General features: G+C 74.7%; 57 protein-coding genes and 1 pseudogene (2 of these 58 running past the window's edge). 29 read left to right on the forward strand and 29 right to left on the reverse strand.

Annotated features, from left to right (window positions below; genetic code table 11):
* A protein-coding gene (metH, locus tag HC251_RS07940; RefSeq protein WP_219944764.1) for a methionine synthase crosses the window boundary here: on the reverse strand, nt 1–995 show its 5' end (the start). The gene continues 2542 nt to the left of window position 1, outside the view; 995 of the gene's 3537 nt are visible here — the first part of the coding sequence; its start codon is at nt 993–995; its stop codon lies beyond the left edge, outside the window.
* 9 nt (nt 996–1004) lie between these two features.
* Entirely contained in the window at nt 1005–1316 is a 312-nt protein-coding gene (locus HC251_RS07945) for a hypothetical protein (RefSeq protein ID WP_219944765.1), read from the reverse strand.
* Nucleotides 1317–1403: 87 nt separating this feature from the next.
* On the opposite strand from HC251_RS07945, the gene uppS reads away from it, so the two are divergent.
* The 4 genes from uppS to HC251_RS07965 all read left to right on the forward strand — a co-directional run bounded on the left by uppS (nt 1404) and on the right by HC251_RS07965 (nt 5491).
* Entirely contained in the window at nt 1404–2159 is a 756-nt protein-coding gene (gene uppS / locus HC251_RS07950; RefSeq protein WP_219944766.1) for a polyprenyl diphosphate synthase, read from the forward strand.
* 79 nt (nt 2160–2238) lie between these two features.
* The gene (locus HC251_RS07955) at nt 2239–3270 is read left to right on the forward strand and encodes a polyprenyl synthetase family protein (RefSeq protein WP_219944767.1); all 1032 of its coding nucleotides are present in this window, start codon (nt 2239–2241) and stop codon (nt 3268–3270) included.
* A gap of 121 nt (nt 3271–3391) precedes the next feature.
* Complete coding sequence (locus tag HC251_RS07960) at nt 3392–3928, forward strand: cob(I)yrinic acid a,c-diamide adenosyltransferase (protein WP_219944768.1); 537 nt, start codon at nt 3392–3394, stop codon at nt 3926–3928.
* An 84-nt stretch (nt 3929–4012) separates the two neighbouring features.
* Nucleotides 4013–5491 carry a leucyl aminopeptidase gene (locus tag HC251_RS07965; RefSeq protein WP_219944769.1) on the forward strand — a complete coding sequence of 493 codons (1479 nt, stop codon included), beginning with the start codon at nt 4013–4015 and terminating at the stop codon, nt 5489–5491.
* A gap of 202 nt (nt 5492–5693) precedes the next feature.
* On the opposite strand, the gene HC251_RS07970 is transcribed toward HC251_RS07965, so the two are convergent.
* On the reverse strand, nt 5694–6485 hold the full coding sequence (locus HC251_RS07970) for a hypothetical protein (RefSeq protein WP_219944770.1): 792 nt from the start codon (nt 6483–6485) through the stop codon (nt 5694–5696).
* Nucleotides 6486–6643: 158 nt separating this feature from the next.
* On the opposite strand from HC251_RS07970, the gene HC251_RS07975 reads away from it, so the two are divergent.
* From HC251_RS07975 to HC251_RS25955, 8 genes are all read left to right on the forward strand, one after another.
* Nucleotides 6644–7477: a Sir2 family NAD-dependent protein deacetylase gene (locus tag HC251_RS07975; RefSeq protein WP_255566634.1), complete on the forward strand. Its 834-nt coding sequence runs from the start codon at nt 6644–6646 to the stop codon at nt 7475–7477.
* 137 nt (nt 7478–7614) lie between these two features.
* Nucleotides 7615–8808 carry a molybdopterin-synthase adenylyltransferase MoeB gene (moeB, locus tag HC251_RS07980; protein WP_219944771.1) on the forward strand — a complete coding sequence of 398 codons (1194 nt, stop codon included), beginning with the start codon at nt 7615–7617 and terminating at the stop codon, nt 8806–8808.
* Between the two features lie 84 nt (nt 8809–8892).
* Complete coding sequence (locus HC251_RS07985) at nt 8893–9942, forward strand: lysylphosphatidylglycerol synthase transmembrane domain-containing protein (RefSeq protein ID WP_219944772.1); 1050 nt, start codon at nt 8893–8895, stop codon at nt 9940–9942.
* Between the two features lie 220 nt (nt 9943–10162).
* Complete coding sequence (locus HC251_RS07990) at nt 10163–11209, forward strand: hypothetical protein (RefSeq protein ID WP_219944773.1); 1047 nt, start codon at nt 10163–10165, stop codon at nt 11207–11209.
* A complete protein-coding gene (locus tag HC251_RS07995; RefSeq protein WP_219944774.1) occupies nt 11202–11843 on the forward strand; it encodes a DUF4129 domain-containing protein in 642 nt (213 codons plus the stop codon). The genes HC251_RS07990 and HC251_RS07995 overlap by 8 nt, the downstream gene beginning before the upstream one ends.
* Complete coding sequence (locus HC251_RS08000) at nt 11840–12862, forward strand: DUF4350 domain-containing protein (protein ID WP_219944775.1); 1023 nt, start codon at nt 11840–11842, stop codon at nt 12860–12862. The genes HC251_RS07995 and HC251_RS08000 overlap by 4 nt, the downstream gene beginning before the upstream one ends.
* Nucleotides 12859–13851: a MoxR family ATPase gene (locus HC251_RS08005; protein WP_219944776.1), complete on the forward strand. Its 993-nt coding sequence runs from the start codon at nt 12859–12861 to the stop codon at nt 13849–13851. Before HC251_RS08000 ends, HC251_RS08005 begins: the two co-directional genes overlap by 4 nt.
* A 40-nt stretch (nt 13852–13891) precedes the next feature.
* Nucleotides 13892–15142 (forward strand): DUF58 domain-containing protein, encoded by a 1251-nt coding sequence (locus HC251_RS25955; RefSeq protein ID WP_219944777.1) that lies wholly within the window; start codon nt 13892–13894, stop codon nt 15140–15142.
* Nucleotides 15143–15210: 68 nt separating this feature from the next.
* On the opposite strand, the gene HC251_RS08015 is transcribed toward HC251_RS25955, so the two are convergent.
* Nucleotides 15211–16218: a stage II sporulation protein M gene (locus tag HC251_RS08015; RefSeq protein ID WP_219944778.1), complete on the reverse strand. Its 1008-nt coding sequence runs from the start codon at nt 16216–16218 to the stop codon at nt 15211–15213.
* 56 nt (nt 16219–16274) lie between these two features.
* Here HC251_RS08015 and HC251_RS08020 point away from each other — a divergent pair, with 56 nt between their 5' ends.
* Nucleotides 16275–17036 carry an RDD family protein gene (locus HC251_RS08020; RefSeq protein WP_219944779.1) on the forward strand — a complete coding sequence of 254 codons (762 nt, stop codon included), beginning with the start codon at nt 16275–16277 and terminating at the stop codon, nt 17034–17036.
* 68 nt (nt 17037–17104) lie between these two features.
* Here HC251_RS08020 and HC251_RS08025 read toward each other — a convergent pair whose 3' ends face one another.
* From HC251_RS08025 to scpA, 5 genes are all read right to left on the reverse strand, one after another.
* Complete coding sequence (locus HC251_RS08025; protein ID WP_219944780.1) at nt 17105–17719, reverse strand: class I SAM-dependent methyltransferase; 615 nt, start codon at nt 17717–17719, stop codon at nt 17105–17107.
* Nucleotides 17716–18678: a glycosyltransferase family 2 protein gene (locus HC251_RS08030; protein WP_219944781.1), complete on the reverse strand. Its 963-nt coding sequence runs from the start codon at nt 18676–18678 to the stop codon at nt 17716–17718. Before HC251_RS08030 ends, HC251_RS08025 begins: the two co-directional genes overlap by 4 nt.
* Before the next feature lie 82 nt (nt 18679–18760).
* Nucleotides 18761–19750, reverse strand: a complete 990-nt coding sequence (meaB, locus tag HC251_RS08035) for a methylmalonyl Co-A mutase-associated GTPase MeaB (protein ID WP_219944782.1) — start codon at nt 19748–19750, stop codon at nt 18761–18763.
* The gene (locus HC251_RS08040) at nt 19698–21425 is read right to left on the reverse strand and encodes a glycosyltransferase family 39 protein (RefSeq protein ID WP_219944783.1); all 1728 of its coding nucleotides are present in this window, start codon (nt 21423–21425) and stop codon (nt 19698–19700) included. Before HC251_RS08040 ends, meaB begins: the two co-directional genes overlap by 53 nt.
* A gap of 8 nt (nt 21426–21433) precedes the next feature.
* On the reverse strand, nt 21434–23566 hold the full coding sequence (scpA, locus tag HC251_RS08045) for a methylmalonyl-CoA mutase (RefSeq protein WP_255566635.1): 2133 nt from the start codon (nt 23564–23566) through the stop codon (nt 21434–21436).
* A 55-nt stretch (nt 23567–23621) separates the two neighbouring features.
* Between scpA and HC251_RS08050 the strand changes: the two genes are divergently transcribed.
* Nucleotides 23622–24587 (forward strand): GNAT family N-acetyltransferase, encoded by a 966-nt coding sequence (locus HC251_RS08050; protein ID WP_219944785.1) that lies wholly within the window; start codon nt 23622–23624, stop codon nt 24585–24587.
* A gap of 6 nt (nt 24588–24593) precedes the next feature.
* Here the strand turns inward: HC251_RS08050 and HC251_RS08055 are convergent, their stop codons facing one another.
* The 4 genes from HC251_RS08055 to HC251_RS08070 form a co-directional block, all read right to left on the reverse strand.
* On the reverse strand, nt 24594–24866 hold the full coding sequence (locus tag HC251_RS08055; RefSeq protein ID WP_219944786.1) for a hypothetical protein: 273 nt from the start codon (nt 24864–24866) through the stop codon (nt 24594–24596).
* An 83-nt stretch (nt 24867–24949) separates the two neighbouring features.
* Nucleotides 24950–25222: a hypothetical protein gene (locus tag HC251_RS08060; RefSeq protein WP_219944787.1), complete on the reverse strand. Its 273-nt coding sequence runs from the start codon at nt 25220–25222 to the stop codon at nt 24950–24952.
* A 114-nt stretch (nt 25223–25336) separates the two neighbouring features.
* A complete protein-coding gene (locus HC251_RS08065; protein ID WP_219944788.1) occupies nt 25337–26557 on the reverse strand; it encodes an aminotransferase class V-fold PLP-dependent enzyme in 1221 nt (406 codons plus the stop codon).
* 112 nt (nt 26558–26669) lie between these two features.
* Complete coding sequence (locus HC251_RS08070) at nt 26670–27980, reverse strand: hypothetical protein (protein WP_219944789.1); 1311 nt, start codon at nt 27978–27980, stop codon at nt 26670–26672.
* Between the two features lie 149 nt (nt 27981–28129).
* On the opposite strand from HC251_RS08070, the gene HC251_RS08075 reads away from it, so the two are divergent.
* Nucleotides 28130–28804: a molybdopterin-dependent oxidoreductase gene (locus HC251_RS08075; protein WP_219944790.1), complete on the forward strand. Its 675-nt coding sequence runs from the start codon at nt 28130–28132 to the stop codon at nt 28802–28804.
* A 43-nt stretch (nt 28805–28847) separates the two neighbouring features.
* Here HC251_RS08075 and HC251_RS08080 read toward each other — a convergent pair whose 3' ends face one another.
* Nucleotides 28848–29609 carry an enoyl-CoA hydratase-related protein gene (locus HC251_RS08080; protein ID WP_219944791.1) on the reverse strand — a complete coding sequence of 254 codons (762 nt, stop codon included), beginning with the start codon at nt 29607–29609 and terminating at the stop codon, nt 28848–28850.
* 53 nt (nt 29610–29662) lie between these two features.
* Here HC251_RS08080 and HC251_RS08085 point away from each other — a divergent pair.
* The 7 genes and pseudogenes from HC251_RS08085 to HC251_RS08115 all read left to right on the forward strand — a co-directional run.
* Nucleotides 29663–31030, forward strand: a pseudogene (locus HC251_RS08085) (NAD(P)/FAD-dependent oxidoreductase); the annotation flags it as partial.
* Between the two features lie 8 nt (nt 31031–31038).
* The gene (locus HC251_RS08090; protein WP_219944793.1) at nt 31039–31578 is read left to right on the forward strand and encodes an RDD family protein; all 540 of its coding nucleotides are present in this window, start codon (nt 31039–31041) and stop codon (nt 31576–31578) included.
* A 39-nt stretch (nt 31579–31617) separates the two neighbouring features.
* Nucleotides 31618–32730 carry a peptide chain release factor 2 gene (gene prfB, locus HC251_RS08095; RefSeq protein WP_219944794.1) on the forward strand — a complete coding sequence of 371 codons (1113 nt, stop codon included), beginning with the start codon at nt 31618–31620 and terminating at the stop codon, nt 32728–32730.
* 120 nt (nt 32731–32850) lie between these two features.
* Complete coding sequence (gene ftsE, locus HC251_RS08100) at nt 32851–33528, forward strand: cell division ATP-binding protein FtsE (protein ID WP_219944795.1); 678 nt, start codon at nt 32851–32853, stop codon at nt 33526–33528.
* A 6-nt stretch (nt 33529–33534) separates the two neighbouring features.
* Nucleotides 33535–34431: an ABC transporter permease gene (locus HC251_RS08105; RefSeq protein ID WP_219944796.1), complete on the forward strand. Its 897-nt coding sequence runs from the start codon at nt 33535–33537 to the stop codon at nt 34429–34431.
* Between the two features lie 108 nt (nt 34432–34539).
* Nucleotides 34540–35091, forward strand: coding sequence for a DinB family protein (locus HC251_RS08110; RefSeq protein WP_219944797.1), 552 nt, complete (start codon nt 34540–34542; stop codon nt 35089–35091).
* Between the two features lie 10 nt (nt 35092–35101).
* Nucleotides 35102–35542: a nuclear transport factor 2 family protein gene (locus HC251_RS08115; protein WP_219944798.1), complete on the forward strand. Its 441-nt coding sequence runs from the start codon at nt 35102–35104 to the stop codon at nt 35540–35542.
* A gap of 31 nt (nt 35543–35573) precedes the next feature.
* On the opposite strand, the gene HC251_RS08120 is transcribed toward HC251_RS08115, so the two are convergent.
* Nucleotides 35574–36869: a cytochrome P450 gene (locus HC251_RS08120; protein ID WP_219944799.1), complete on the reverse strand. Its 1296-nt coding sequence runs from the start codon at nt 36867–36869 to the stop codon at nt 35574–35576.
* 84 nt (nt 36870–36953) lie between these two features.
* On the opposite strand from HC251_RS08120, the gene HC251_RS08125 reads away from it, so the two are divergent.
* From HC251_RS08125 to HC251_RS08135, 3 genes are all read left to right on the forward strand, one after another.
* Entirely contained in the window at nt 36954–38141 is a 1188-nt protein-coding gene (locus tag HC251_RS08125) for an acetyl-CoA acetyltransferase (RefSeq protein ID WP_219944800.1), read from the forward strand.
* Complete coding sequence (locus tag HC251_RS08130) at nt 38141–38569, forward strand: Zn-ribbon domain-containing OB-fold protein (RefSeq protein ID WP_219944801.1); 429 nt, start codon at nt 38141–38143, stop codon at nt 38567–38569. Before HC251_RS08125 ends, HC251_RS08130 begins: the two co-directional genes overlap by 1 nt.
* A gap of 172 nt (nt 38570–38741) precedes the next feature.
* Nucleotides 38742–39221, forward strand: coding sequence for a CarD family transcriptional regulator (locus HC251_RS08135; RefSeq protein WP_219944802.1), 480 nt, complete (start codon nt 38742–38744; stop codon nt 39219–39221).
* Between the two features lie 36 nt (nt 39222–39257).
* On the opposite strand, the gene HC251_RS08140 is transcribed toward HC251_RS08135, so the two are convergent.
* From HC251_RS08140 to HC251_RS08185, 10 genes are all read right to left on the reverse strand, one after another.
* Nucleotides 39258–40376: an acyl-CoA desaturase gene (locus HC251_RS08140; protein WP_255566636.1), complete on the reverse strand. Its 1119-nt coding sequence runs from the start codon at nt 40374–40376 to the stop codon at nt 39258–39260.
* Between the two features lie 86 nt (nt 40377–40462).
* On the reverse strand, nt 40463–41287 hold the full coding sequence (locus HC251_RS08145; protein ID WP_219944803.1) for a hypothetical protein: 825 nt from the start codon (nt 41285–41287) through the stop codon (nt 40463–40465).
* Between the two features lie 379 nt (nt 41288–41666).
* Nucleotides 41667–42041, reverse strand: coding sequence for a monovalent cation/H(+) antiporter subunit G (gene mnhG, locus HC251_RS08150; RefSeq protein ID WP_219944804.1), 375 nt, complete (start codon nt 42039–42041; stop codon nt 41667–41669).
* 46 nt (nt 42042–42087) lie between these two features.
* Nucleotides 42088–42339 (reverse strand): monovalent cation/H+ antiporter complex subunit F, encoded by a 252-nt coding sequence (locus HC251_RS08155; RefSeq protein WP_219944805.1) that lies wholly within the window; start codon nt 42337–42339, stop codon nt 42088–42090.
* Nucleotides 42336–42866, reverse strand: a complete 531-nt coding sequence (locus HC251_RS08160; RefSeq protein ID WP_219944806.1) for a Na+/H+ antiporter subunit E — start codon at nt 42864–42866, stop codon at nt 42336–42338. The genes HC251_RS08155 and HC251_RS08160 overlap by 4 nt, the downstream gene beginning before the upstream one ends.
* Nucleotides 42866–44491, reverse strand: coding sequence for a Na+/H+ antiporter subunit D (locus HC251_RS08165; protein WP_219944807.1), 1626 nt, complete (start codon nt 44489–44491; stop codon nt 42866–42868). The genes HC251_RS08160 and HC251_RS08165 overlap by 1 nt, the downstream gene beginning before the upstream one ends.
* Nucleotides 44488–44994, reverse strand: a complete 507-nt coding sequence (locus HC251_RS08170; protein WP_219944808.1) for a sodium:proton antiporter — start codon at nt 44992–44994, stop codon at nt 44488–44490. The genes HC251_RS08165 and HC251_RS08170 overlap by 4 nt, the downstream gene beginning before the upstream one ends.
* Complete coding sequence (gene mbhE, locus HC251_RS08175; protein ID WP_219944809.1) at nt 44991–47810, reverse strand: hydrogen gas-evolving membrane-bound hydrogenase subunit E; 2820 nt, start codon at nt 47808–47810, stop codon at nt 44991–44993. The genes HC251_RS08170 and mbhE overlap by 4 nt, the downstream gene beginning before the upstream one ends.
* Before the next feature lie 105 nt (nt 47811–47915).
* Complete coding sequence (locus HC251_RS08180) at nt 47916–48281, reverse strand: hypothetical protein (RefSeq protein ID WP_219944810.1); 366 nt, start codon at nt 48279–48281, stop codon at nt 47916–47918.
* Between the two features lie 69 nt (nt 48282–48350).
* Nucleotides 48351–49079, reverse strand: a complete 729-nt coding sequence (locus tag HC251_RS08185; protein WP_219944811.1) for a DUF4337 family protein — start codon at nt 49077–49079, stop codon at nt 48351–48353.
* A 114-nt stretch (nt 49080–49193) separates the two neighbouring features.
* Between HC251_RS08185 and HC251_RS08190 the strand changes: the two genes are divergently transcribed.
* A complete protein-coding gene (locus tag HC251_RS08190) occupies nt 49194–49763 on the forward strand; it encodes a hypothetical protein (protein WP_219944812.1) in 570 nt (189 codons plus the stop codon).
* 54 nt (nt 49764–49817) lie between these two features.
* On the opposite strand, the gene HC251_RS08195 is transcribed toward HC251_RS08190, so the two are convergent.
* On the reverse strand, nt 49818–50252 hold the full coding sequence (locus HC251_RS08195; RefSeq protein WP_219944813.1) for a hypothetical protein: 435 nt from the start codon (nt 50250–50252) through the stop codon (nt 49818–49820).
* A gap of 91 nt (nt 50253–50343) precedes the next feature.
* Here HC251_RS08195 and HC251_RS08200 point away from each other — a divergent pair, with 91 nt between their 5' ends.
* A complete protein-coding gene (locus HC251_RS08200) occupies nt 50344–52065 on the forward strand; it encodes an amidohydrolase family protein (RefSeq protein ID WP_219944814.1) in 1722 nt (573 codons plus the stop codon).
* Nucleotides 52062–52955, forward strand: a complete 894-nt coding sequence (gene surE, locus HC251_RS08205; protein WP_219944815.1) for a 5'/3'-nucleotidase SurE — start codon at nt 52062–52064, stop codon at nt 52953–52955. Before HC251_RS08200 ends, surE begins: the two co-directional genes overlap by 4 nt.
* A 63-nt stretch (nt 52956–53018) precedes the next feature.
* Here surE and HC251_RS08210 read toward each other — a convergent pair whose 3' ends face one another.
* From HC251_RS08210 to HC251_RS08220, 3 genes are read right to left on the reverse strand one after another with little or no spacing between them, the layout of a single operon-like run.
* Nucleotides 53019–53444, reverse strand: a complete 426-nt coding sequence (locus HC251_RS08210) for a cupin domain-containing protein (RefSeq protein ID WP_219944816.1) — start codon at nt 53442–53444, stop codon at nt 53019–53021.
* 14 nt (nt 53445–53458) lie between these two features.
* Complete coding sequence (locus HC251_RS08215) at nt 53459–54352, reverse strand: TIGR03619 family F420-dependent LLM class oxidoreductase (RefSeq protein ID WP_219944817.1); 894 nt, start codon at nt 54350–54352, stop codon at nt 53459–53461.
* A complete protein-coding gene (locus HC251_RS08220; RefSeq protein WP_219944818.1) occupies nt 54345–55133 on the reverse strand; it encodes an SDR family NAD(P)-dependent oxidoreductase in 789 nt (262 codons plus the stop codon). The genes HC251_RS08215 and HC251_RS08220 overlap by 8 nt, the downstream gene beginning before the upstream one ends.
* A 265-nt stretch (nt 55134–55398) precedes the next feature.
* On the opposite strand from HC251_RS08220, the gene ahcY reads away from it, so the two are divergent.
* Nucleotides 55399–55873, forward strand: the beginning of a protein-coding gene (ahcY, locus tag HC251_RS08225) for an adenosylhomocysteinase (protein ID WP_219944819.1). The gene runs 971 nt beyond the window's last position; the window shows 475 of its 1446 coding nt (coding positions 1–475); its start codon is at nt 55399–55401; its stop codon lies beyond the right edge, outside the window.

The raw sequence follows: 55873 nt of genomic DNA on the forward strand, positions 1-55873 counted from the left end.
GGCACCGCCGAGTAGATCGACGTCACCGCGGCCTCGTACTCCGGCGTGCGGGCCGCCGGGGTGAGGCCCGGGGCCATCTCGGCCAGCAGCTGGATGTACTCCGGCGTGGTGCCGCAGCAGCCGCCGATGACCTGGACGCCGAACTCCTCGACGAAGCGCTTCTGGTAGTCGCGCAGCTCGACGGCGGTGAGGTCGTAGTGCATGGCCCCGTCGACGACCGACGGGAGCCCGGCGTTGGGCAGGCACGAGATCGGGGTGCGAGCGGCACTGGAGAGGTGGCGCAGGTGCTCGCTCATCTCGCTCGGGCCGGTGGCGCAGTTGAGCCCGACGATGTCGACCTTCAGCGGGTCGATGGCGGCCAGGGCGGCGCCGATCTCGGTGCCGAGGAGCATCCGGCCGGTGAGCTCCATCGTCACCTGGGCCTGGATGGGGACCTGGCGGCCCTCGGCGGCCATGGCCCGGCGGGCGCCGATCACGGCGGCCTTCAGGGCCAGCAGGTCGAAGTGGGTCTCGAGGATGAACAGGTCGACGCCGCCCTCGAGCAGGCCCCGGCACGCCTCCTCGTAGGAGTCGCGCAGGGCGGCGAAGCGGATCTGGCCCAGCGACGGCGACTTGGTGCCGGGCCCGAGCGAGCCGGCCACGTAGCGGGGCTTGTCCGGGGTGGAGAACCCGTCGGCCACCTCCCGGGCGATGCGGGCGTTGGCCAGGGCGATCTCGTGGGACCGCTCGGGGATGTCGTACTCGCCCAGCGGCACGGCGAAGGCGCCGAAGGTGTTGGTCTCGACGACGTCGGCGCCGACCTCGAGGTAGGCGGTGTGGAGGGCGGCCACCACGTCGGGGCGGGTGACGCCGAGGATGTCGGTGCAGCCCTCGAACGCCGGGCCGCCGTAGTCGTCGAGGCTCAGGTCCTGGGTCTGCATCCAGGTCCCCGTGGCGCCGTCGTACACGACGACGCGCTCGGCCACCGCGTCCAGGAACCCTCTGCCGTCAGCCATCGAGACAGGCTACCGAGGCTCCTCGGGGCCCTGGTCATCGGTTGCCAGGTCGGGGTCCTCGTCGGCGTTGCTCCCGCCGGGGACGGTGGCGGTGAGGCGGGCGCGCTCCTCGGGGGTGATGGAGCGGAGCAGGGCGATAGACACCGCCCCGAACACGACGGCGGCGACGATCAGCCCGATGGCGAAGGCCGCCGAGCCCTTGGTGGCCAGCACGGCCACGGCCGCGATCACCGCCACCACGGCGGCCACGAACAGCCCGACCATGGCGTCGGCCCGGCGGCGGGCCGCAGCGATGTCGCCGTGGAGGGAGGTGTCGGCCATCGGCCCAGCGTCGCACGGCCGGGCGGGGAGCGCCGCGGATCGGGCGGGCGCACGGGGCCCGGCGGGGCGCCCCGGTACTGTGCGGCGATGCGGATCATCGAGGCCAGCCAGGTCGCCGACGTGCGAGCGGGGGAGATCCCCCGGCACCTCGGGGTGATCATGGACGGCAACGGGCGCTGGGCCCAGATGCGCTCGCTCACCCGCTCCGAGGGCCACGCCGCCGCCGAGGACGCCGTGGTCGCCACCGTCGACGCCTGCCTCGACCTCGGCGTCGAGTGGGCCTCGGCGTATGCCTTCTCCACCGAGAACTGGACCCGCGAGATGGAGGAGATCGCCTTCCTCATGCGGTTCGACGAGTGGCTGCTGCGCAAGGAGCGCCGCGACGAGCTCAACGACAAGGGCGTCCAGATCCGCTTCTGCGGGCGCCTCGACGACCCCCGCATCCCCGCCGACTCGCGGGACTGGCTCTACGAGACGGCCGAGCTGACGGCCCACAACACGCGCATGGTGCTCGCCATCGCCTTCAACTACGGCGGCCGGACCGAGATCGTCGACGCCTGCCGGCGGCTGGTCGAGGCCGGCGTGCCGGCGGCGGAGATCACCGAGGAGCGGCTCTCGGCCGAGATGTACGCCCCCGACATGCCCGACCTCGACCTGGTGATCCGCACCTCCAGCGAGAACCGGACGTCGAACTTCTTCCCGTGGCAGGCCACCTACGCCGAGCTGGTCTTCATGGACACGCTGTGGCCCGACTTCCGCGCCGGGCACCTCTACTCCGCCGTCGCCGAGTACCAGGCCCGCCGCCGGAGGTTGGGCGCCGCCGAAGCCAGCCCTCGTCCCTGACCCCCACGGACGGTGTCAGGCACCATCCGTGCCGGCTCCGAGTGGCCGGGGGGTGGGGGCACCTCGGTACGCTCCTGCCATGACCCCGGCCGACCTCGCGGTGCTCCTCGGGCTGCCGGACCTGGGCGCCGGCCTCGCCGCCGTCGAGGACGCCCTCGACCGGGCCATCGTCGTCGAGCGCGACGAGATCGAGACCCCCGCCCGCCGGGTCGTGCTGGGCGGCGGCAAGCGCCTGCGCCCCGCCCTGGCCATCGCCTGCGCGGCGGCGGCCACCGGGGGCGGTGACGAGCTCGGCGTCGACCCCGCCGTCGTGGCCGGCGCCACCGCCGTCGAGCTGGTCCAGGCCGGCTCCCTGGTGCACGACGACATCATGGACGCCGCCGGCGAGCGCCGGGGCGTGCCCACGATCAACGCCGTCGAGGGCCCGAACCAGGCCCTCCTCGTCGGCGACTTCCTCCTCGCCCGGGCCGGCCAGCTGGCCGCCGGGGTGAGCCAGCAGGTCGCCGCCTTCCTCGCCAACGCCATCGCCGACCTGTGCATCGGCCAGTCGGCCGAGGCGGCGACGATCTACGACCCCGACCGCAGCATCCCCGCCTACGAGGCGTCGATCGCGGGCAAGACCGCGGCCCTGTTCCGCTCCGCCTGCGAGATCGGCGCCGCCGCCGCCGAGGCCTCCGACGAGGCCGTCGAGGCCGTCGGCGCCTACGGCACCGCCTTCGGCATGGCCTTCCAGGTCATCGACGACGTCCTCGACGTCGTCTCCACCGCCGAGGCCCTGGGCAAGCCGGTCGGCAACGACATCCGCGAGGGCGTCTACAGCCTCCCCGTGCTGCTCGCCCTCGACGGGCCCGACGGCGAGGCCCTGCGCTCCCGCCTCGGGTCGGCGCCGACCGAGGCCGACCTGGCCCACGCCCTCACCCTGGTGCGCTCGAGCGAAGGCGTCAGCGCCGCCCTCGAGGCCGCCCGGGACCACAACGAGCGGGCCGTGGCCGCCCTGGCCGTCCTGCCCGAGGGCCCCGTCGTCGACGGCCTGGCCCGCCTGCCCGGCGCCTACCTCGAGTGGGTCCTGGAGGACAAGGCCCCCGGCCTCGTCGTCCCGACCAGCCCGTAAGCCGTCCAGGGACGCGACGGGCCAGGCACCTTCCGTCACGGCCGCGACGGGCCAGGCACTTTCCGTCCCGCCCACCGCCCTGGACGGGTCGGCTGCGCCGACGCCGTACCCTGGCCGGGACATGAGCATCGCGACGCGCAAGGGTGACGACGGCACCACCGGCCTCCTCTACGGGGGCCGGGTGCGCAAGGACTCACCCCGCCCCGAGGCCTACGGCCAGGTCGACGAGGCCCAGGCCGTCCTCGGTCTGGCCCGGGCCCACGCCGAGCCCGGCGGTGAGCTCGACGGGGTCCTCGTCGGCGTCCAGCGCGACCTGTGGGTGCTGATGGCCGACCTGGCGACCGACGTCGCCAACCGGTCCAAGCTCGTCGCCGGGGCCTCGCTCGTCACCACCGAGATGGTCACCCGCCTCGACGACCTGCTGGCCCACTACGAGGGCCGCTTCGAGATGCCCAAGGAGTTCGTCGTCCCCGGCGCCTCGCTGGTCGGCGCCCACCTCGACGTGGCCCGCACCGTCGTCCGCCGGGCCGAGCGGGTCGCCGTCGCCCTCGCCCCCGAGAGCACCGCCGCCCTCGCCTACCTCAACCGCCTGTCCGACCTGCTGTGGGCCCTGGCCCGCTGGCAGGACGGCACCTCCCAGACCGCCCGGCAGACCTGACCCCCTCCAACCTTGTCCGGAACCCGGCCACAGAGAGGGACTTCCGGACAAGGTTCGCGAGCCGATCGACCCAAGGACACCCACATGGCTGCACGCCCCGTGACCCCGACCACCGCCGGCAAGGTGCCGGCCCGGACCGACCTGGTGGTCGCCGGCGTCCGCGCCGACCGCCTCGACGACGACCTGGCCGCCGCCGGGGTCAGCCCCGCGTTCGCCGAGGCGTCGGGGTTCACCGGCAAGGCCGACGGGTCGCTCCTGACCCCGGCGGCGTCGGGCGCCGGCGCCGACGTCCTCGTCGTCGGGCTGGGGCCGGCCGCCGACGTCGACGCCAACCGCCTGCGGGCCGCGGCGGGCACCGCCGGGCGCCGGGCGACCCGTCACGGGCGCGTGGCCGTCACCCTGGCCGAGCAGGCCGCCGACGGCGTCGACGCCGGCGCCGCCACCCAGGCCGTCACCGAGGGGTGGATCCTCGGCGCCTACCGCTTCGACGAGCACCGCACCTCGCCCACGGAGTCGAAGGTCACCGCCGTGACCCTCACCGCCGGGACCACCAAGGCGGCCAAGGACGCCGTGGCCCGCGGCGTCGCCGTCGCCGGCGGCGTGACCCTGGCCCGGGACCTCGTCAACCAGCCCGGCGGCTCCCTCGTGCCGGCCCAGCTGGCCGACCGCATCAAGGCCGTCGGCGCCGAGACCGGCCTCAAGGTGCGGGTCGACACCCCCACCCAGATGCGGCGCAAGGGCCTCGGCGGCGTGCTCGGCGTGGCCCAGGGCGCGACCAACGAGCCCCGGTTCGTCGAGCTGACCTACGAGCCCAAGGGCGCCGCCCGCGGCCACGTGGCCCTGGTCGGCAAGGGCGTCACCTTCGACACCGGCGGCTACTCGCTCAAGACCGCCGAGGGCATGAAGGGCATGAACAGCGACATGGGCGGCGCCGCCGCCGTCGTCGGCGCCATGAGCGTGCTCGCCGCCCTCGGCGCCCCGGTGAGGGTCAGCGGCTACCTGCCCCTCGTCGAGAACATGATCGGCCCCGACGCCATCCGCGTCGGCGACGTGCTGACCATCAAGGGCGGCACCACCGTCGAGGTCCTCAACACCGACGCCGAGGGCCGGCTGATCCTGGCCGACGCCCTGCGGGTCGCGTCCGCCGCCGGGCCCGACGCCATCGTCGACCTGGCCACCTTGACCGGGGCGATCATCGCCGCCCTCGGCCAGCGCACCGCCGGACTCTTCGGCACCGACGACCTCGTCGGTCGGATCCGCTCGGTCGCCGCCGCCAGCGGCGAGGCGGTGTGGCCCATGCCCATGCCCGCCCACCTGCGCCCCGGCCTCGACTCCGACATCGCCGACCTCCGCAACATCTCCGGCGGGCGCTACGGCGGCTCGCCCGTCGCCGCCCTCTTCCTGCGCGAGTTCGTCGGCGAGGGCATCCCGTGGGCCCACCTCGACATCGCCGGGCCGGCCTGGATCACCGAGGCCCCCTACGGCGAGGTCCCCAAGCTCGGCACCGGCTTCGGGGTCCGCCTCCTCGCCGACCTCCTGGTCGGCTGGGAGCCGCTCACCTGACCGCAGTCCTCGGGGTTGGTGGTCGGCCTCAGCCCGGCCGTCGCCCCGTGAGGGTGGGGCGACGGCCGGGGGAGGGGCCCGGTGGCTGGCCCAGCACCGGACCCCTCGACCGGAGCCCCGGGCGGTCCCGGCTGCAGGGACCGCCCGGAGCGCGCCCGCCGGCGCCGGCCCGGGTGGGGACGGGGGCGCCCGGCGGACGACCTCAGGCGGCGTCGTCGGACTGATCAGACCGCTCCGAGCGGCCGGAGTGATCGGACGTCCCTCCCGGTGCCCGGGCGGGCGGGGGCGGGGGAGCGGTCCGTCGGGCCGCCAGGTCGGCGACCGCGGCGGGGGGCGGGGGAGCGGCGGCACCCGTCGGTGGCGCGGGCGCAACCGCGCCCGGCAGCGCCGGTGCGGCGTCGGCCTCGGTGCGGGCCCGGACGAGGCGGTGGGCCCACTGCGCCGCCTCCTCGGCGACGATCGGGTGGATCTCGAAGCGGACGAGGCGCTGGGTGGTCGTGGCCACGTCCTCGCCCAGCTCGGCCAGGCCGAGGGCCAGGTGGCGGGCCCTTCGCCGGTGGGCGTCGAGGACGCCGGCGTCGCGCTCGGTGGCCGTCCAGCGGTGGTGGCTGGCCCGGATCGACGGCGGCAGGCGGTCGATCTGGTGCCGGGTCAGGGGCGGCAGGTGCCGGCGCACGGCGAGGTGGGCGTCGGGCACGGCCCGGGCCAGCCCGAACTGGCAGCACCGGTGGAGGGCCCGCACCAGCGGGCTGTGGCGGCCCCGCCCGGCTCCCAGCCCGAGGGCGGCGGCGGTGGCGTCGAGGTCGACGGTGGCGCCGTCGGGCTCCTCGACCAGGCGCTGGTCGAGGTGGCGGACGAGCCAGGTGGTGCTGGGGCCGAGGATCGAGAGCCAGTACCGCTCCACGTAGGTCGAGGTCGGCACGTAGCCGAGGGCGTCGATCACGGGGTCGCGCCAGGACACGACGGTGAGCGTGGGCAGGGACAGGTCGGGCATCGGCATGATCGCTCTCCCGGACGGGATGCTGGAGATCGGGGCGGGGGAAGCGCCACACCGAAGTGCGTTCTCATGTACTTTCCATCATTCTCACGCTGTCGTCAACCCCTGCCAGGAGACGGGTGGGACGACCTCGGCAACCGGGTACCGTGCCGCCCGTGGATGCGACGGACCCCACGACCGAGGAGCGCGAGGGCCTCGAGCGGCGGGCCTGGCTGGAGGGCGCCGAGGTCGACCTCGAGCTGGCCGTGGCCGAGGTCGCCCACTGGGTCGCCGAGAGCGACCGGGTCGTGGCGCTCACCGGGGCCGGCATCTCGACCGACAGCGGCATCGCCGACTTCCGGGGCCGCAACGGGGTCTGGACCCGGAACCCGGCGGCCGAGCGGGCCTCCACCCTCGAGCACTACCTGTCGAGCGCCGAGGTCCGGGCGGCGGCGTGGCAGATGCGGCTCGCCTCCCCGGCCTGGGCGGCGCAGCCCAACGCCGGCCACCACGCCCTGGTGGCCCTCGAGCGCCAGGGCCGCCTCACCACCGTCGTCACCCAGAACACCGACGGCCTCCAGCAGATGGCCGGCTCCGAGCCCCGGCGGGTCGTCGAGGTGCACGGCACCATGCGGCGGGTCCACTGCATCGCCTGCGGTGACGAGGCCGACATGCGACGGGCCCTCGACCGGGTCGAGGCGGGCGAGGCCGACCCGCCGTGCCGCACGTGCGGCGGGATCCTCAAGAGCTCGACCGTCCTGTTCGGCGAGGGCCTCGACCCGGCCGACATCGAGGCGGCCGAGGCCGCGGCCCGGGAGTGCGACCTGCTGCTCGCCGTCGGGACGACGCTCGCCGTCTACCCCGTCGCCCTGCTGCCGACGATCGCGGCCCGCGCCGGCGCCCGGGTCGTCATCGTCAACGGCCGTCCCACCGAGCAGGACGAGCTGGCCCACGCCGTGCTGCGGGGATCCATCTCGTCGATCCTCGGCGCCGTCGTCCCGCCCGGCTGACCGGCGCGGGATCCGGGCGCGGGCTCCGCCCGACCGGCGGGGAATCCCCTCGCTGGCCCGAATGTTGAGCGAGTCGGTAGGCTTTTCGATCGGACCCGGTGGGACCGGGCCGCCGCACGCAGACGAAGGGGTACGACATGCCGAGCTTCCGCGAGGTCCTGGCCAAGACCAAGGGCGAGATCCGCGAGGTCACCACGGCCGAGGCCGACGAGATGCGCCAGGAGCCCGGTGCCGTCGTGCTCGACGTCCGCGAGGCCGACGAGTTCGAGCAGGGCGCCATCCCCGGCGCCGTGTTCATCCCCCGGGGCACCCTCGAGACGGCCATCGAGGGCCGCATCCCCGACAAGGACACGCCGCTGATCGTCCACTGCGCCGGGGGCGTCCGCTCGGCCCTGGCCGTCAAGAGCCTCCAGGAGCTCGGCTACACCAACGCCGTCTCGGTCATGGGCGGGTTCAACCAGTGGAAGGACGAGGGCCGGGACTGGAAGACCCCCCAGACCCTCACCCCCGACCAGCGCAACCGCTACAAGCGCCACCTGCTCCTCCCCGAGGTCGGTGACGAGGGCCAGCAGCGGCTGCTCGACAGCAAGGTGCTCCTCCTGGGCGCCGGCGGTCTCGGCTCGCCCGCCGCCCTGTACCTCGCCGCCGCCGGCGTCGGCACCATCGGCATCATCGACATGGACGTCGTCGACGACTCCAACCTGCAGCGCCAGATCCTCCACAACCTCGAGCGCATCGGCGATCGCAAGGTCGACTCGGCCAAGAAGACCCTCACCCTGATCAACCCCGACGTCGACGTCGTCACCTACGACACGCGCCTCGGCGAGGACAACGTGATGGACATCCTCTCCGGGCCCGACGGCACCGGCTGGGACGTCATCGTCGACGGCACCGACAACTTCCCGACCCGCTACCTGGTCAACGACGCCACCGTGAAGCTCGGGATCCCCGTCGTGCACGGGTCGATCTTCCGGTTCGAGGGCATGGTCACCGTGTTCGACCCCAAGGAGGGGCCGACCTACCGCGACATGGTCCCCGAGCCCCCGCCCGCCGACATGGCGCCGTCGTGCGCCGAGGCCGGCGTGCTCGGCGTGCTGCCCGGCATCGTCGGGTCGCTCCAGGCGCTCGAGGCGATCAAGCTGATCCTCGACCTGGGCGATTCGCTGCGGGGCCGGCTGCTGGCCTACGACGCCCTGGAGACCACGTTCCGGGAGTACAAGGTCCAGGTCGACCCGACCAACGAGATCACCTACGCCAACCGCGACCGCATCCAGGTCGCCGAGGTCGAGGGGCTCTGCGCCCCGCTGCCCCTGGCCCCGCCGCCGGCCTGAGCCCGGCCCAACGGACCCAGCACGGACGTGCACCGCAGAGGTGCACTTCCGTGCTGAGAACGGACGGCACCTAGCCTCGCCCGGATGGCCGAGCACGACGCGCTGCACCCCGACGCGTCCGAGGTCCCCGAGCTCGGCCCCGAGGGCCACCACGTCGCCGACGTCGAGGGCCCGACCGGGCACCGGCGGAAGCTGGCCGCCCGGCTCTCGACGGTGGTCGGCCTCGTCGTCGGCGCCGTCACCTGCGCCTTCGTGGTCAACGAGCTGGCGTCGGAGTGGAGCCGGGTGCGGGAGGCGATCACCGACGCCTCGCCGGTGTGGATCGCCGTCGGGCTGGTCTGCTGTGCCCTGGGCATGACGAGCATCGGCTGGGCCTGGGCCGACGTGCTGGCCCTGCTGGGGGCACCGGTCCGACGGGGTCGGGTGCTGGCCTGGTACTTCGTCGGCGAGCTGGGCAAGTACCTCCCCGGCGGCGTGTGGCCCGTCCTCGGTCGGGGCGAGCTGGCCCGGCGGGGCGGCGTGCCCGGCCCCCGGGCCTACGCCAGCGTGGCCCTCTCGCTGGTGACGCTCTACCTGGCGGCCATGCTCGTGGCCGTCGGCCTGCTGCCGTTCGCCCTGGGCGACGACGGCCCCGGCGCCACCGCCCTCCTGCTCCTGCTGCTCCCGCTCGGGCTGGCCGCCCTCCACCCGCGGGTCCTCGGCCCGGTCCTCGACCTCGTGCGGCGGGTCACCAAGCGCCCGCTGGCCATCGACGTGCCGCCGTGGCGGGGGACCGTCGCCGCCGTGCTCCGCTACGTCCCGACCTGGCTGCTCAACGCCGGGGGGACCGTGGCCGTGGCCCACGCCGTCGCCCCCGACGAGGGCGGGCTGGCCCGCATCGCCTTCGCCGCCACGTTGAGCTGGATCGCCGGCTTCCTCGCCGTGGCCGTCCCCGCCGGCGCCGGGGTCCGCGAGGCCGTCTTCCTGGCCGCGTGCGGGATGCCGTCCGGGCTGGGGGCGACGGTCGCGGTGGCCACCCGGGTCCTGTTCATCGTCGTCGACCTCGGCGGCGCCGCCATCGCCGCCCCCTTCGTCCCGCGCTCCACCCGCACCGCCGACGCCGAGCCGGTCGAGCCCGTCGCCGCCGGCTCCTGAGCGGTCGCCGCCGGTGGCGGGACCTGTGGCCGAGATCGTCGTGGTGCGACGGTTCGGGCCTCGACGTCGACGCCCGGCAGGGCCCTGACCAGCGTCGATCCGGACGAGGTCGTCGGACGTCGAATCGCCAGCGAATCGACGCCCGACACCTGACCGCCATCGGGGGTGGGGTCGGAGGGGCGTCCCGGGCCGGTCGGGCGCCGCCGGTAGGGTGCCGCACATGGGGAGCGCCGCCGGAGCCATCCCGACCGCGACCGCCACCATGGCGCCCCGCCCCGTCACCCTCCGACCGCTCGGCGTGGGCGAGATGCTCGACGCCGGGCTCAAGCTCTTCCGAGCCCGGTTCCGCGACATGGTGGTGGCCACCACCGTCGTGACGTTCCCGGCCATCGTCGTCCAGGTGCTGGTCCAGATGTCCTCGGGCAGCCCCGACGCCCTGCTCACCACCGACGAGGCCACCGGGCTCGAGACCCTCGACGGCAGCGCCGTCGCCGTCTACCTGGGCGGGACCCTCGTCTCCACGATGGTGCTCCTCATCGCCGCCAACGTGGCCCTGGCCGGGACCATGCGCATGTCGATCGGCGTCTACCTGGGGGAGGAGACGACCTGGCGCGACTCGCTGCGCTTCGCCCTCCGCCGGTGGGGACGGCTGACGGCGCTGGTCGCCCTCACCACCGTCGGCGGCCTCGTCGGACTGCTCCTCTGCATCGCCCCCTACGTCTGGCTGCTGGGCATCTGGGCCGTGGCCGTGCCCGCCCTGCTGGTCGAGGAGGTCGGGCCCCTGCGGGCGCTCGGGCGCTCCCGCGAGCTGGTGCGGGGCCGGTTCTGGCCGGTGCTGGGCACCGTCCTGCTCGCCAGCCTGCTCGTCTCGGTCCTCCAGGGCATCCTCGTCGCCCCGGTGATCGTGCTCCAGCTGATGGAGTCGAGCTTCCTCCTCACGTCGGTCCTCACCGGGATCGCCCAGCTGCTCGGGTCCGCCCTCACGCTGCCCTACACCGCCGCCGTCACGGCCGTCATCTACTTCGACCTGCGGGTGCGCAAGGAGGGCTACGACCTCGAGCTGCTCGCCCGCCGCGTCGGTGTCGACCCGCCGCCCGACGCCGAGCCCCCACCCCCGACCGGGCCCGTCGCCCCCACCGGCGGCTGGGGCGCACCGGCGGCGCCTCCGGAGGGGTGGGGCGCACCTGCCGCGCCCCCGGGCGGGTGGGGCGCGCCGGCGGCCCCGCCGGGCCACGGCGCGCCCGGGCCCGGTCCCACCGGTGGCTGAGGTCGACCCGGGCCAGGCCCGCGAGCAGGCCCGCCAGGTCCTCGAGGGCGACCGCTACCGGGCCCGCGACGTCCCCCGCCCGCTCGAGGGCGTGCTGCGCTGGGTCGGCGAGCGGGTGCAGGACGTCCTCGGCCCGGTCGGCGACGCCCTCGACACCCCGGCCGGGCTCATCACCGCCCTCCTCGTCGTGACCGCCGCGACCGCCGCCGTCGTCGTCGCCGCCATCCGCCGCCGCACCCGCCACGCCGAGCACCGCGAGCACGCCCGCCGCCGCCAGCACAGCCTCGACCCGGCCACCCTCGAGCACGAGGCCGAGCGGGCCGAGGCCGACGGCGACCTCGAGGCCGCCGTCCGGCTCCGCTTCCGGGCCGGCGTGCTGCGGCTGGAGCAGGCCGGCGCCGTGCCCGCCCGGGCCGACGCCACGACCGCCCGCCTCGTCGGCCGCGTGCACGCCCCGGCCTTCGCCGGGCTGGCCCGGGCCTTCGACGAGGTGGCCTACGGCGGCCGACCGGCCACCGCCGACGACGTGGCCCGCGCCCGCGCCGAGTGGCCCGCCGTGGTCGCCGCCGCGACCCGTGAGCCAGCCGCCGCCGCCCCACCTGGTGCCTCCCCGCCCGGCGGCGACGCCCGATGACAGTCACGCAGGCCCCCGGGGATCACGCCGGCCGCGACGACGGCGCGACCGACGACCCGGCCGGCGCCGACGGGTCCGACCGGCGCCTCGCGGCGTGGTGGTCCCGCACCGGCCCGGTGAAGCGTCTCGTCGTCGTGATCGCCGTCCTGGTCGTGGGCGTCAACGGCGCCATCGCCGCCCTCGACAGCGTGGTCGGGCGCGACCCGGGCGGACCGACCGGGTCCTCCTACGCCACCGGCGACGACGGCGTCGCCGCCTGGGCCGACCTGCTGCGGGCCCGTGGCGTCGACGTCACCCCGCGGCGCGAGCCCCTCGGCGCCGCCGACCTGCCCGCCGACGGCACCGTCGTCCTCGTCGAGCCCGACGATGCCCCGACGCCCGAGGGCGTCACCGCCCTGGCCGAGCACCTGGCCGGCGGGGGTCGGGTCGTGGCGGTGGGGGAGAGCGGGGCGGCCTGGGCCGGCGCCCTCGTCGGCCTCGACCTGGGCTGGACGCCGGACGGGACCCCGCGCCCGGGGCCCACCGGCCCGCTGCTCGCCGACCTCTCGGCCCTGCGCGGCGAGGGCGCAGGGGCCTTCACCGCCGCCGGACCCCTCACCCCCGAAGCCGGTCCCGCCGAGGCACCCGTCGTCCTCACCGGGGGCGGGCTCGTCGCCGTGGCCGACCCCACCCTGCTCGACAACGCCCACCTGGCCGAGGCCGACAACGCCGGCCTGGCCGTGCTCCTCGCCGGAGCCGAGCACGGGCCCGTCGCCTTCGCCGAGGCCGAGCACGGCTACGGCGCCGCCCGCGGCCTCGGCGCCCTGCCCTGGCGGTGGCGGCTCACGGCCCTCGGTCTGGTCGTCGCCACGCTCCTCGGGTTCTGGTCCGTGGGCCAGCGCCTCGGCCCCCCCGAGGCCACCGACCGCCCGCTGGCCCCGCCCCGCCGGGCCCACGTCGACGCCTTGGGCGCTGCGTTGCGGAGGGCTTCGACACCCGCACCACCCGATCGACCGCCTGATCCCGGAGGCTCCCCGTGACCGACCCGACCCCCGAGACCCTCGTGGTGGCCGACACCCGCGCCCGGCTGGGCCGGGCCGTGACGCCGGTGGTGGTCGGGGCCGACCACGTCCTCGACGCCTTCGTCATCGCTCTCGCCGTCGGCGGCCACGTCCTGCTCGAGGGGGTGCCGGGGACGGCCAAGACGCTCGTCGCCGACGCCGCCGCCCGGGCTCTCGGCGCCCGGTTCCGGCGGGTCCAGTTCACCCCGGACATGCTCCCGTCGGACCTCACCGGCACCATGACCATGCGCGACGGCGAGCTGGCCTTCCGACCCGGACCCGTGTTCACCAACGTCCTCCTCGCCGACGAGATCAACCGCACGCCGCCGAAGACCCAGTCCGCCCTCCTCGAGGCCATGGGCGAGGGCCAGGTCACCGTCGACGGCACCACGCGCCGGCTGGCCGCACCGTTCCTCGTCGTCGCCACCCAGAACCCCATCGAGTACGAGGGCACCTACCCGCTGCCCGAGGCCCAGCTCGACCGGTTCCTCGTGAAGGTCGAGGTCGGGTACCCGCCGGCCGAGGTCGAGCGGTCGATGCTCGACCTGCGCCGGTCGGGCCTGGCCCCCACCGCCCTCGGCGAGGTCCGGCCCATCGTCGCCGCCGAAGCCGCCGGGGAGACCGTCGGCGCCGTCGCCGACCTGACCACCGCCCTGCGGGCCGAGGTCGACGCCACGACCCTCACCGACGAGGTGGCCGACTACCTGCTGGCCATCGTGCGCACCACCCGCAACCTCCCGGCCGTCGAGGTCGGCGCCAGCCCCCGGGCCGCGGTCCACCTCATGGCGGCGTCGCGCGCCGCAGCCCGCCTCGCCGGGCGGGCCTACGTCAGCCCCGACGACGTCGTCGGCGTGGCCCCCATGGTCCTCCGCCACCGCCTCGTGCTGCGGCCCGAGGCCGAGCTCGAGCGGTTCCGCCCCGACGACGCGGTGGCCGCCGCCATCGCCGCCGTCCCCGTCCCCCGCTGATGCCCCTCGACCCGGCCGACCACGACGCAGGCGGCGGCTGATGTCGCCGTCGCCGCGGGCCGTGGCCCTCGCCGTGGTGCTGGCCCTCGGGCTCCTCGTCGCCGACTGGCCCGTGATCGTCGTGCTCGCCGTCGCCCTGGCCACGGCGACCGTCGTCGACGCCCGGGCGGCACGCCGGCCGGTGACCGTCTCCCGGCAGGTCCCCGGCCGTCTGGCGCGGGGCGTCCCCGCGGCGCTGACGGTCACCGTCGGCGACGCCGGCGCCCGGCGGGTCGAGGTTCGCCAGCCGCGGGTGCCCGACGTCGACGTCGAGCCCGGCACCGGCGCCGGCGGCCTGGAGGCGACGGTGGTCGCCCGCCGGCGCGGCCACCACGAGCTCCCGCCCGTCGCCGTGCGGGTGACCGGCCCGCTGGGCCTGGGCCGGTGGGACCGCGAGCACGGCGGCCGCCACGTCCTCGAGGTCCACCCCGACCTGCCCGCCGCCCGCCGGCTGGCCACGGCTGTCCGCCAGGCCCGGTTCCGCGACCCGGGGCTGCGGCGGCGGGGGGCGATCGGCCTGGGCACCGACTTCGACCAGGTCCGCGAGCACCAGCCCGACGACGACATCCGCCACGTCAACTGGGCCGTGACCGTCCGCCAGGGCCGGCTGATGACCAACCAGTACCGGGAGGACACCGAGCGCGACGTGGTGGCCCTCGTCGACTGCGGTCGGCTCATGGCCGCCCCCGTCCCGGGTCGACCGGGCGGGTCGCCCGACCGCACCCGGCTCGACGTGGCCGTCGACGCCGCCGCCGCCCTCGCCGCCGTGGCCGACGCCGTGGGCGACCGCTGCGGCGCCCTCGCCTACGACGACGAGGTGCGGGCCCGGGTCCTGCCCCGCCGATCCTCCGGCGACGACGTGGTGCGCGCCCTGCACGCCGTGGAGCCCCGGCCGGTCGACAGCGACGCCGAGCGGGCGTTCCGGGCGGTGGGCACGACCAAGCGGGCCCTCGTCGTGGTCCTGACCGACGTGGTCGACGCCGCCGCGGCCCGGGCCTTGCTCGACGCCGTCCCGGTGCTGGCCCGGCGTCACGTCGTGGTCGTGGCCTCGTGCACCGACGTCGAGGTCGAGGCGGCGGCCGCCGGCGACGACGAGCGGGCCCTCGTCGCCGCCCGGGTCCTGGCCGGGCGGGACCGGGCCGTGGCCGAGATCCGCCGCCGGGGCGCCATCGTGGTCGAGGCCCCGCCCGACCGCTTCAGCGCCGCCGTCGTGGCCGTCTACCTCGACGCCAAGTCCGCCGCCCGCCTCTGACCGCGTTCACGCCTCGCTCCTGTCAATCCTCATCCCCCTCCTCGGGGGACCAGGACGGACAGGACGGGTCAGTGCGGGGGCGTGACCTCCGGGCGGCCCCGCCACCACACCAGGGCCCAGAAGGTCCCGCCGAGGGCGAGGCCGACAGCGAGGGCGGCGGCCGGCTCGAGCCCCTGGGGGGTGACGAAGCCCTCGACCAGGCCCGTGGGCACCAGCCAGAGGGCGACCCCGAGGACGAGCTCGCCGGCGGCTCGGGCCTCGGCCACCAGGGCCTCGGCGCGGGACCGGAGGCCGGGGGCGATCAGGGCCGAGCCGATGCGGAGCCCGGCCGCCCCGGCCACGGTGACCAGCGACAGCTCCAGCACACCGTGGGGGGCGAGGAAGCTGACGGCCACGTCGGCCGCCCCGCCGGCGACGAAGAGGCCGACGATCACCCCGACGACGCTCCCGTTGAACACGAGGAGGGCGCCGGTGAGCAGGCCTCCGCTGAGACCGAGGGCCACGGCCAGGAACGACACCCGGATGTTGTTGACGAAGATCTCGCTGCCCACCGACGCGCTCTGCGTCGTCGAGAGCCCCCGGTCGCGGCTGTCGCCGCCCTGGTTCGCCGAGTCGGCCGCCCCGCTGGCCAGCCCGCTGACCTGGGCGACGCGCGTCGCCGTGGCCGGGTCGCCGTGGGCCCACACGGCCATGCCGACCGTCGGACCCCAGAACAGCAGGGCGGCCACGAGGAGCACCCCGGGGCGCTCGCGCACCCGCCGGAAGAACCCGGTCGTCAGCCACCGGACGAACGACGTCCGCCGCTCGGGCGCCCGGTACACGAGGGCCCGGGCCCGGCCCACGAGCGCCTCCAGCTCGCCCACCACCGGGTCGCCGGGCCACCGCTGGCGGGCGCGCGCCAGGTCGGCGGCGGTGGCCCGGTACAGGTCGCCCAGGCGGAGGGCGTCCTCGACGGGCAGGCGCCCCACCCGGCCCCGGGCCCGGCCCAGCAGGGCGACCAGCTCGGCCCAGGCGTCGCTCCGCTCGTCGATGAAGCCCTCGACCCGGCGTCCGCCGGGCGTGGCGTGCCCCGCCACCTCAGCGCCCGCCGGGGAGATCGGCCGACCCGGTGCCCGCCGGTAGCGTCCCGGCCGTGGAGCTGGACGACCGGATCACGGTGTCGACCCCGGAGGGCGTCGACCTGGACCTCGTCGTGGCGGGCGTGGGCTCGCGGTTCATGTCCTCGCTGGTCGACTCGGCGGTGCAGGCCGTCGTCATCCTCCCACTCCTGGTCCTCGGCGGGGCGACCGCGGCCGGCCCCGGCATCGCCAGCGTCGGCGGCTTCCTCGTGATCTTCGGCTACCCGACGGTGTGCGACGCCTTCCTCGACGGGCGCACGCTCGGCCGCCGGGCCACCGGGCTGCGGCTCGTCACCGTCGACGGAGGGCCCGTCGGGTTCCTCGCCGCCGCGGTGCGGAACATCGTCCGCCTCGTCGACTTCCTGCCCGCGTTCTACTCCGTCGGGGCCATCGTCGCCCTGGCCACCGCCCGGCACCAGCGCCTCGGCGACCTGGCCGCCGGCACCGTCGTCGTGCGGGCCTCCGGCACCCGGGGCGGCCCCGTCGTGCCCGGCGCGTCCCGCGCCGTCGCCGCCTCCGCAGCCGTCGACGACGGCCCGGCAGTGGCTCTCCCCGAGGGGGCCGGGGCGTGGGACCTCACCCGGGTGACGGCCGAGGACCTCTCGGTCGTGCGGTCGTTCCTGGCCCGCCGTCCGACCCTCGACCCCGCGGCCCGGGCCCGCGTCGCCGCCGAGCTGGCCCGCCGCCTGCGCCCCGCCGTCGTCGGCCCCGACCCGTCCCTCCCCGACGAGGCCCTGCTCGAGGCCGTCCTCGCCGCCAAGACCGCCCGCGGTTGACCCGCCTGCCGCGAACCTTGTCCGGAACCCTGCCGCAGAGGGTGACTTCCGGACAAGGTTGGGGGGGATCAGCGGGTGCGGGCGGAGACCACCGTCCAGGGGAACGGGCGGCGGACGTCGGCCACGGTGAACCGGGAGGCGACGAGGCCGCCGAAGGCGGCGCTCGACCAGTGGTTGATGTGGCCCGGGGTGTTGCCCAGGGCCTTGACGTACTTGCCCCGGGCCAGGTTGGCGACCCGCCAGATCGGCTCCCGGGGGACGGAGAGGACGAGGTGGCGGCGGGCGACCCGGGCCATCTCGGCGATGGCGGCCTCGGGGTCGGGGACGTGCTCGAGGACCTCGATGGCCAGCACCAGGTCGAAGGTGTCGTCGGGGAACGGCAGCCGCCCGATGTCGGCGAACATCCCGGCCAGGCCCCGACGGCGCCAGTCGGCGGCCAGCTCGGGGTCGGGCAGGTCGATGGCGGCGTAGGGCACGTCGGGCCAGCGGGCCCGGACCCGGTCGAACACCTCGCCCTCGCCCACGCCGACCTCGAGGACGTGGCCGGGGCGCTCGTTCGGCAGCGACGCCTCGAGGGCCCCGAAGAACCCGGCCATCATCCGCCGGACCAGCGGGTTCGACGACCCGTACTTGTCGAAGGTGTTGCCGGTGGGGACGTCGGTGACGTCGGAGGGGGCGGTCACCGGCCGGCGGGCTCGGGCTCGGGCGGGGCCACGACCGGCACCACGGCGCCGGGGTCGACGGTGTGGAGCGCCGCCGGCTGGACCTCCTCGGTGGCCCGGGTGGCCCGGCCCACCAGGTCGGCCAGCATGCCGATCATGAACACCTGGAAGGCGGCGAAGAGGACCAGGAGGGTGTTGATGGCCACCTTCCAGTCGTTGGCGACGATGTCGTAGACGAGCTTCCCCGACCCGATCAGCATCAGCAGCAGCCCCAGCGGCAGGAAGACCCGCAGCGGGTTGAACGACAGCGTCATGCGGATGACCTGGAGCAGGTACCGGCGGGTGTCGGTCCACCAGTGGAACTTCGAGCTCCCGGCCCGCTCGGAGTACTCGATGTCCCAGTACTTCACGCTGTAGCCGTGGGCCAGGAACGTCAGGGTGATGGTGGTGACGCAGCTGAACCCGGGGGGCAGCTGGCTCACGTACTGGAGGGCGACGTCGCGCCGGAAGGCCCGGAGCCCCGAGTTGAGGTCGGGGATCGGCGTCTGGACGAGGTACGAGGCCAGCTTCCGGATGAACAGCTTGGCCGGCACCCGGAACACCTTGTGGGTGCCCTGCTCGGAGGTCCGGGCCCCGACGACCTGGTCGTAGCCGGCGAGCTGGTCGACCAGCTCGGGGATCAGGTCGTTGGGGTAGGTCATGTCGACGTCGGTCCACACCACGACGTCGCCCCGGGCGGCCCGGGTGCCGTACTTGCGGGCCGAGCCCGAGCCCCGGTTGGTGGCGAACTGGATGAGCCGGATGCCCTCGATCTGGCGCAGGGCCTCACCCGACCCGTCGTTCGACCCGTCGTCGATGACGATGATCTCGTAGGTGTACCGGGAGGCGTCCATGGCGGCCCGGATCCGGTCGATCTCGGCCCCCAGGTGCCCCCGCTCGTTGTACACGGGCAGGACGATGCTGACGTCCAGGTCGGCCATGGGGCGAGGCTACATGGGGCCCCGCGACGGTCCCGACTCAGCTCCGGCCCGGCGCAGCAGCATGGCGGCGGCCGTCCGCCGCTCAGCGATCGAGGCGCAGCCGGCCGAGGATGCGACGGGCCCCGGCCGAGGGGGTGAGCGACCCGGCCTCGACCTGGGCCTCGACCTCGGGGAGGGCGGCGGCGACGTCGGGGTCGGTCCGCAGCATCAGCTCGAGGGCGCCCTGCACCTCGGACCACAGCCAGGCCCGGGCCTGCTGGGCCCGCTGGCGGGCGAGGCCCCCGCTGGCGGCGAGGGCCTCGTGGGCGGTGCGGATGGCGTCCCACGCCTCGGCGATGCCGGCCCCGGTGGGGGAGGAGGCCAGCAGGGCCTGGGGCTCGACCTCGGTGTGCCGGGGGCGCAGGAGGTGGAGGGCGCGACGGATGTCGGCGCAGGCGTGGGCCGCGGCCTGGGCCAGCTCGCCGTCGGCCTTGGTGACGACGACGACGTCGGCCAGCTCCATGATCCCCCGCTTCACGCCCTGGAGATCGTCGCCACCGGCGGGGGAGGCGAGGAGGACGAACAGGTCGGTGAGGTCGGCCACCGCGATCTCGCTCTGGCCCACGCCGACGGTCTCGACCAGCACGACGTCGAAGCCGGCGGCCTCGCACAGCAGCATCGCCTCCCGGGTGCGCCGGGCCACCCCGCCCAGCTCCCCGCCGGCGGGGGAGGGGCGGATGAAGGCGTGCGGGTCGCGCACCAGACGCTCCATCCGGGTCTTGTCGCCCAGGATCGACCCGCCCGAGCGGGAGCTGCTGGGGTCGACGGCGAGCACGGCGACCCGGTGCCCGAGCCCGGTCAGGTGGGTGCCGAAGGCCTCGATGAAGGTCGACTTGCCCACGCCGGGCGGTCCGCTGATGCCCAGGCGCACGGCACCACCGGTGTGGGGGAGCAGCCCGCTGACCAGGGCGTCGGCCTGCTCCCGGTGGTCGGCCCGCGTCGACTCGACGAGGGTGATGGCCCGGGCCAGGGACCGGCGATCACCGGCCCGCACCCCCTCGGCCAGCGCGGTCGGGTCGGTCGGCGCAGGCATCGGACAAAGGTAGGCGCCGCTCCGCCGCCCGCACGGCCTCGCGCACCACCACGGCGACCGCGGCCAGGCCGACCAGGCCGCCGACGACCGTCCCGGCCACGAGCAGGTCCGCCGTCCACGCGCTCCACGCCACCATGGCCCGCACCTCGGCCCGCCACCCCTCGCCCGGGGCGCCCCAGAACTGGTCGAGCATGGTGGCGAAGCCGACGACGTGGAGGGCGATGACGGCCACCACCGCGACGAGGGGCGCCCAGCGGCGGGCGAGGGTCCGGAGGCCGGCGGCGGCGATCAGGGCGATGGGCACCATGGCGGCGAACAGGTAGCGACCCTGGATGAACGGGTAGGCGCCGGTGCGGGCGTGGAGCCCCCACGCGTGCTCGGCGACGAACCCGAAGATGGCGACGGGCGGGAGCAGGAGGACGGCGGTGTCGACCCGGCGCAGGCGGCCGCCGGGGAAGGCGAGGCCGGTCAGCAGCAGGAGCACGAGGACGCCCGAGGCGATGAAGATCACGACCAGGGGCAGCCGGGCGGAGTAGTTGCCGAACCAGCCCCAGAACCTCTCGACGAAGAAGGCCCCGAACCGGCGCCAGTACTCGCCGGCGTCGGGGGTGAAGCCTTCCCGGGTGGGCAGGAGCGTGTCCTCCAGCGAGGGGGCGAACCGCCCCTCGCGGACCTGGTTGCCGATCCACCACCAGCCGCTGACGACCGCGGCCCCCACGCCGGACGCGGCGCCGGCGAGCACCATCGGCCACGGGCTGGCCCCGGCGAGCTGGCGGCGGCGGGCGCCGACGAGGAACGACACCGCGATCCACGGCAGGAGCAGGAGCGCGAACGCCTTGGTCAGCAGGGCGGCCCCCGTCACCAGGGCGACCAGGACGAGGGTGCGGGGGCGGCGGTCCCCACGGGTCACGCCGGCGAGGAGCACGGTGAGCACCGCGCCCAGCGCCGCCAGCAGGTTGTCGTTGTTGACCACCGACCCGATGTGGGTCATCTGCGGGACCATGACGGCGAGCGCGGCGGCGGCCAGGGCCGCGCCGCGATCGGCGCCGAAGCGGCGCGCCGCGGCCCACCCCGCCCAGGGGACGACCAGCAGCAGGAGGGCGTTGACCAGCCGCAGGATGCCGACCTCGGTGGTGAGCGCAGGCGGGCTCTCCCCGGGCATCACGAACCGCTCGAGCCTCACGACCAGCGCCATCGCCTGGTAGAAGAGCGGCGGGTGCTGGGGCTGCTGGTTCAGCTTGCTGGTCGGGGTCCCGGCCATGCCGCCGAGGGTGTGGACGTCGCGCCGCTCGCTCTTGGGCGGAGCGTCGGCCCGGGCCAGGTCGGGGTTGCGGATGTCGTCGGCGAAGTAGCGGGGGACGACCCGGAGGATGGGGATGCCGGTGTGGCGCTCGTCGTAGGCCGGGTAGTGCGGGTCGTCGGCCAGGGCGAGGGCGAGGTCGACGTGGACGTACTCGTCGGGGGCGACGAAGAGCGGCGTCAGCACCGACGACATGGCCATCCAGATGCCGTAGAGGACGGTCAGGGCCCACACGAACCGGGGCACCGACCGGAGCCCGATGGGCGCCAGGTCCGGCGGGGCCGGGGCATCGGGGCGCGGCTCGTCGGCGGCGGCCTCGCCGTCGCCGCCGTGGCCCTCGCCCACCTCCTCGTCCTCGATCGTCGGGGTGGGCACCAGGTCGCTCAGCGGGACCGGAGGAGGCCCAGGACCTTGGTGGCGGCCTCGGGGATGTTGGTGCCGGGGCCGAAGACGGCGGCCACGCCGGCCTGCTCGAGGAACGGGATGTCGCCGGGCGGGATGACGCCACCGCAGACGACGAGGACGTCCCCGGCGCCCTCGGCCTCGAGGGCCGCGAGCAGCTGGGGCACGAGGGTCTTGTGCCCGGCGGCCTGGGACGACACGCCGACGAGGTGGACGTCGTTCTCCACCGCGTCGCGCGCCGCCTCGGCCGGGGTCTGGAACAGCGGGCCGACGTCGACGTCGAAGCCGAGGTCGGCGAAGGCGGTGGCGATGACCTTGGCCCCGCGGTCGTGGCCGTCCTGGCCCATCTTCACCACGAGCATCCGGGGCCGGCGGCCCTCGTCGGTGGCGAAGGCGTCGACGTCGGCCTGCACCGCCTCGAACCCGGCGTCGCCCTCGTAGCCCTTGCCGTACACGCCCTCGAGGGTACGGACCTGGGCCGAGTGGCGGCCGAACACGGCCTCCATGGCGTCGCTCATCTCGCCCACGGTGGCCCGGGCCCGGGCGGCGTCGATGCACAGGGCCAGCAGGTTGGCGTCGCCCTCGGCGCCGGCCCGGAGGGCCTCGAGGGCGGCGTCGCAGGCGGCCTGGTCGCGCTCGGCCCGGATGCGCTCGAGCTTGGCGACCTGCTGGGCCAGCACGGCCCGGTTGTCGATGTCGAGGACCTCGACCTGCTCGGGGTCCTCCACCACGTACCTGTTGACGCCGACCACGACCTCCTCGGCCCGGTCGATGCGGGCCTGGCGGCGGGCGGCCGACTCCTCGATGCGGAGCTTCGGCATCCCCGACTCGACGGCCTTGGTCATGCCGCCCAGCTCCTCGACCTCGGCCATCAGCGTGCGGGCCTTCTCCACCAGGTCGTTGGTGAGGGCCTCGACGTAGTAGCTGCCGCCGAGGGGGTCGACCACGTGGGGGATGCCGGTCTCCTCCTGGATCACCAGCTGGGTGTTGCGGGCGATGCGGGCGCTGAAGTCGGTGGGCAGGCCGAGGGCCTCGTCGAAGGCGTTGGTGTGGAGGCTCTGGGTGCCGCCCATCACCGCCGCCATGGCCTCGATGGTGGTGCGGATCACGTTGTTGTGGGGGTCGAGGGCGGTGAGCGACACCCCCGAGGTCTGGCAGTGCGTCCGCAGCATCAGCGACTTCTCGTTCTTGGGCGAGAACTGGCTCATCACCTCGTGCCAGAGGATGCGCGCCGCCCGGAGCTTGGCCACCTCCATGAAGAAGTCCATGCCGATGGCGAAGAAGAAGCTGAGCCGGCCGGCGAAGCGGTCGACGTCGAGGCCCCGGTCGAGGGCGTACCGGACGTACTCGAGGCCGTCGGCGATGGTGAACGCCAGCTCCTGGTCGGCCGTCGCCCCCGCCTCCTGCATGTGGTAGCCGGAGATCGAGATCGAGTTGTACCGGGGCATGTGCTCGGACGTGTAGCTGATGATGTCCGACACGATCCGCATGCTCGGCTCGGGCGGGTAGATGTAGGTGTTCCGGACCATGAACTCCTTGAGGATGTCGTTCTGGATGGTCCCGGACAGCTGGGCCTGGTCGACCCCCTGCTCCTCGCCGGCGACGATGAACGACGCCAGGCACGGCAGCACCGCCCCGTTCATGGTCATCGAGACGGACATCTTCTCGAGGGGGATGCCGTCGAAGAGGATCTTCATGTCCTCGACCGAGTCGATGGCCACGCCCGCCTTGCCCACGTCGCCCTCGACGCGGGGATGGTCGGAGTCGTACCCGCGGTGCGTCGCCAGGTCGAAGGCGACCGACACGCCCTGCTGGCCGGCGGCCAGGTTCCGCCGGTAGAAGGCGTTGGACTCCTCGGCGGTCGAGAAGCCGGCGTACTGGCGGATCGTCCACGGCCGGTTCGAGTACATCGTCGCCCGCACGCCCCGGGTGAAGGGGGCGAACCCCGGCAGGGTGTCGGCGTCGAGCCCCTCGAGGTCGGCCGCGGTGTACAGCGGCTTGACGTCGATGCCCTCGGGGCGGGTGCGGGTGAGCTCGTCGGGGTCCCGGCCCTTCAGGTCGCTGCTCGCCTGCTGGCGCCAGTCGTCGAGGGTCGGGTCGGCGTCGCTGGTCACAGCCAGGAGATTACGGCCGTCCCCGCCCTGCGCCCCAGCCCTACTGTGCGCAGCCATGAGCGAGGTGATCTGGCGACCCGTCGAGGAGGGCGACCACGACGCCGTGGTGGCGGCCGTCGACGCTGCGTCCGAGGCCGACGGGCTGGAGGAGCGGTTGTCGGTCGACGAGCTGGCCGAGCGGCTCGACGGCCCCGGGATCGACGTCGCCACCGACTCCCGGATCGCCGTGGGGCCGGACGACGAGGTGCGGGCCTGGGGCCTGGTCGAGACGCGGGGCGAGCCGCTCGAGCTCGACCGGGTGTGGATCTGGGGGGGCGTCCACCCCGCCCATCGCGGCACCGGCCTGGGCCGGGAGCTGCTGGCGTGGCAGGTCGAGCGGGCCGATGCCGTGCACCGGGCCACGTGGCCCAGCCATCCGGGCGTGGCCGAGGCCATGGCGCCGGGTGGGTCCGACAGCCACGAGCGGCTGTTCCGGCACATGGGGTTCACCGTCCTGCGCTGGTGGCTCGACCTGGGCCAGCCGCTGACCGACCTCCCGCCCGTGCCCGACCCGCCCGCCGGCGTGCGCTTCGTCCCCTACGCCGAGGTCGACGACGACGCCGTGCGCCGGGCGTTCAACGCGTCGTGGGCCGACCACTGGGGCTCGCGCCAGCGCGACCCCGACGCCTGGCGGACCGAGGTCGTCGCCGCGTCGGTGTTCCGCCCCGACCTGAGCTCGGTGGCCGTCGCCGGCGACGAGGTCGTCGCCTTCCTGCTCGCCGACCGGTTCCCCCAGGACGACGAGGTCCGGGGTCACGCCGAGGCCTGGATCTCCACGCTGGGGACGCTCCGGGAGTGGCGGGGGAGGGGCATCGCCTCGGCCCTGATCGTCCGGGCCCTCCACGCCTTCCGGGCCGAGGGGCTCGACCACGCCATGATCGGCGTCGACGCCGAGAGCCTCACCGGGGCGGCGGCCCTCTACCGGGGGCTGGGGTTCGTCGAGGAGAAGCGCTTCGCCAGCTGGAGCCGGCCGCTGGGCTGAGCTCGGTCAGAGGTAGCGGAGACCGAACCAGACCAGGTACGACACGGTGAGGAGCACCAGCACGACGGCGGAGACCACGTTGACCTCGGCGCTCGGACGACGGGTGTGCCGCCCGGCCGGCTCGTCGCCGGGGGCGACGGTGGCGGCCGGCCGAGGGACGGCGGGACCGAGGGTGGCACCGGACGACGAGGCGGGCGGCGCCCAGCGGACGTCGGACCCGACGGTGGAGGCCGGTGCGTCGGTCGTCGTGTCGGCCGTGGCGGCGAGTGGCGGTGCCATCGCACGCACCATCGGTGCCTCGGCGGCGGAGTTGAGGATCCCGACCTCCCCGTCAGATGGCCGGGACCGTCGAGACCGTTCGCTCAGAGGAGGCCGAGGCAGATCCAGGCGAGGTAGGAGACGGCGAGCACCACCAGGATGACGGCGAAGACCACACCGGCTCCCGGGCTCGACCGGGTCGAGGAACGCTCGTCCGCGCCGTCCCCGGGATCGACCGTCGCCGCCGAGCGGCGGGAGGTCGGGGTCGGGGAGCCGTCGGCCGAGAACGGCGGGGGCTTCCAGTGACCGTCGTGCCCGAGGATCCAGTCCGGGGCCGGGGGCGGGTGGGCGGCCGTGGGGGCCGAGCGCGCTGCCATCTCCCCCTCGATCGGTCGGCCGGCGACGGACTTGAGCCGGCGGCGCCCCCGACCGAGACGGCGCGACCGACGATGTGGGCCTGGTGCACGCCGTCGGTGGCGGCCGGGGTGCGGTCAGGTCGCGAGGAGCCGGCCGAGGGCGTCGAGGGCCCGCCACACGTCCACGAACCGGGTGTGCAGCGGCGCCGCCGCCAGGCGGATGACGTCGGGGGCCCGGGCGTCCACCACCACGCCCCGGTCGAGGAGGGCGGCGACCAGCTCGGGCGCCCGCGGGTGGCGGAGGGCGAGGTGCGCGCCCCGGGCGTCGGGGTCCCGGGGCGTGATGACGCCGACGCCGCGGTCGGCGAGGCCGTCGGCGAGGGCGATCCCGAAGGCGACCTGCTCCTGGCCGACCCGGCGGAGGGCGTCGATGCCGGCCTCCTCGACCAGGGCGACCCCCTGCTCGACGGCGACGAGCCCGGCGACCGGTGGGGTGCCGACGACCAGCTGGCGGGCGTCGGCGGCCGGGGCGTAGGCGGCGGTCAGGGCGAACTGGTCGGCCTGGCCGAACCAGCCGTGGACGGGCTGGAGGAGGGTGCCGGCGTGGCGTGCCGCCCGGTAGGCGAAGGCCGGCGCGCCCGGGCCGCCGTTCAGGTACTTGTAGGTGCAGCCCACGGCCAGGTCGGCCCCGACCTCGTCGAGGGCGACGGGCACGGCGCCGACGGCGTGGGAGAGGTCCCAGAGCACCAGGGCGCCGTGGCCCTGGGCCGCCGCGGTGACGGCGGCGGCGTCGGCGAGGGCGCCGGAGCGGAACCGCACCAGCGAGGCGACGAGGACGGCCACGGCGCCGTCGGCGCAGGTGGCGGTCACGGACTCGGCGGTGATGGGGCCGTCGGGGCCGTCGGTGGCGACGACCCGCACGTCGAGGCCACGCGCCGCGGCGAGGGCGGCGACGACGTAGCGGTCGGTCGGGAACTCGTCGTCGGCCAGGGCCACCGCCGTGGCCTCCGGGCGGGCGTCGAGGGCGGCGGCCACCAGCTTGTGGAGCTGCACCGACGTCGAGTCACCCAGGGCGACCTGCCCGGGTCCGGCGCCGACCAGGCGCCCGAGGCGGTCGCCCACCCGCACCGGCAGGTCGAGCCAGTCGTGCCAGCCCTCGACCTTGCGCCCGCCCCACCCGTCACGGGTGAACCGGGCGAGGGCCTCCTCGGTGGCGCGGGGGAGCGGGCCCAGCGAGTTGCCCATCAGGTAGGGCCGCTCGTCGGCGAGCCCCACGAACCGGGACCGGAAGCCCGCCAGCGGGTTGGCGGCGTCGCGCCGCTCGGCCTCCTCGCGGTCGGGCACGCCGTCGCTCACCGGCCGCACGGTACGCCCCATCCCGTCCGGGGGACGATCGTGGGGGCCAGGGCGCCCGGGATCGTCGCCAGCACCGCGGTGGCGTGGGTCGGCCGGACCGCCGTGGGGTGGGTCAGCCGGTGCCGTGCTCGTGGTTGCAGAGGTGCTCCTCGCCCGGGGCCACCTGGCCGGCGGCGACGCCCTCGAGGGCGGCGAAGGGGCCGCACGGGTGGGGCTCGATCCAGACGTGGATCATGGGCGTGGGGTCGAACTTCTGGAGCGGCGGCTCGCACGTCCCGCCGACCTCGGTCACCCCGGCGACGCGCGGGTTCTCGCCCGGCGAGAAGCAGAGGTCGTCGTGGACGTGCCACTGGGTCAGGGCCCCGCCCAGCTCGGGCACCTCGTCGAGGCTGCTGCCCCGCGGCATCATGAACATGGCCGACACCAGCCGCCGGCCGCCGCCCGAGGTGTCGTACACCAGCGACTCGGGGGCGTCGGGGTCGAGGATGCGCCCGTCGTCGATGAGGTCCCAGTTGATCAGGTGCTCGTGGCCGGTGAAGCCGTCGCCGATCGAGTGCCACCCCCGGGCCTCGGCCGCGGCGGCGTCGGCGAACTGGGGCAGGTCGGCGAGGGTGACGGCCACCAGGTTCTCGGCCGCGGCCTGCTGCTCGGGGGTGACGCCCTCGACGCCGCTGAAGTCGATCGGCAGGGCGGGGTCGTAGGGCCGGGTCGGCAGCTCGACGGCCTCGGCGTGGCCCTCGCCGGCGTCATGCCCCTCGTCGGCGCCGTGGTCCTCGCCGTCGGCGTGGCCGGCGTCCTCGGCGTGGTCCCCGTCGGCGTGGGCGGCGTCCTCGGCGCCGTGGGGGTGGTCGCCGGCGGCGGCCTCGTCGTGGCCCCCGGCGTGGGAGTGGGACCCGGCCGACACCATGGCGGCGACGCTCACGGCGGCGACGGCGACGGTGGCCGCGCCGTGCAGGGCCACCGGGGGGACGGTGAGCCGCGGGGCGCGGACGGGCCGGCCGAGGGCGGCGTCGAGGAGGGCCCGGACGGCGCCCAGGAGGGCGACGGCGGCGAGGGCGGCGGCCACGCCGTCGGCCAGCTGTACGTCCTCGGCCGCCTCGAGCCCGGCGATGAGGTCGATGCCGGCGGTCTTGGCCCGCACCCAGCCGGCGAGGGCCACCAGCGCCACGGCGGCGCCGAGGCCGGCCATCACCCGGCCGCCCCGGGTGAGGGCCAGCGCCCCCCAGCCCAGCTGGAGGGCGGCGACGATGGTGAAGGCCACCACCGCGGACCGGTGCTCGCTGTGGACGCCGATGGCGGCGGCGTGGACGGCCCCGGCCCCGAGCGAGGCCAGGCCGGCGACGACGAGGGGCGGCGGGGTCGAGCGCCCGGGCGCGTCGACGGCCGGGGCGGGTGGTGCGGCGGGTGGGGCGGCGTCGGTCACGGGGTCCTCCTGCGAGCGGCCCAGGCTAGGGCAGTGTGACCGACGCCATGCCGTCGGGGTCCGGTCCGGGGTGGCGCCGGGAGGCCGGGCGTCGTACCGTGACGTTATACGGTGCCGTATGCATCCGGCCCGAGCGCGAGGAGACGACCATGGCGCTGCCCCCCGGCCAGACCCGGATCACCGGCTTCCCCCGCTTCGGCGCCGGCGCCGACGCCCCGCCTCCCACCGTCCCGGCCGAGCCCGTGGTCGAGGTGGCCGGCGGGAACCCGGAGGTCCTCGCCGTGCCGCTGTCCGACCTGGCCGACCTGCCGCGACGGGAGGTCGTGGCCGACTTCCACTGCGTCGCCGGGTGGACGGCGAGCGCCCGGCGCTGGGAGGGCATCCCGTTCGCCGCCTTCTACGACGCGGTCGTCGCCCGCACCGTCCCGGCCGGGGTGGAGATCACCCACGTCGCCCTCACCGGGCTCGACGGGTACCGGTCGGTCGCCCTGCTCGAGGACCTCCGGGGCGACGACGTGCTGCTCGCCGACCACCTGGACGGGGCCCCGCTCGACGGCGCCCACGGCGCCCCGCTCCGGCTGGTCAGCCCGGGCCAGTACGGCTACGTGAACACCAAGCACCTCGGCCGGATCGAGCTCCACCCGTCCGAGCCCAAGGGGCGCTTCCACCCCTCGCTGCGGACCCACCTGGCCCTCGCCCTGGTGATGCCGCACCCGCGGGCCCGGGTCGCCCACGAGGAGCGCCACCGCTACCTCCCGGGACGGGTCGTGCGGCCCGTGTACCAGCGGCTGGGGCAGGCGCTGCGCCGCCAGACCCGCCGCTGATGGGTCCGGTGGACGCTTGGGGTCAGACCCCGTCCGTCGTCGGTCAGGAGAACGAGGGCGGGCGCTTGTCGAGGAAGGCGGAGATGCCCTCGCGGGCGTCGTCGGTCTGGGTGGCGGCCGCCATGACCTCGATGGCGAGGGTGTAGGCGTCGGCCTGGGGCCGGCCGACCTGGGCGTAGAACGCCTGCTTGCCCAGGCCCTTCGCCTCCCGCCCGCCCCGGGTCGCCCGGGCCAGGAGGTCGGCGACGGCGGCGTCGAGCTCGTCGTCGGGCACGCACCGGTTGACCAGCCCCCACTCGGCCGCGGTGGCGGCGGTGATCACGTCGCCGGTGAGGGCCATCTCGAGGGCCCGCTTCGGGCCCACGGCCCGGGCCACCGCCACCGCCGGGGTGTGGCAGAAGAGCCCGCCCCGCCCGCCGGGCAGGGCGAAGCCGGCCGACTCGGCCGCCACCGCCAGGTCGCACGTGGCCACCAGCTGGCAGCCGGCCGCGGTGGCCAGGGCGTGGACCCGGGCCACGACCGGCTGGGGGATGCCCTGCACCGTCTCCATCAGGTCGGTGCAGGTGCGGAACAGGTGGCGGGCGGTGGCCAGGTCGGCCCCCGCCATGTCGGCGAAGTCGTGGCCGGCCGAGAACACCGGGCCGTCGGCAGCCAGCACCACGCCCCGGGCGTCGGAGCGCCCGATGGCGGCGAAGGCCTCGGTCAGGGCCTCCAGCACCGCGAGGGCCAGGACGTTGCGGCGCTCGGGGCGGGCGAGGGTCACCGTCACCACGTCGCCGTCCCGGTGCTGGGTGAGGGCGTCCACGGTCCCACCGTCGCAGCGGGGATGCACCTGGTCAAGGTGCCCCTAAGGTCAGGGGCATGGCCCACCGCTTCGTCGTCATCGGGGGAGGACCGGCCGGCAACCAGGCCGCCACCGTCGCCGCCCGCCTCGGGGCCGAGGTCACGATGATCGAGCGCGACGTCATCGGCGGGGCCGCCCACCTCCGCGACTGCATCCCGTCCAAGGCGATGATCGCCACCGGCGGGACCATGGACGACCTCCGCCGGTCCGCCGGCATGGGCCTGGCCCCGGTCGAGCCCACCCTCAACCTGGACGCCCTGCGGAACCGGATCGCCGCCATCGAGGACCGCCTCGAGGGGTCGGTCTCCGGGCTGCTCAAGGACCAGGGCGTGCGCACCATCGCCGGCACCGGCCGCCTCGTCGGCTCGCACCAGGTCGAGGTCACCCCCAACGACGGCGGTGCCACCGAGGTGCTGGAGGCCGACACGATCGTCCTCTCCACCGGCAGCCGGCCCCGGATCCCGGCCTTCGCCCCCATCGAGTCCGACCGGGTGCTCACGACCCGTGAGGCGTACCCGCCGCCGGTCCTGCCGGACCACCTGGTCGTCATCGGCTCCGGCGTCACCGGCGTCGAGTTCGTCCACATGTTCTCGGCCTTCGGCTGCGGCGTCACCCTGATCGTGAGCCGCCAGCAGGTCCTGCCCCAGAAGGACCCCGAGGTCGCCGCCGTGCTCGAGGAGGACTTCCTCCGGCGCGGCGTCAAGCTGTTCAAGGGCGCCCGGGCCGAGGCGATCGACGTCAGCGACGACGGGGTCGCGGTGCGCTGCGACGACGGCCGGGTCGCCACCGGCAGCCACGCCCTGCTCTGCATCGGGTCGATCCCCAACTCCGAGGAGCTGGGTCTCGACGCCGTCGGCGTCGAGACCGACGGCGGCTACGTCGTCGTCGACCACAACTGCAAGTCCTCGGTGCCGCACATCTACGCCGCCGGCGACCTGTCCGGGAAGCTGCCGCTGTCGTCGGTGGCGAGCATGCAGGGCCGCAAGATCGCCGAGCACGCCCTGGGCCTCCACCGGGGCCCCCACCGCCACCTCGACTACGAGAAGGCGGCCTCGGCCATCTTCACCGACCCGGAGATCGCCGACGTGGGCCTGGCCGAGGCCGACGCGTTCGCCAGCGGCCGCAAGGTCCGGGTGACCAAGGTGCCGTTCTCGGCGTCGGCCAAGGCCCTGATCAACGACGACGCCCGCGGCTTCGTGAAGATCGTCTCCGACCCCGCCACCGGCGTGGTCCTCGGCGGCTCGATCGTCGGCCAGCACGCGGCCGAGCTGATCTCGGTGCTCGCCCTGGCGGTCACCGCCGGGCTGCGGGTGACCGACATCGTCGAGAGCCTGCTCGTCCACCCCGCCCTCTCCGAGTCGCTCGCCGACGCCGCGGACTGAGGGGCGTCGTGGAGATCGAGGAGTGGCACCCGCCCAGCCACCAGCAGATGCCCGAGGGGCCGCAGTCGTTCCCCCGCACCGGCGTCAACTCCCTGGCCACGCTGGGGGCCCGGGGCCTGGCCCGCACCATCGACACCCTGGTGATCGGCATCCCCTACTTCGGCATCGTGTTCCTGGTGATGCTGATCGCCAACGGCGGCGACTCGAGCGAGGCCGAGGCGGTCGAGGTCTCGACCCGGGGCTGGGTGGCCGTGTGGGGCCCGCTCGCCCTGACCCTCCTCGTCTACGAGACGGTGACGGTGGCGCTGTGGGGCCAGACCCTCGGCAAGCTGATCGTGGGCATCCGCGTCGCCCGCCAGGCCAACGGGCGCTGCCCCCTCTGGTGGGAGGCCGCCCTGCGCATCGGCCTGGTCGCCGTGATCCTCGTCATCCCCCACCAGCTGGCCCTGGCGGTGGCCATGGGCCTGTTCACCACGGCCGGCTTCGACCCCATGCGCCGCAACCTCACCGACCGGGCCGCCGGCACCGTCGTGGTCCGCGCCCGGTAGGTCCGGGTCGGCCGGACCAGGGGTAGTTTCGGAGGCGCCATGCGCGACTTCTCCGACGACCTCTCCCGCCTCCGCACGTCGCTCGCCGAGGCGCGCCAGTACCTGCGCATCGACGACCTGCGGGACCAGCGCCCCGAGCTGGAGACCGAGGCCACCCGCCCCGACCTGTGGGACGACCCCGACCGGGCCCGGGCCGTCACCGGCGAGCTGGCCGCCCTGGTCGACGACGTCGACGCCTACGAGGGCCTCGAGGCCGACGTCGAGGACGCCGAGACCCTGGCCGAGATGGCCCGCGAGGAGGGCGACGAGAGCCTCGAGCCCGAGATCGAGGCAGCCATCGCCGAGCTGCGCGAGCGGTTCTCCCGCCTCGAGCTGCGCAGCCTGTTCACCGGCGAGCACGACGAGGCCGACGCCATCATCGAGGTCCAGTCGGGCGAGGGCGGCGCCGACGCCCAGGACTGGGCCAACATGCTGCTGCGCATGTACCTGCGGTGGGCCGAGCGCGGGGGCTTCGCCACCGAGATCGAGGAGGTCTCCGAGGGCTCCGAGGCCGGCATCTCCTCGGCCACGGTGATGATCAAGGGCCGGCACGCCTACGGCCTGCTCCGCTCCGAGCACGGCGTCCACCGGCTGGTGCGGATGAGCCCGTTCAACGCCCAGGGCAAGCGCCAGACCGCCTTCGCCGCCCTGAAGGTCACCCCGTTCCTCGAGGACGTGCCCGACGTGGTCATCGACGACAAGGAGCTGCGGATCGACGTGTACCGCTCGTCGGGGGCCGGCGGCCAGCACGTCAACGTCACCGACTCGGCCGTGCGGATCACCCACCTGCCGACCGGCATCGTCGTGTCCTGCCAGAACGAGCGCAGCCAGCACCAGAACAAGGACCGGGCCATGCAGATCCTCAAGGCCAAGCTGGCCGAGGTGGCCCGCCTCGAGCGGGAGGCCGAGCTGGACGAGATCCGGGGCGAGCAGCACTCGGTGGGCTTCGGCAGCCAGATCCGCTCCTACGTGCTCCAGCCGTACCAGATGGTCAAGGACCTGCGGACCGACCACGAGACCGGGGTCGTCGACGCCGTGCTCGACGGCGACGTCGACCCGTTCATGGAGGCCTACCTCCGCTGGCGGCGGGCCGAGGATCTGGCCACGACCTGATCCGTCTGCCCGGCGTCGCCGGCGTGCGGCGCGAGCGGCGCAGAGGGCGTGTGACTCCTCTCACCTCGCCCCGCCGGTGCCGCGGTCGGGGAGTCACACCCCTGTAACGTCGCTCACCGGATGATCAAGCTCGAGAACGTCACCAAGGTCTACAAGGGCGATGTCGTCGCCTTGAAGGACGGATCCTTCGAGATCGGCAAGGGCGAGTTCGTGTTCCTGGTGGGCCCCTCGGGCTCGGGCAAGTCGACCCTGCTCCGCCTGCTCAACCGGGAGGAGAAGCCGCAGGCCGGCCACATCTTCGTCGCCGGCAAGGACATCGGCGACCTCAGCTCCTGGAAGATCCCCTACCTGCGGCGCAACATCGGGAGCGTCTACCAGGACTACAAGCTGCTGCAGAACAAGAACGTCTACGAGAACGTGGCCTTCGCCCTCGAGGTCATCGGGCGCCCCCGCCACGTCATCAAGACCCAGGTCCCGGCCATCCTCGAGCTCGTCGGCCTGGCCAAGAAGCAGAAGAACTACCCCGACGAGCTCTCCGGCGGCGAGCAGCAGCGCGTCTCCATCGCCCGGGCGTTCGTCAACCGGCCCCTGATCCTCCTGGCCGACGAGCCCACCGGCAACCTCGACCCGGCCACCTCGGTCGGCATCATGCGGCTCCTCGACAGGATCAACCGCACCGGCACCACGGTGGTCATGGCCACCCACGACCGCAGCATCGTCGACACCATGCGACGCCGGGTGATCGAGCTCGACCGGGGCACGATCATCCGCGACCAGGCGCGCGGCGTCTACGAGTAGGACGGCATGGCGCTCAACGTCGGATACGTCAGTCGGGAGACCGCCCAGAACCTCGGGCGCAACCCCACCCTCACCATCGCGTCGGTCGTCACGGTGGCCATCGCCCTCACCCTGGCCGGGGTCTCGCTCCTCGTCCGCCAGGGCGTCGACGACCTCTCGGGCCGCTTCCGGGGTGACGTCCAGATCGTCGTCTTCGTCGAGGCCGACGCCACCCAGGAGCAGATCGACAGCCTGCGGCGGACCCTCGAGGAGAACCCCGAGGTCGCCGACGCCACCTACGTCGACCGCGAGGCGTCCTTCGAGGAGGCCCAGGAGCTGTTCGCCGACTCGGAGGTGATGAGCGACCTGCTCCGCCCCGAGGACATCCCCACCTCGTTCCGGGTGACGCCCCGCAACCCGGACATCGAGGCGGTGGTGGCGCTGCGGTCGGTGCTCGACGCCGAGCAGGGCGTGCTCGAGGTGGTCAGCGCCGACGAGGCCATCCAGGCCATCCAGCAGCTCTCCAGCCGGCTCCGCTTCGGCGTGCTGTTCGCCGCCGCCATCAGCGCCGGCATCGCCGTGCTGCTGATCTACAACACGATCCGCACGGCCATGTTCGCCCGCCGCCGCGAGATCGAGGTCATGAAGCTGGTGGGCGCGACCAACTGGTTCATCCGCGTCCCGTTCATCCTCGAGGGCATGGTCCAGGCCCTGCTCGGCGGGTTCCTCTCGGTCGCCATGCTCCTGGGGGTGAACTCGGTCCTGTTCCAGTCGCTCTCCAAGGAGGAGAACCTGGAGATCTTCCAGGACTTCGACTTCACCGTCAGCACCGTGATCGGCCAGTCGGTGTGGCTCGTGCTCGCCGGCGCCCTCCTCGGCGCCGTCGGCTCCGGCTTCGCCGTGGGCCGCTTCCTCGACGTGTAGGTCGACCGACGGGGCGTGCCCGGCACGTACCGTCGGCTGGCGCCTTGTGGGCGGGGGCTGGCGGTTTCCGTCTCGTCCGGGGGCGGGGCCCGTCGTAGGTTGCCGGCGATGAGCGATGCGATCGTGCCGGACACCAAGGACTGGACGTGGGTGCTGGGGCGCGCCTGCCCCGAGTGCGGCCTCGACGCCTCGACGGTCGCCGTCGCCGACGTCGCCGGCATCGTCCGGGCCAACGCCGCCCGCTGGGTCGAGGTGCTGGCCCGGCCCGACGTGGCCACCCGACCGGCGCCCGCGGTGTGGTCGCCGCTCGAGTACGCCTGCCACGTCCGGGACGTGTTCACCCTCTTCGACGAGCGCCTGCACCTGATGCTCGACGAGGACGACGCCCGGTTCGCCAACTGGGACCAGGACGTCACCGCCGTCGAGGAGCGCTACGGCGAGCAGGACCCGGCCGCCGTCGCCGACGCGCTGGTCGCGGCGGGGGAGAGGCTGGCGACCTCGTTCGCCGCCGTCACCCCCGACCAGCACGCCCGGACCGGCCTGCGCAGCGACGGCTCGCAGTTCACCGTCACCACCTTCGCCCAGTACCTGGTGCACGACCCGGTCCACCACGTCTGGGACGTCACCGGCGAGACGGCGCCGGCCCAGCTCTCGTCGTAGGGTCCGGTCCATGTCCGACGGCCCCATCCACGACCTCATCGAACGCTGGCACGCCCACGTGCGGGGCCAGCTCCCCGGCGGGCTCGACGAGCTCCTGCACGACGACGTCGTCTTCTACTCGCCGATCGTCTTCACGCCCCAGGAGGGCAAGGCGATCACCACCATGTACCTCCAGGCCGCGGGCCAGACCCTGCCCGGCGACCGCCCCGAGGGGGCGCCGGCGACGGACGGCAGCGGCGGGTTCCGCTACACCAAGGAGGTCCTCGCCGGCGACACCGCCGTGCTCGAGTTCGAGACCACCGTCGAGGGCAAGTACGTCAACGGCGTCGACATCATCCGCTGCGACGACGACGGCAAGATCGTCGAGTTCCGCGTGATGATCCGCCCCCTCCAGGCCGTCAACCTCGTCCACGCCCAGATGAAGGCGGCCCTGGAGCAGATGCAGCGCTGACGCAGATCGCCGCGGGGCGATCCGTGCGCGGTCAGGCGGGGGCGCCGAGGGTGACGGGCAGGGCGGCCACGCCGCGGAGGACGATGCGGCCGTTCCACTCGACGGTGTCGGTGGCCAGCTCGGCGGCGGGGAACCGGCGCAGGACCCGGGGGACGGTGGTGCGGCCCTCGAGCCGGGCCAGCGCCGCGCCCAGGCAGTGGTGGACGCCGCTGCCGAAGCTGATGTGGTGGTGGGCGTCGGCCCGGGTGACGTCGAGCTCCTCGGCGGTGGGCCCGAACTTGGCCGGGTCCCGGTTGGCCGCCCCCAGCCCGGTCATGACGATCTCGCCCACCTCGACCCGCTGACCGTCGACCTCGAAGGGCTCGAGGGCGATCCGCCGGGAGAACTGGACCGGGCTGTCGTAGCGGAGGAGCTCCTCGATGGCACCCTGGTCGAGCCCCGGGTCGTCGCGGAGGACCCGGGACTGGTCCGGGTGCCGCAGCAGGGCGAGCAGGCCGTTGCCGATGAGGTTGACCGTCGTCTCGTGGCCGGCCAGGTAGAGCAGCGTCACGTTGTCCCGCAGCTCGGCGTCGCTGAGGGTGCTGCCCTCCTCCTCGGCCAGCACGAGGGCGCTGAGGAGGTCGTCGGCCAGGTGGTCGCGCTTCCACCGGATGGCCTCGGCGACGAGGCCGAAGAGCTCCTCGCCGGCCTCGGCGATCTCCTCGGCGCGGGTCACGGCCAGGACGGGGTCGAGGGACTGGGTGACGGTCTGGGAGAGCCCCCGCAGCACGTCGGCCTCGACCGAGTCGGGCATGCCGAGCATCTCGTGGATGACCTGGAACGGGAGCGGGAAGGCGAGCGTCTCGATCAGGTCGACCGAGCCGGCGTCGGCCGAGATCGCCGCCGCCGCGGCGAGGCGCTCGTCGGCCACCTCGGCCACCCGGGCCTCGAGCCGGGCGATGGTGCGGGGCGTGAACGCCTTCGACACCAGCTTGCGGATGCGGGTGTGGTCCGGCGGGTCGGTGCTCAGGATTGAGGTGCTGCGGCGGGCCCCCCGCGCCTCGAACGCGGCCTCCAGCTCCTGGCGGCGGGCCATGGTCGAGTTGCGCTCGTCGACCGACGTGCCCGGCAGGCGGAGGACCTTGTGGCAGTCCTCCCAGCGGGACAGGAACCACAGGCCCAGGGGGGAGTGGTGGACCGGGTCGGTCTCCCGCAGCTCCCGGTACTGGGCGTAGGGGTCGTCGAAGAACCCGGGCACGAACGGGTTGAGCCCCGTCGCCATGGGCTCGCCCTCCGCGAACGGCTCCCGGGGGCCGGGCGGGACGACGCGGTCGGCGGTGCTCTCCATGCCTCGACAGTACGCCCGCGGCCAAGAACTTGCACGCGCTCTGCAAACTGGAACCCGTCGCACCCCAGGCGCTAGCCATGGGCCGTGCCCGACCACCCCCTCCGCGGCGCCGCCGCCATCGTCGGCGTCGCCGACCAGGCCGACGCCAGCGGCCAGATCCCGGGCACCGTCCCGCAGATCGAGGCCCGCATGATCCGCGAGGCGCTGGCCGACGCCGGCCTCACCCTGGCCGACGTCGACGGCGTCGCCATCAACAACCCCGTCGGGTGGGCGGCCAGCCTCGAGCTGGCCGAGCGCCTCGGCATCACCCCCCGGTGGACCGACACGACCCAGACCGGCGGGTCCAGCTTCGAGATCCACGTCCAGCACGCGGCGGCGGCCATCGCCCTGGGCCTGGCGGAGGTGGTGGTCGTCGTCTACGCCGCCACCCCCCGCTCGGACTTCAAGCGGGGCACCGGGGGCTGGGGCAGCCGGGCCAACACCGCCGGCGTCACGCCCAACATGGAGTGGGAGTTCCCCCACGGCCTGCGCCTCCCCATGGGCGCCTACGCCCTCGCCGCCAGCCGCCACATGCACGAGTTCGGCACCACGTCGGAGCAGCTGGCCGAGATCGCCGTACAGACCCGGGAGTGGGCGACGATGAACCCCCGGGCCCGGCTCCAGGACCCCATCACCGTCGACGACGTCCTCGCCTCGCCGATGGAGGCCTCGCCGCTGCACAAGCTCGACTGCTGCCTCGTCACCGACGGCGCCGGCGCCGTGGTGCTGACCTCGATGGAGCGAGCCCGCGACCTGGCCAGGCCCCCGGTCGCCGTGCTCGGGGCGGGCGTGGGCCACACCCACTCGATGATCAGCCAGATGCCCGACCTGACCACGACCGGCGGGGCGATCTCCGGGCGCGACGCCTTCGCCATCGCCGGGCTGGGCCCGACCGACGTCGACGTCGTCGAGCTCTACGACAGCTTCACCATCACCGTCCTGCTGGCCCTCGAGGACCTCGGGTTCTGCCCCAAGGGCGAGGGCGGGCCCTTCGTGGCCGACGGGCCCCTGCGACCGGGTGGCGCCCTGCCGGCCAACACCAACGGCGGCGGGCTGGCGTACACCCACCCCGGCCAGTACGGGATGTTCCTGCTGGTCGAGGCGGTCCGCCAGCTGCGGGGCGAGGGTGGGCCGCGCCAGGTCCCCGGCGCCGAGGTCGCCGTCGCCCACGGCAGCGGCGGTGTGCTGTCCGCCATGGCCACCGTGGTCCTGGGCACGGAGGCGACGCTCTGATGGCCGCCGAGCGCCCCCGCCCCGAGCGGTTCAGCCCGCCGCAGTCCGACGCCGGCGCCCCGTTCTGGGAGGCCAGCCGGGACCGGCGCCTCACCCTCCCGTGGTGCACCGACTGCGACGCCCCCCACTGGTACCCCCGGGGCTTCTGCCCCACCTGCCTGTCCGACGCCATCGAGTGGCGCGACGCGGAGCCCGAGGGCACCGTCCACGCCGTGTCGGTGCAGCCCAAGCCCAACCACCCGGGCCTGGCCGACCGGGCGCCCTACGCCGTGGTCCTCGTCGACCTCGTCGACGGCGTCCGCATGATGCTCCAGTGCTCGAGCGCCGGCGACCCCGGCGCCATCGCCGTGGGCGACGCCGTCCGCGTCGGCTGGGAGGCGCTCCCGGACGGGCGCCACCTCCCCACCGCCGAGGTCACCGGCCGGTAGGCGCCTGCCCCCGGCGTCGCCGTCTTCGGCGCCCGTCGGCGCGCTCCGGCGGCCGAGCCGGGCACGGACTGAGGATCGGAGGCGTCCAGGTGGCACACTGGTGCGCTGCGTCGCGGGCCTCCAGCCGCTCCGACGCGCCGCTCTCCCTCCGCTCGACCCCAGGAGCCCGTACGTGACCTTCAAGGTCGGTGACCGCGTCGTCTACCCGCACCACGGTGCGGCGGTGATCAAGAAGAAGGAGAAGATCGAGGCCTTCGGCGAGAAGCGGGAGTACCTCGTCCTCCACATGGTCCACGGCGAGCTGACCCTGCGGGTCCCGGTCGACAAGGCCGAGGAGGTGGGCATGCGCCCGCCCATCAGCAAGTCCGACGTCGAGGACCTGTTCCGCCTCATCGGCAAGCGCGACGTGCGGGAGCCGGCCAACTGGAGCCGGCGGTTCAAGAACCACCAGGAGAAGATGAAGTCCGGCGACGTCTACCAGGTCGCCGAGGTGGTCCGGAACCTGGCCCTGCGCGAGGCCGGCAAGGGCCTCTCGACGGCCGAGAAGTCGATGCTCGAGCGGGCCCGGGGCATCCTCGTGTCCGAGCTCAGCTTCGCCCTCGACGTCACCGAGGAGCAGGCCCTCGACAAGCTCAACGAGGGTCTCCAGTAGGTCGCAGGCACTCGTTCGGCTACGCCGGGCCGGGGGTCACTCGGCGCGGGTGAGGGAGCGCTGGCGGCGGCTGAGCTGGGCCAGCTCCTCGGCCGAGCGCATGGCGGTCCGCACGCTCTCCTCGAGGGCCTCGCGGCTGGCGTGCATCTGCTCGGCGATGGCCTCCCGCCGGGTCGCGGCCTCGAGCTCGTCGCCGTCGCTGTCGGCGTCGCCGTCGGCCCGTTCGGCACCGACGGCCGAGCGGGTGTGGGACGACAGGGCGGCGGTGGCCTTGCCCCAGTGGGCCTTGAACATGCCCACGTCGAAGGTGCCCTCGCGGACCCGGGCCTGGTCGAGCACGCGGGCGGGTGGCACCTTCAGGTCACGGACGATGCGGAACCAGGAGAGGAACTTCAGCAGGTAGTAGGTGGGGTCGTACTCCCACCAGAAGAAGCCGTTGCGGGCCGAGGCTTGGTAGTAGTGGTGGTTGTTGTGCCAGCCCTCGCCGCCGGTCCAGGCGGCGATGAGGGCCGAGTTCCGGCTGGTGTCGGTGGTGGCGTAGCGGCGGCGGCCCATGACGTGGGCCAGCGAGTTCACCGTGAAGGTGCCGTGCCACAGCAGGACGGTCGACCAGAAGAAGCCGACGACCACGCCGGGCCAGCCGGCGATGAAGTACGAGGCCACACCGAGGGTCCACGGCGGGATCCAGTCGTGCTTGGTGAGGAAGCGGAGCTCGGGGTACTTGTTGAAGTCCTTGATCGAGTCCGGGTCCCAGCCCTTGTGCTTGTCGCACAGGATCCAGCCCATGTGGCTCCACCAGAACCCCTTGAGCGGGGAGTGCACGTCGCGCTCGGTGTCGCTGAACCGGTGGTGGTCGCGGTGGTGGCTGGCCCACCACAGGGCGCCCTTCTGGGCGGCGGTGCCACCCCCGAAGGCGAGGATGAACTGGAAGGCCCGGCTCGTCTTGTAGGACCGGTGCGAGAAGTAGCGGTGGTAGCCGGCGGTGATGAACCACATGCGCCCGAAGTAGAGGACGGCGCAGAGGGCCAGCGCCTTCCACGTCACGCCGGTCACGATGGCCAGCAGGCACAGGCCGTGGATCATGAACATCGGGATCGAGGCGGGCCAGTTGACCCGCTCGTCGGGCTCGCGCTCCAAGGCGTGGGCGGTGCTCACGTCGGTGTCCTCACGGGGGGCTTCGGGTCGGCGGCGTTCGCTGACGGCCCCCGGGACTGACCGGTTCCCCGGGACCGCAAACCAGCCTACCGACCGGTAGGTAGTCCATCCAGCGGGAGCGTCGTGCCGTGGGGCACACGGATCTCGGGGGCGGCGGATCGGGATTCTCCCGGGCCTGGTCCGGGTCGTGGGGTGTCGGGTCGGGGTGGGGGGTCGGTGAGGGGGTCGACGATGGTGGTGGGGTCGCCGTCGGGGGTGGGGTCGCCGTCGGGGGTGGGGTCGAGGGGTCCGTGGTCGGGCCGGGGGTGGGTGCGGTCGAGGGCGTAGGTGCCGCGGGCGATGCGGGAGACCCGGTGGTGGTCGTGCTCGTGGCCGAGGGCGTCGGCGAGGGCCTTGACGGGGTGGGGGTGGGCGATGACGTAGCCGTAGCGGTGGAGCCAGGCGTGGATCTCGGGGAGGCGGAGGGGGCCGTGGCGGGCGAGGATCTGGAGGCAGGCCTGGCGCAGGATCGCCCCGGCGATGGGCTCGGCCCGTTCGGCGGCCGGGGGGATGAGGGGGTGGCGGTGGTCGGGTGGGCGGCGGCCCCGGGGCCAGGGGGTGCGGGGGTAGAGGGTGTCGCGGAGCAGGGCGAGCTGGCCGAGGAGGTCGAGGCGGCGTTCGGCCGTGGCGCGCATGGTCTCGTCGAGGTCGTGGAGCTCGTGGAGCATCTGCTCGCGCTCGACGTGGCGGGCGAGGCGGTCGGCCGGGGTGAGGCCGGCGATCTGGCGGAGCCAGAACGTGGCCGAGCTGCCCAGGGTCGGAGGGCGGCCCCGGACCAGGGTCGGTGTCCACGACGGCCACGCCGGCGCCGGGTCCGCCCCCGGCGCCGCCGGCGTGCTGGTGGTGGTGGCGGTGGTGGTGGTGGTGGGCATGGGGACCCCCGGGTGGTGTCGACGGGTGTCGTCGGCTGCTCGCCGCCATCCGCCCCGGGGGTCACAGGTGGGCGTCGGGGACGATCATCGCAGGGGGGTACGACACCGAGACGACCGTCCACGCAGTGCGACCGCCGTGTCGGACGTCGAATCGCCAGCGAATCGCCCTCCGACGGACCGACCTCACCCGATGGCGATGGGCGGGGCCGGGCGGCCGACCGTCCGCGGAGGCAACGGGGAGCCGTCGCCACCGACGCCGGCAGGACGCCCCGAGCGGCGGCGCGGGTCCGACGTCGAATCGCCAGCGAATCGCCCTCCGACGGACCGGCCTCACCCGATGGCGGTCCCGAGCCTCGACGCCGGCCGAGGTGGGCGTGCCTCAACCGTCGTGGTCACCCTCGCCCTCGGCCCGGCCCGCCTCGGCCCGGCCCGCCTCGGCCCGGCGGGCATCGGCCAGCTCGTCGACGGCGTCGACCCGGTGGGGGATGCCGGCGGCCAGGTAGGTCGAGCGGGCGATGAGGTTGGCCGCGACCGGCAGGGTGAGGATCTGGATGGCCGCGGCGAGCAGGGCGGAGGTGATGTCGTTCGCCGTCCTCAGCTCGGCGGCCGCCCCCGTCGCCAGGAGCACGAACCCGAGCGTCGAGGCCTTGGTCAGGGCGTGCATGCGCGAGAGCACGTCCCGGAACCGCAGGACCCCGATCGCCGCCAGCAGCGTGAGCACGGCACCGACGAGGGCGAGGGTCTGACCGATCATCGGTGCTCCGCCCGGTCGGGGCGGACCGTGGTCCTGGTGCCCCCGCTCACTCGCCCCGCCCCTCGATGTAGCGGGCGATGACCGCGGTGCTGATGAACCCCACGAAGGCGAGCAGCACCGCCACCTGGAGGAACGCTCCCCTCCCGGTGTCCATGGCGTTGACGAGGAGGAGCCCGATCCCCGCGACCAGCATCCCGTCGAGGGCGATGACCCGGTCGGCCAGCGACGGTCCGCGCCCCATCCGCAGGCCGAACAGCACGAACGCCACCAGGAGCACGGCGTAGGTCACCGGGGTCACGGCGTCACCTCCCGACGCTCGAGGGCCTCCATGGCGGCGACGGCCTCGGCCGTCCCGAAGGCGTGGTAGGCCAACGAGGCCAGGTGGCGGACATCGCCCCGCACCGCCTCGACGTCGCCCCGGTGCAGGACGTGGACGTACATCACGGTCGGGTCGTGGTCGATCTGGATCGGGATCGTCCCCGGCGTCAGGGCCATGGTGTTGGCGACCAGGGTGAGCAGCCCGTCGGAGCACGCCGGCAGGGGGACCGCGACGACGCCCGTGATGACCTGCGACTCCCGGCTCACGATGGCCCGGGCCAGGTGGACGTTCGCCACCACGACCTGCACCAGGACCCAGCCGACGAACCGGGCGATGGCGACCGGGCGGAACCGGTGGCGGCCGCGGCGCGCCGGCCACCGGTCGGGGGAGATGGCCAGCAGGGCGGCGGCCACCACCACGCCCCCGAGCACGTTGGCCGGCGACGCCGTGCCCCAGGCCAGGACCCAGAGGACGACCAGCCCGGCGCCGTAGACGAGACGAGCCATCAGCCGCCCCCACCCGCAGGGCCGTCCTGGGCGGGACCGCCCCCACCCACCGGGCCGTCCTGGGCGGGACCGCCCCCACCCGCGTCGCCGTCGTCGTCGGCGAGGTCGGTGGGGCCGTCGCCCAGCACGGCGGTGACGTACGGCTCCGGGTCGACCAGGTCGGTGGCGGCCCGGGTGCTCAGGTCGTAGAGCGGACCGGACAGGACGCCCAGGACCACGGTGCCCAGCGCCAGCACCACCGTGGGCACCACCATCAGGGCGGGCCCGCCCCACCGCGAGCGCGGGCCGCCCCGGGCGTCGGGGGCCGGGGGGCGGCCGTCCTCGCCCTCGGTCACGGGCGCCCAGAACGCCCCCATCCAGATCTTCATCAGGGCGAAGAGGGTGAGGAGCGACACCGCCACGCTGACCACGACCATGGCCCACTGGCGCTCCTCGGCGGCGGCGTCGACCAGCGAGAGCTTGGCCACGAACCCGCTCATGGGCGGGATCCCGGCGAGCGACAGGGCGGGCACGAGGAACAGCACCGCCAGCAGGGGCGCGCCCCGCACCATGTCCCCCAGGCGCGAGAGCCGGCTCGAGCCCCCGTGGTGCTCGATCAGCCCGCCGGTGAGGAACAGGGTGGTCTTCACCAGGATGTGGTGCACCGTGTAGAAGACGGCACCGGCCAGCCCGGCCACCGTCGCCAGCCCGAGGCCCATCAGCATGTAGCCGATGTGGCTGATGATGTGGAACGACAGCAGCCGCTTGACGTCGTCTTGGGCGATGGCCCCGAGCACGCCCACGACCATCGTGGCCCCGGCCACCGCCATCACCAGCCAGGTGGGCAGCACCCCCGGGAACAGGAGGGTCTGGGTCCGGATGATGGCGTAGACCCCGACCTTGGTCAGCAGGCCGGCGAAGATCGCCGTCACCGGCGACGGCGCCGTCGGGTAGCTGTCGGGCAGCCAGAAGTACAGCGGGAACAGGCCCGCCTTGATGCCGAACACCACCAGGAAGAGCCCGGCCAGCCCGCCCTGGACGCCGTCGGGCAGCTCGGCGATGCGGCCGCTCAGGTCGGCCAGGTTCACCGTCCCGGTGGCGCTGTAGGTGAAGGCCAGCGCAGCCAGGAACAGGATCGACGCGACCAGGCTGATCACCACGTAGGTCATCCCGGCCCGGACCTGGTCGAGCCGGCCGCCGAGGGTGATCAGCACGTAGCTGGCGGTCAGCATCATCTCGATGGCGACGAAGAGGTTGAACAGGTCACCGGTCAAGAAGGCAGCGGCCACGCCGGCGGCCAGCACCAGGTAGACGGACTGGAACCCGACGTGGTTGCGCTCGGCGCCGGGCTGGCCCACGGCGTAGATCACCACCGCCAGCAGGACCACGGAGGCGACGACGAGCATCACCGCCGAGAAGCGATCGGCCACCAGGGTGATGCCGAGCGGGGCGCCCCAGTCGCCGGCCTGGGTGGCCACGATGCCGTCGCGGTCGACCTCCACGAGGATGGCGACGGCCAGCCCGACGACGGCGGTCAGGGTCGAGATGCTGACGATCCGCTGCCAGCGGCGGGACCGCCCGACGAGGATCGAGACGGCCGCGGCCGCGAGGGGCAGCAGCACCGGGAGCGGCAGCAGCACCCTCACCTCGGGTCCTCCGTCGGCAGCGTGTCCGGTGTCCCGGCCAGGGTGGGATCGCCGTCCCCCCCGAGCCCGGGGCCCTCCAGGTCCTCGGCGGTGCCCGCGGTGGTCGCCTCGAGGTCCGCGGCCAGGGCGGCCTCGTCGTCCAGCTCGCGGTCGGCGAACCCGGCCCGGGCCACGGCGCGGTCCTCGACGTCGTCGGCCACCTCGTCGTCGTCGGTGAGCATCCAGCTCCGGTAGGCGAGGGCGAGCAGCAGGGCGGTGGTGCCGAAGCTGATCACGATGGCGGTGAGGACGAGCGCCTGGGGCATCGGGTCGGCGAACGTGCTCGGGTCGCTGGCGCCGATCAGCGGGGCTCGGCCCCGCCGCCCGGCGTTGACGAACAGCACGTTGGCGCCGTGGCCCAGCAGACCGAGACCGATGATGATCCGCGACAGCTTCCGCTGCAGGAGCAGGTAGGTCCCGAGGGCGAACAGGGATGCCGCGGTGGCGGCCATCAGGACGTTCATCGCGGCCCTTCCGAGCGGACGGCCGCCCGGCGCGGCGGGGGGTCGTCGCCGAAGGACTCGAACACCATCAGGGCCAGCCCGAGGACGGCCAGGTAGACGCCGACGTCGAACACGAGCACCGACGTCAGCTTCACGTTGCCGAGCACCGGGGGGTGCAGCGTCAGCGAGGCCGCCTCGAGCGCCGCCCCGCCGAGGGCGAGGGGCACCAGGGCGGTCGTGGCCGCCAGCAGGACGCCGCTGCCCAGCACGGTCCACGGCTGCGACCGGGACAGCCGGCGCACCTCGTCGATGCCGCCGCTCACGTAGCGCAGGGCGACAGCGGAGCCGGCGACGATGCCACCGGCGAACCCGCCCCCGGGCTGGTTGTGCCCGGCGAAGAGAAGGTAGATCGACGCCATCATCACCGCGGTGAAGACGACCCGCACCGAGACGTCGAGGGTCACCAGCCGGCTGAGCCGCACCGCCGCGGGCAGGGCGTGGCCCGCGTCGCGGGGGAGCGGGCTGCCGTCGCCGGTCCGAGGGCGGCGCCCGGCCCGGGCCAGGGCGACGGTGCCGATGGCGGCCGCGGTGAGCACGGTGATCTCGCCGAGGGTGTCGAAGCCCCGGAAGTCGACCAGGACCACGTTCACGACGTTGCGGCCCTCGCCGTCGGGGTAGGCCCGCTCCACCATGGCGTCCGCCGTCGGCGTCGGCGGGTCCTCGGCCCCGGTGGCGAGGGCGAGGAAGAACACCGTCGCCCCGACGGCGCCGGCCACGACCAGGCGGACCGCCCGGCGGCCGGGGGGCGTGACGCTCTCGAAGCGGTCGGGCAGGCGGCGCAGCACGAGCACGAACAGCACGGTGGTCAGGGTCTCGATGGCCACCTGGGTCAGGGCCAGGTCGGGTGCCCCCTGGATCACGAACAGCCCCGCCATGGCGTAGCCCACCAGGCCGAGGTAGAGGGCGGCGGTGAAACGACGTCGCACCACCGTCGCGGCCAGGGCCGCCCCCAGGACCAGCCCGGCGGCCGGCACGTGCGCCGGCGTCTCGACCAGGGTCGGCCAGCCCGGCCACGACGGCCCGGTCAGCAGCATGCCGCCCGGGATGGCGGCGGCGGTGGCGGCGATGACGCCCAGGTAGATCGGGAGCGAACCCGGCTGGGCCACGCCGGTGACCCGGTCGGCCGCCGCGTTCAGGCCCCGGAGGGAGAGGCCGTAGGCGCCGGACGAGGACGCCGGCGTGTGCCCGCGAGCCAGCACGGGCTGGACCCACCGCCGTCCGAGGTGCAGGGCGGCCCCGCCGGCCAGGACCAGCGCCGAGAGCAGCAGGGGGAGGTTGACGCCGTGCCAGACGGCCAGGTGCACCGGTCCCACCGTCCGGTCGAGGGCCTCGCCGGCCTCCTCGGCCAGGCCGTCGGCCAGGGCGGGCAGGGCGCCGAGCACGAAGGTGGCCCCGGAGAGCAGGGCGGCGGGCACGACGAGGGCCGGGACCGGGGGCCCGAGGCTCCCGGCCGCGCACTCCGCCGCCGCCTCGGGCCGGGCGAGGCGGCCGAGGGCGCCGAGGGCGAAGCGGGCGCTGTAGGCGACGGTGAGCACCGAGCCGAGGACGATGCCGACGAGCGCCGCGGTGGCGCCGGCCCCGGGGGCGTGGTGCAGGGCCTCGAAGGCGGCCTCCTTCCCGACGAAGCCGAAGAGCAGGGGCACCCCGGCCATGGAGGCGCTGCTCACCACGGCGGATGCGGCGAGGAGCCGCCAGCCGGGGCCGGGTGCGGGCAGGCGGCGCAGGTCGCGGGTGCCGTGCTGGTGGTCGAGGGCACCGACGACCATGAAGTCGGCCGCCTTGAACGCACCGTGGGCGAGCAGCAGCACGCACCCGGCGAGGGTCGCCTCGGGCGAGCCCCAGCCGAACACGGCCACCATGAACCCGAGCTGGCTCACCGTCCCGAGGGCGAGCAGGAGCTTGAGGTCCGTCTGCCGCAGGGCCCGGAGACCGCCGACGATCATCGTCACGATGCCGACGGTGACCACCAGGGGGCGCCACAGGCCGACGTCGGCGAAGGCCGGGGCCAGGCGGGCGATCAGGTAGACGCCCGCCTTCACCATGGTGGCCGAGTGCAGGTAGGCGCTCACCGGGGTGGGGGCGACCATGGCGCCGGGGAGCCACCCGTGGAACGGCCACTGGGCCGACTTGGTGAAGGCACCGAGGAGGATCAGCACGAGGGCGGCGCCCACCGCGGTCCCGACCTCGGGGGGATCGGCCAGCAGGGCGCTGAGCCGGTACGTGCCCGCCGCCTGCCCCAGGACGATGAACCCGGCCAGCATGGCCAGCCCGCCGGCCCCGGTGACGAGCAGCGCCTGCAGGGCCGCGGCCCGCGCCCGGGCGTCGCGGTGGTCGTTCCCGATGAGGAGGAACGACGTGATCGACGTCAGCTCCCAGAAGCCGTAGAGCACGATGAGGTTGTCGGCCACGACGAGGCCGAGCATCGACCCGCTGAACAGGGTGAGCAGCCCGGCCAGGCGGCCCACGCCGGCGCCGGTGGGGGAGAGGTAGCGCCCGGCGTAGGCGAAGACCAGCACCCCGATGCCCGAGACGAGCACGACCATCAGGGCCGCGAACCCATCGAGGCGCAGGTGCAGGTCGATGTCGAGGGCGGGCACCCAGCGGGCGACCTCGGTGACCGGGCGGCCCTCGAGGACGCCGGGGAGGACGGCCGCCAGCCAGACGACGGCCGCCACCGGCCCGACGGCGCCCACCCACACGGCGCGCCGGCCCAACCGGTCGCCGGCGGCGAGCGCGGCCAGGCCCAGCACGGCGTGGAGGGCCAGCAGGGTGATCACGGTGCGGCGGGGGCCGTCATCGGCGGGGGTCGTCCTCGGGTGGTCGGTCGTCGTGGGCCCCGTCGGCGACGGGGAGGGCGGGCCGCAGCGGGCGGCCCAGGGCGCTCAGACGAGGACGGGAGGGCCGCGATGGCGCGCCGCGCGCCGCGCCGGCGACCGGTGCCGGGGGCCGGCGACGGCACCGACCGGGGCGCGGGTCGCCCGGGCGAGCAGCACCAGCAGGGCGGCGAGGACGGCGGCGGCGCCACCGCTCGGCGCCACGGTCTCGGCCCACGCCGGGTGATCCTCGCGTGGGACGGCGGGCGCCGCGTGCTGGTCGCCGTGGGGCACGGCGGCGGTGACCCCCGCCGGGTCGGTGCGGGTCGGGGCCGCCAGCCCGCCGTCGACGACCGCGCCCAGGAGGAGCACCAGCCCGACGAGCAGACCCACCACCGCCGCGGCCCGGTGCGGTCGGCGGGGGCGCGGCGTCATGACGGCCCCGATCCTACCGGCGCTCCGTCCGGGCCCGGACCGGCCGACCGGACCCGGACGACAGCGCGGTCAGCCCAGGGCGTTCTGGCCCTGGACCATGGCGACGATCCCCGGGACCATGGCGACCACGCTCAGGGCGAGGGCGAAGTAGCGGACCGGGTGCTTGCGGAACAGGGCGGCGACGCCGGCCATGAACAGGGCCACGGCGAAGTACACGTTGGCCAGCTCGAACTTGTCGCCGGCGGCGTCGGCGGTGGCCCCCTCCTCGAACTGCTCGTCGGCCAGCGCGGCCGTCTCCTCGTAGCTCGTGTAGGACTCGACGACGTACTCGTCGAGGTCCAGCGGGGTGGGCGGCGTGTCCTCGTCGGGCAGCTCGGCCCACACCTGGGTCGCCGCCTCCAGCTCCGGGCTGAAGTAGCGCTCCCGGATCTCGGCGGCCAGCTCCGGGTCCTCGACCGCCGCCAAGTTGAACTCGAGGAACATCTGCTGGTCCGACAGGTACGTCTGCGAGTAGTCGTCGTAGAAGCTGTTGGCGTCGGAGGTCGACTTCGACGACATCGTGTAGCCGGCCAGGGCGTCGCCGTCGGTGAGCGCGGCCTTGTAGGCCGAGAACGCGGTGAGGGCGCCGGCCAGGCCGAGGAGGACGGCGGCCAGGAGCTCCACGCGTCCCCGGCGGATCTCGTCGTCCACCTCCTTCTGGGCGGCGGCGCGCTCCTCGTCGGTCGGGACCGGCTCGGTGTCGGTCGGAGGGGCGGCAGGTGCCGCCCCGGCAGGCGCGTCGTCGGACGGCTCGGGCATGTCTGGTCTCCGTTTCCCCACCCGGACCCCCCGGTCCGGCGGCCCGTCGGTCTAGCACCAGCGCCGAGCGGGACCAGCACCCGCGCCCGGGGTGGTCGTGCTAGACGTGCGGGCATGGCCTCGCCCTCGCCCGAAGACGCCGTCCGTCGCTACCTGCAGTGGCTCGAGGATCCCTCGTCGATCCTCGACGAGGACGCCGTGGCCAAGGCCGAGGCGGCGGTGGCCGCGGCGCCGGACCCGCTGGCCCGGCTCCACGCCCTGGCCGACCTCGAGCACGCCCGGGCGGCCGACTCCGAGGGCGTCACCGAGGACTTCGTCGCCTACGCCAAGGACTACGCCGAGGCCCAGTCGATCCCGTTGGCCGCCTTCGAGGCGATGGGCGTGCCCACCGAGGTGCTGCGCCAGGCCGGGCTGCTGGGCGGTCGGGGCCGGCGCGGGGGCGGTCGGTCCGGTGGCGGCCAGCGGGCCCCGAAGGTGTCGATCGAGGAGCTCAAGGCGGCCGCTCGGCGTCTGCCCAAGCAGTTCACCCTGTCCGACGTGGCCCGGGAGGCCGGTGGCGGGTCGCCCCAGACGGTGCGCAAGGCGATCGACGAGATGATCGACGCCGGCCAGGCCCGCAGCCTCGGCCCCAAGCCCGACCACCACGGCCGGGGCCGGGCCCCCACCCTCTACGAGCTAGCGTAGCCGGCGGGCGAATCGCCAGCGAATCGCCCTCCGACAGCCGCCGCCGGGCCGGCGCTAGCCCCGGAGGGCGGCGTCGCGGGCGACGGCCTCCTCGAACCGGGCGGCCCGCTCGGCCTCGAGCTCGGCCTGGCGCCGGGCCTCGTCGGCGGATCGCTCGGCCTCCGCGGCCCGACGCTCGCTCTGCGCCCTCCGCCGGCGCCGCACGACCGCCTCGTGGCGGCGCGCCACCAGGCGCAGGACCACGAAGCCCGCGGCGCCGATGCCGACGACGACGCCGGCGATGATCAGACGCTCCTCTGCGGCGTCCTCGCAGCGGTCGATGATGGCCTGCTCGTTGGGGTCGCTCGACCCCTCCTGGGCGGCCACCCGGACGACCGGTGGCCCGCACCGCCCGTCGGCGTGCGGGGCGTCGACCGAGATCGGGCGCAGGCTCACGTAGGCGGCGACGAGGAGCCCGAGCGACCCGACCACGCTCGCCAGCTGCCTCACCGCGGGAACCATAGGTCAGGGTCCCGGCGGTGGGGTACTGTGGCGCCCGCCACTCCTGGACAGGTGTCCAGGTGAGTTCGGAGGTACGGCTGTGCGACACGACCTGGTGATCCGAGGCGGGACCGTCGTCGACGGGACGGGGGCGCCGGCGCGCACCGCCGACATCGCCGTCGACGGCGACCGCATCACCGCCGTGGGCCCCGTCGAGGGGCGGGGCGAGGTCGAGCTCGACGCCGACGGCGCCCTCGTCACCCCCGGCTGGGTCGACATCCACACCCACTACGACGGCCAGGTCACCTGGGACGACGACCCGGGGCCCAGCGCCGAGCACGGCGTGACCACCGTCGTCATGGGCAACTGCGGCGTCGGCTTCGCCCCGTGCCCTCCCGACCGGCGCGACTGGATGGTCGCCCTGATGGAGGGGGTCGAGGACATCCCCGGCTCGGCCCTCCACGAGGGCATCAGCTGGGAGTGGGAGACCTATCCCGAGTACCTCGACGCCCTCGACCGGCGGGAGTGGACCGTCGACGTCGGCTCGCAGATCGCCCACGGGGCGGTGCGGTCCTACGTGATGGGGGAGCGGGGCGCCAAGAACGAGCCGGCCACGCCCGAGGACATCGCGGCGATGAGCGCCCTGGTCGAGGAGGCGGTGCGGGCCGGGGCCCTCGGCGTCACCACCAGCCGCACCATCGCCCACCGGGCCATCGACGGCGAGCCCGTGCCGGGCACCTACGCGGCCGAGGACGAGCTGTTCGGCCTGGGCGAGGCGCTCCAGCGGGCCGGGTCCGGCGTGTTCGAGCTGGCCCCGATCGGGTCGGCCGGCGAGGACCTGGTCGCGGCCAAGCAGGAGGTCGACTGGATGCGCCGCCTGGCCGGCGCCACCGGGCGTCCCGTCACCTTCGCCCTCCTCCAGGCCGACGACGACCCCGAGATGTGGCGCGAGATGTGCGACCTCTCCGCCGCCGCCACCGCCGAGGGCGCGCCGCTCCACCCCCAGGTCGCCGGGCGGCCGACCGGCATGCTCGCCGGGCTGGACACGACCTACTGCCTCTTCACCGGCATCCCGGGCTACGACGCCATCGCCGAGCTGCCCATCCCCGAGCGGGTGGCGCGCCTGCGCGACCCCGAGGTGAGGGCGAGCATCGTCGACCCGCCCGACGTCGACGCCGAGACCCGGGCCCAGCTCGAGGCCAGCTTCGAGCGCTTCTTCGTCCTGGGCGACCCGCCCGACTACGAGCCCGGCCCCGAGCGCAGCATCGCCGCGGTGGCCGCCGCCACGGGGCGGAGCCCGTTGGAGGTGGCCTACGATGCCTTCCTCGCCGAGGACGGCGCCGGCCTCCTCTACCTGCCGATCCTCAACTACGCCCAGGGCACCAGCGAGCCGACCCGGGAGATGCTCCTGCACCCCGCGGCCGTGCTGGGCCTGGGCGACGGCGGGGCCCACGTCGGGTTCATCTGCGACGGCTCGACCCCGACGTGGATGCTCACCCACTGGACGCGCGACCGCAGCCGGGGCGAGCGGCTGCCGCTCGAGCTGGTGGTCCGGCGCCAGACCGGCGACACCGCCGCCCTCTACGGCCTGGGCGACCGGGGTCGGCTCGTGCCCGGCCTGCTGGCCGACGTCAACGTCATCGACCACGGGGCGCTGACGCTGCACACCCCCCGCGTCGTCCACGACCTCCCCGCCGGCCGGCGCCGCCTGCTCCAGGGCGTCGACGGCTACCTGGCCACGGTGAAGTCCGGCGTCGTCACCCGGCGCCACGGCGAGCGCACCGGCGCCACCCCGGGTCGCCTCGTCCGCGGCGCCCGATGAGGCTCCGCCCCGCACTCGCGGCCCTGCTGCTCCCGGTCGCCCTCCTCGCCGGCTGCGGCGACGACGGCGACGACGGCGACGACGCGGCGCCGGACGGCACCGAGGAGACGACCGAGGCCACCGATGCGGCGGACGGCTCCGACCCGTCCGAGGAGACCACGGCGTCGTCCGCGGTCGCCGAGGATCCGGTCCTCAGCATCGTCGTCACCAACGACGACGGCTACGACGCCGCGGGCATCGACGCCGTGGTCGAGGCGCTCGTCGCCGAGGGCCACGAGGTCGAGGTCGTCGCCCCGCTCGAGCAGCAGAGCGGCACCGGGGGGACCTACACCGAGGGGGCGGTCGAGAGCCAGGAGGTGCAGACGGCGAGCGGCCACGACGCCCTCGCCGTCGACGGCTTCCCGTCCGACTCCGTCCGCGTCGCCCTCGACGAGCTGGAGCTGACCCCCGACCTGGTCGTGTCGGGGATCAACGAGGGCCAGAACGTCGGCGGCCTCGTCGACGTGAGCGGCACCATCGGCGCCGCCCGCGCCGCGGTCGCCCGCGGCGTCCCCGCCCTGGCGCTCAGCGCTGCGCTGGGACCGGTCGAGAACGGCTACGAGGTCGGGGCCGAGCTGATGGTGGGGTGGATCGACGAGAACGCCGAGGCCCTCCTCGCCGGCGAGGCGCCGGTCGAGGTGACCAGCATCAACATCCCCAGCTGTCCCGACGGCCAGGAGGTGGAGGACCTCGTCGAGGTGCCGGTGGCCACCGAGGGCGAGTTCCTCGCCGCGTCGGACTGCGCCTCCGAGCTCACCGACCCCGCCGACGACACCGAGGCCCTCAACAACGGCTTCCCCACACTGACCGTCGTCCCCGCCGAGCCCGCCACGCCCCCCCAACCCGGCTGACCCCTCCCAACCTTGTCCGGAAGTCCCCCTCCTCGGCAGGGTTCCGGACAAAGTACGCGGGGTTCAGGCCCGGGCGTCCTCGGGGGAGCGCTCGCGGAACCACTGGGCGATGCCGGGCATGTTCTCCTCGAAGCCACCCGGGGCCGAGATGTTGAGCATCCCCGCCGGCTCGTCGCCCCGGTTGGCGAAGTCGTGGGTCACGCCGCCCGGGACCACCACGATCGAGCCGACGGTCGCCTCGACCGCCTCACCGCCGACCTCGACGCTCATGGTGCCGGCGAGGATGTAGAAGACATCGTCGTCGGGGTGCTGGTGGGCGCCGGGGCCCTTGGTGTGGGGGTCGAGCCACCACTCCGAGATGGCGTACCGCCCGGCGGACTCCTCGCCGTCGGCCTTGAACACCGCCCGGAGCGGGCCCATGTCGTACACCCGGCCCTCGCCCGGTCCGAGCACCACCGGCGTCCGTGTCGGTCCTGTGCTGGCTGTCATCGTGCCTCCTGCGGTCAATGGGACGAGAGCTTCACCAGCACATCGTCCGCGAACCGGTGGAGTCCGTCGATCTTTCCCTGGAGGTCGAGGTCGAAGCCCCCGTAGAAGGCCCACGGCATGGTGAGGATGTCGGTGACCCCGACGTCGGCGGCGCGGCGGTAGTCGTCGAGGCCCACGGCGTCGTCGAGCGAGGCGATCATCGAGAACTCGACGTCGGTGCGCCCGAGGCGCTCGCGCTCGTCCTCGATCCGCTGCCGGAAGTCGGCCGCCTCCGAGGTCGAGATGAGGTCGCTGATCCAGCCATCGTGGCGGGCGGCGCGCCGGAGGGCGGCGTCGGACATGCCACCGACGTACACCGGCACGGGTGCCGGCGGGGTGGGGGTCATCTCCAGACGGGGCACGTCGTAGAACTCCCCGTGGTGCTCGGTCCAGCCCTCGGACCACAGCTCGGCGAGCAGGGCGAGCATCTCGTCGGCCCGCTTGCCGCGCCGGCGGAACGGCTCGCCCAGGAGGTCGAACTCCTCCTCGCACCAGCCCATGCCGACGCCCAGGGCGACCCGCCCGCCGGTGAGGGCCGAGGCGGTGGCGACCATCTTGGCCACCGTGAACGGGTCCCGCATGGGGAGGACGTAGACGTTGGTGAAGAAGCGCAGCCGCTCCGTCACCGCCCCCATGGCGCCGATGGTGACCCACGGGTCGACCCACGGCGTGAAGGGCTCCCAGCGCCGCTTCCCGTCCTCGGTGTAGGGGTACTCGGTCTCCAGCTCGGCCAGGTTCACCACGTGGTCGGCCACGGTCATGGCGTGGTAGCCGCGCTCGTCGGCGGCCCGGGCGATGGCCGTCAGCTCCGACGGGTCGATGTAGGCGGTGGCGATGGAGAAGCGGAGCGGGCCGGGTGCGTCAGGCATGGGTGCCACCGTCGATGCGGATGATCTCGCCGCTGATGTGGGCGCCGTCGTCGGAGGCGAGCAGGGCCACCACCGACGCCACCGACGCCGGATCCCCCGGGCCGATGGGCGACATGATCCGGGGGAGCAGGTCGAAGTCGGCGTCGGCGGGGAAGTCGAGGCCCTTGGTCATGCCGGTGCGCACGCTGCCGGGGGCGATGGCGTTCACCCGCACGCCCCGCTTGGCGTACTCGACGGCCAGGGTGTGGGTCAGCGCTGCCACCCCGCCCTTCGACGCCGCGTAGGCCGCCATCCACGGGTGGCCGAACTCGGCCGAGGTCGAGGCCGAGTTGACGATCACCCCGCCCCCGTCGAGCAGGTGGGGGAGCGCGGCCCGGCACACCAGGAAGGTGCTGGTGAGGTTGACCCGGATGACCTGGTCCCACAGCTCGAGGCTGTGCTCGGTCGAGTGGGCGGCGCGCAGGATGCCGGCGATGTTGGCCACCACGTCGAGCCCGCCGCCCTGGGCCACGGCGGCGGCGACGGCCTCGGCGACCGCGGTCTCGTCGGACACGTCGGCGACGTGGGGCGTGATCGAGCCGGTGGCCCCGGCCGGCAGGGCGCCGGCGGTGACCTCCAGCCCCTCGGCGTTGACGTCGACGGCGAGGACGGTGGCGCCCTCGGCCGCCAGCCGGAGGGCGGTGGCGGCCCCGATGCCCGACGCCGCCCCGCTGACCAGGGCGCTCTTCCCCGCCAGCCGGGGTCCGGGCAGCGGGGTGGACAGGAGGGGGAGCTCGGCCATCCCCAGAGACTAGAACACGTTCTCGTTTTCGGCCCGCTGCCCGTCCCCGGCACGGACGTGCACCGCAGCGGTGCCCTCCGGGTCGAGAACCGCCGCACCTGGCCGAGGCGCTAGCCTCGGCCCCTGGCGCCCGCCCGCAGGCGGGTGCCGTGCAGGGCTGTCATGGGTGAGCCAGCTGGTTCCGGCCCGGCGATCGACACACCAGGACCCCCTCGGCGCGCCGCCTGCGCCCGAGGGCTCACCCGCATCCCCGGAGGACGCACCCATGCCCCTTTCCCCTGACGACTTCAAGGTCGCCGACCTGTCCCTCGCCGGCTTCGGCCGCAAGGAGATCCAGCTGGCCGAGCACGAGATGCCCGGTCTCATGTCGACCCGCGCCGAGTTCGCCGACGCCCAGCCGCTCAAGGGCGCCCGCATCATGGGCTCGCTGCACATGACGATCCAGACCGCGGTCCTCATCGAGACGCTGGTCGCCCTGGGCGCCGACGTGCGCTGGGTCAGCTGCAACATCTTCTCCACCCAGGACCACGCCGCCGCCGCGGTCGTCGTGGGCCCCGACGGCACCGCCGAGGCCCCCCGGGGCGTCCCCGTCTACGCCTGGAAGGGCGAGACGCTGGAGGAGTACTGGTGGTGCACCGACCAGGCCCTCCGCTGGCCCGACGGCGCCGGCCCCAACATGATCCTCGACGACGGCGGCGACGCCACCATGCTCGTGCTCAAGGGCAAGGAGTACGAGGCCG

It is taken from the genome of Iamia sp. SCSIO 61187, assembly GCF_019443745.1.
Lineage (GTDB): Bacteria > Actinomycetota > Acidimicrobiia > Acidimicrobiales > Iamiaceae > Iamia.

Coding starts and splice junctions, on each gene's coding strand:
- prfB (WP_219944794.1), top strand. CDS start 31,618: ATGCGCGACTTCTCCGACGACCTCTCCCGCCTCCGCACGTCGCTCGCC.
- HC251_RS07965 (WP_219944769.1), top strand. CDS start 4,013: ATGGCTGCACGCCCCGTGACCCCGACCACCGCCGGCAAGGTGCCGGCC.
- HC251_RS07960 (WP_219944768.1), top strand. CDS start 3,392: ATGAGCATCGCGACGCGCAAGGGTGACGACGGCACCACCGGCCTCCTC.
- HC251_RS25955 (WP_219944777.1), top strand. CDS start 13,892: ATGTCGCCGTCGCCGCGGGCCGTGGCCCTCGCCGTGGTGCTGGCCCTC.
- HC251_RS08075 (WP_219944790.1), top strand. CDS start 28,130: ATGGCGCTGCCCCCCGGCCAGACCCGGATCACCGGCTTCCCCCGCTTC.
- surE (WP_219944815.1), top strand. CDS start 52,062: ATGAGGCTCCGCCCCGCACTCGCGGCCCTGCTGCTCCCGGTCGCCCTC.
- HC251_RS08110 (WP_219944797.1), top strand. CDS start 34,540: ATGAGCGATGCGATCGTGCCGGACACCAAGGACTGGACGTGGGTGCTG.
- HC251_RS08115 (WP_219944798.1), top strand. CDS start 35,102: ATGTCCGACGGCCCCATCCACGACCTCATCGAACGCTGGCACGCCCAC.
- HC251_RS08055 (WP_219944786.1), bottom strand. CDS start 24,866: ATGGCACCGCCACTCGCCGCCACGGCCGACACGACGACCGACGCACCG.
- HC251_RS08105 (WP_219944796.1), top strand. CDS start 33,535: ATGGCGCTCAACGTCGGATACGTCAGTCGGGAGACCGCCCAGAACCTC.
- HC251_RS08060 (WP_219944787.1), bottom strand. CDS start 25,222: ATGGCAGCGCGCTCGGCCCCCACGGCCGCCCACCCGCCCCCGGCCCCG.
- HC251_RS08185 (WP_219944811.1), bottom strand. CDS start 49,079: ATGCCCGAGCCGTCCGACGACGCGCCTGCCGGGGCGGCACCTGCCGCC.
- HC251_RS07985 (WP_219944772.1), top strand. CDS start 8,893: ATGGCCGAGCACGACGCGCTGCACCCCGACGCGTCCGAGGTCCCCGAG.
- mnhG (WP_219944804.1), bottom strand. CDS start 42,041: ATGATCGGTCAGACCCTCGCCCTCGTCGGTGCCGTGCTCACGCTGCTG.
- HC251_RS08215 (WP_219944817.1), bottom strand. CDS start 54,352: ATGCCTGACGCACCCGGCCCGCTCCGCTTCTCCATCGCCACCGCCTAC.
- moeB (WP_219944771.1), top strand. CDS start 7,615: ATGCCGAGCTTCCGCGAGGTCCTGGCCAAGACCAAGGGCGAGATCCGC.
- HC251_RS08000 (WP_219944775.1), top strand. CDS start 11,840: ATGACAGTCACGCAGGCCCCCGGGGATCACGCCGGCCGCGACGACGGC.
- meaB (WP_219944782.1), bottom strand. CDS start 19,750: ATGCCTGCGCCGACCGACCCGACCGCGCTGGCCGAGGGGGTGCGGGCC.
- HC251_RS08210 (WP_219944816.1), bottom strand. CDS start 53,444: ATGACAGCCAGCACAGGACCGACACGGACGCCGGTGGTGCTCGGACCG.
- uppS (WP_219944766.1), top strand. CDS start 1,404: ATGCGGATCATCGAGGCCAGCCAGGTCGCCGACGTGCGAGCGGGGGAG.
- HC251_RS08130 (WP_219944801.1), top strand. CDS start 38,141: ATGGCCGCCGAGCGCCCCCGCCCCGAGCGGTTCAGCCCGCCGCAGTCC.
- HC251_RS08160 (WP_219944806.1), bottom strand. CDS start 42,866: ATGGCTCGTCTCGTCTACGGCGCCGGGCTGGTCGTCCTCTGGGTCCTG.
- HC251_RS07990 (WP_219944773.1), top strand. CDS start 10,163: ATGGGGAGCGCCGCCGGAGCCATCCCGACCGCGACCGCCACCATGGCG.
- HC251_RS08170 (WP_219944808.1), bottom strand. CDS start 44,994: ATGAACGTCCTGATGGCCGCCACCGCGGCATCCCTGTTCGCCCTCGGG.
- HC251_RS08220 (WP_219944818.1), bottom strand. CDS start 55,133: ATGGCCGAGCTCCCCCTCCTGTCCACCCCGCTGCCCGGACCCCGGCTG.
- HC251_RS08030 (WP_219944781.1), bottom strand. CDS start 18,678: ATGGCCGACCTGGACGTCAGCATCGTCCTGCCCGTGTACAACGAGCGG.
- HC251_RS08050 (WP_219944785.1), top strand. CDS start 23,622: ATGAGCGAGGTGATCTGGCGACCCGTCGAGGAGGGCGACCACGACGCC.
- HC251_RS08120 (WP_219944799.1), bottom strand. CDS start 36,869: ATGGAGAGCACCGCCGACCGCGTCGTCCCGCCCGGCCCCCGGGAGCCG.
- HC251_RS08190 (WP_219944812.1), top strand. CDS start 49,194: ATGGCCTCGCCCTCGCCCGAAGACGCCGTCCGTCGCTACCTGCAGTGG.
- HC251_RS07970 (WP_219944770.1), bottom strand. CDS start 6,485: ATGCCCGACCTGTCCCTGCCCACGCTCACCGTCGTGTCCTGGCGCGAC.
- ftsE (WP_219944795.1), top strand. CDS start 32,851: ATGATCAAGCTCGAGAACGTCACCAAGGTCTACAAGGGCGATGTCGTC.
- HC251_RS07945 (WP_219944765.1), bottom strand. CDS start 1,316: ATGGCCGACACCTCCCTCCACGGCGACATCGCTGCGGCCCGCCGCCGG.
- HC251_RS07955 (WP_219944767.1), top strand. CDS start 2,239: ATGACCCCGGCCGACCTCGCGGTGCTCCTCGGGCTGCCGGACCTGGGC.
- HC251_RS08180 (WP_219944810.1), bottom strand. CDS start 48,281: ATGACGCCGCGCCCCCGCCGACCGCACCGGGCCGCGGCGGTGGTGGGT.
- HC251_RS08145 (WP_219944803.1), bottom strand. CDS start 41,287: ATGCCCACCACCACCACCACCGCCACCACCACCAGCACGCCGGCGGCG.